51 protein-coding genes, 1 rRNA gene, 2 pseudogenes and 1 riboswitch (1 of these 55 cut by a window edge) are annotated in these 55,803 nt (G+C 42.6%); of the genes and pseudogenes, 18 read left to right on the top strand and 36 right to left on the bottom strand.

Going from position 1 to position 55,803, the window contains the following annotated elements:
* Positions 1–331 (bottom strand): 16S ribosomal RNA (locus tag K358_RS0101190); the annotation flags it as partial.
* Between the two features lie 607 nt (positions 332–938).
* On the opposite strand from K358_RS0101190, the gene K358_RS0101185 reads away from it, so the two are divergent.
* Positions 939–1,397: an RNA recognition motif domain-containing protein gene (locus K358_RS0101185; RefSeq protein WP_027695124.1), complete on the top strand. Its 459-nt coding sequence runs from the start codon at positions 939–941 to the stop codon at positions 1,395–1,397.
* On the opposite strand, the gene murI is transcribed toward K358_RS0101185, so the two are convergent.
* Positions 1,360–2,175 (bottom strand): glutamate racemase, encoded by an 816-nt coding sequence (gene murI, locus K358_RS0101180; protein ID WP_027695123.1) that lies wholly within the window; start codon positions 2,173–2,175, stop codon positions 1,360–1,362. The genes K358_RS0101185 and murI overlap by 38 nt on opposite strands.
* 123 nt (positions 2,176–2,298) lie before the next feature.
* Complete coding sequence (locus K358_RS0101175) at positions 2,299–4,113, bottom strand: TonB-dependent receptor domain-containing protein (protein ID WP_027695122.1); 1,815 nt, start codon at positions 4,111–4,113, stop codon at positions 2,299–2,301.
* A gap of 37 nt (positions 4,114–4,150) precedes the next feature.
* Positions 4,151–4,379: riboswitch (cobalamin riboswitch) on the bottom strand.
* 165 nt (positions 4,380–4,544) lie between these two features.
* Between K358_RS0101175 and trmA the strand changes: the two genes are divergently transcribed.
* Positions 4,545–5,651, top strand: a complete 1,107-nt coding sequence (gene trmA / locus K358_RS0101170; protein WP_027695121.1) for a tRNA (uridine(54)-C5)-methyltransferase TrmA — start codon at positions 4,545–4,547, stop codon at positions 5,649–5,651.
* A 121-nt stretch (positions 5,652–5,772) separates the two neighbouring features.
* Here trmA and fabR read toward each other — a convergent pair whose 3' ends face one another.
* Complete coding sequence (fabR, locus tag K358_RS0101165) at positions 5,773–6,387, bottom strand: HTH-type transcriptional repressor FabR (protein ID WP_027695120.1); 615 nt, start codon at positions 6,385–6,387, stop codon at positions 5,773–5,775.
* Positions 6,388–6,627: 240 nt separating this feature from the next.
* Between fabR and sthA the strand changes: the two genes are divergently transcribed.
* Positions 6,628–8,028: a Si-specific NAD(P)(+) transhydrogenase gene (sthA, locus tag K358_RS0101160; RefSeq protein WP_027695119.1), complete on the top strand. Its 1,401-nt coding sequence runs from the start codon at positions 6,628–6,630 to the stop codon at positions 8,026–8,028.
* A 109-nt stretch (positions 8,029–8,137) separates the two neighbouring features.
* Here the strand turns inward: sthA and dinF are convergent, their stop codons facing one another.
* The 3 genes from dinF to lexA all read right to left on the bottom strand — a co-directional run bounded on the left by dinF (position 8,138) and on the right by lexA (position 11,186).
* Entirely contained in the window at positions 8,138–9,505 is a 1,368-nt protein-coding gene (dinF, locus tag K358_RS0101155; protein ID WP_038149414.1) for an MATE family efflux transporter DinF, read from the bottom strand.
* A gap of 119 nt (positions 9,506–9,624) precedes the next feature.
* Positions 9,625–10,449 carry a class I SAM-dependent methyltransferase gene (locus K358_RS0101150; protein WP_027695117.1) on the bottom strand — a complete coding sequence of 275 codons (825 nt, stop codon included), beginning with the start codon at positions 10,447–10,449 and terminating at the stop codon, positions 9,625–9,627.
* 113 nt (positions 10,450–10,562) lie between these two features.
* A complete protein-coding gene (gene lexA, locus K358_RS0101145) occupies positions 10,563–11,186 on the bottom strand; it encodes a transcriptional repressor LexA (RefSeq protein WP_027695116.1) in 624 nt (207 codons plus the stop codon).
* A 258-nt stretch (positions 11,187–11,444) separates the two neighbouring features.
* On the opposite strand from lexA, the gene plsB reads away from it, so the two are divergent.
* Positions 11,445–13,880, top strand: coding sequence for a glycerol-3-phosphate 1-O-acyltransferase PlsB (gene plsB, locus K358_RS0101140; RefSeq protein ID WP_027695115.1), 2,436 nt, complete (start codon positions 11,445–11,447; stop codon positions 13,878–13,880).
* A gap of 87 nt (positions 13,881–13,967) precedes the next feature.
* On the opposite strand, the gene ubiA is transcribed toward plsB, so the two are convergent.
* From ubiA to ftsY, 8 genes are all read right to left on the bottom strand, one after another.
* Positions 13,968–14,822: a 4-hydroxybenzoate octaprenyltransferase gene (gene ubiA, locus K358_RS0101135; RefSeq protein WP_027695114.1), complete on the bottom strand. Its 855-nt coding sequence runs from the start codon at positions 14,820–14,822 to the stop codon at positions 13,968–13,970.
* 5 nt (positions 14,823–14,827) lie between these two features.
* Positions 14,828–15,376 carry a chorismate lyase gene (locus tag K358_RS0101130; RefSeq protein ID WP_027695113.1) on the bottom strand — a complete coding sequence of 183 codons (549 nt, stop codon included), beginning with the start codon at positions 15,374–15,376 and terminating at the stop codon, positions 14,828–14,830.
* 105 nt (positions 15,377–15,481) lie between these two features.
* Positions 15,482–16,312 (bottom strand): rhomboid family intramembrane serine protease GlpG, encoded by an 831-nt coding sequence (gene glpG / locus K358_RS0101125; RefSeq protein ID WP_027695112.1) that lies wholly within the window; start codon positions 16,310–16,312, stop codon positions 15,482–15,484.
* Positions 16,313–16,450: 138 nt separating this feature from the next.
* Positions 16,451–16,774 (bottom strand): thiosulfate sulfurtransferase GlpE, encoded by a 324-nt coding sequence (glpE, locus tag K358_RS0101120; RefSeq protein WP_027695111.1) that lies wholly within the window; start codon positions 16,772–16,774, stop codon positions 16,451–16,453.
* Between the two features lie 425 nt (positions 16,775–17,199).
* Positions 17,200–18,054 carry an RNA polymerase sigma factor RpoH gene (gene rpoH, locus K358_RS0101115; protein ID WP_027695110.1) on the bottom strand — a complete coding sequence of 285 codons (855 nt, stop codon included), beginning with the start codon at positions 18,052–18,054 and terminating at the stop codon, positions 17,200–17,202.
* A 256-nt stretch (positions 18,055–18,310) separates the two neighbouring features.
* A complete protein-coding gene (gene ftsX, locus K358_RS0101110; RefSeq protein ID WP_027695109.1) occupies positions 18,311–19,282 on the bottom strand; it encodes a permease-like cell division protein FtsX in 972 nt (323 codons plus the stop codon).
* On the bottom strand, positions 19,272–19,946 hold the full coding sequence (ftsE, locus tag K358_RS0101105) for a cell division ATP-binding protein FtsE (protein ID WP_027695108.1): 675 nt from the start codon (positions 19,944–19,946) through the stop codon (positions 19,272–19,274). Before ftsE ends, ftsX begins: the two co-directional genes overlap by 11 nt.
* Before the next feature lie 38 nt (positions 19,947–19,984).
* Entirely contained in the window at positions 19,985–21,223 is a 1,239-nt protein-coding gene (gene ftsY, locus K358_RS0101100; RefSeq protein WP_027695107.1) for a signal recognition particle-docking protein FtsY, read from the bottom strand.
* A 204-nt stretch (positions 21,224–21,427) separates the two neighbouring features.
* Between ftsY and rsmD the strand changes: the two genes are divergently transcribed.
* The gene (gene rsmD, locus K358_RS0101095) at positions 21,428–22,021 is read left to right on the top strand and encodes a 16S rRNA (guanine(966)-N(2))-methyltransferase RsmD (protein WP_027695106.1); all 594 of its coding nucleotides are present in this window, start codon (positions 21,428–21,430) and stop codon (positions 22,019–22,021) included.
* A gap of 48 nt (positions 22,022–22,069) precedes the next feature.
* Positions 22,070–22,246, top strand: a pseudogene (locus tag K358_RS17795) (DUF1145 domain-containing protein); the annotation flags it as partial.
* Positions 22,247–22,306: 60 nt separating this feature from the next.
* Here K358_RS17795 and K358_RS0101085 read toward each other — a convergent pair.
* The 3 genes from K358_RS0101085 to K358_RS0101075 form a co-directional block, all read right to left on the bottom strand.
* The gene (locus K358_RS0101085; protein ID WP_027695105.1) at positions 22,307–22,891 is read right to left on the bottom strand and encodes a YhgN family NAAT transporter; all 585 of its coding nucleotides are present in this window, start codon (positions 22,889–22,891) and stop codon (positions 22,307–22,309) included.
* A 91-nt stretch (positions 22,892–22,982) separates the two neighbouring features.
* A complete protein-coding gene (locus K358_RS0101080; protein WP_027695104.1) occupies positions 22,983–23,609 on the bottom strand; it encodes a lysoplasmalogenase family protein in 627 nt (208 codons plus the stop codon).
* An 812-nt stretch (positions 23,610–24,421) separates the two neighbouring features.
* On the bottom strand, positions 24,422–24,796 hold the full coding sequence (locus tag K358_RS0101075; protein ID WP_051241115.1) for a hypothetical protein: 375 nt from the start codon (positions 24,794–24,796) through the stop codon (positions 24,422–24,424).
* A gap of 442 nt (positions 24,797–25,238) precedes the next feature.
* Between K358_RS0101075 and K358_RS0101070 the strand changes: the two genes are divergently transcribed.
* Positions 25,239–25,571, top strand: coding sequence for a DUF2500 domain-containing protein (locus K358_RS0101070; RefSeq protein WP_027695102.1), 333 nt, complete (start codon positions 25,239–25,241; stop codon positions 25,569–25,571).
* An 18-nt stretch (positions 25,572–25,589) separates the two neighbouring features.
* On the opposite strand, the gene K358_RS0101065 is transcribed toward K358_RS0101070, so the two are convergent.
* Complete coding sequence (locus tag K358_RS0101065; RefSeq protein ID WP_027695101.1) at positions 25,590–26,639, bottom strand: acyltransferase; 1,050 nt, start codon at positions 26,637–26,639, stop codon at positions 25,590–25,592.
* 215 nt (positions 26,640–26,854) lie between these two features.
* Here K358_RS0101065 and K358_RS17790 point away from each other — a divergent pair, with 215 nt between their 5' ends.
* Together K358_RS17790 and K358_RS0101055 are read left to right on the top strand one after the other, a co-directional pair.
* Positions 26,855–27,838 (top strand): alpha/beta fold hydrolase, encoded by a 984-nt coding sequence (locus K358_RS17790; protein WP_038149412.1) that lies wholly within the window; start codon positions 26,855–26,857, stop codon positions 27,836–27,838.
* Between the two features lie 118 nt (positions 27,839–27,956).
* The gene (locus K358_RS0101055; protein ID WP_038149410.1) at positions 27,957–28,790 is read left to right on the top strand and encodes a Cof-type HAD-IIB family hydrolase; all 834 of its coding nucleotides are present in this window, start codon (positions 27,957–27,959) and stop codon (positions 28,788–28,790) included.
* A gap of 242 nt (positions 28,791–29,032) precedes the next feature.
* On the opposite strand, the gene K358_RS0101050 is transcribed toward K358_RS0101055, so the two are convergent.
* A complete protein-coding gene (locus K358_RS0101050) occupies positions 29,033–29,485 on the bottom strand; it encodes an EVE domain-containing protein (RefSeq protein ID WP_027695099.1) in 453 nt (150 codons plus the stop codon).
* Positions 29,486–29,688: 203 nt separating this feature from the next.
* Between K358_RS0101050 and K358_RS17785 the strand changes: the two genes are divergently transcribed.
* Together K358_RS17785 and K358_RS0101040 are read left to right on the top strand one after the other, a co-directional pair.
* Positions 29,689–30,729 carry a hypothetical protein gene (locus K358_RS17785; RefSeq protein WP_051241114.1) on the top strand — a complete coding sequence of 347 codons (1,041 nt, stop codon included), beginning with the start codon at positions 29,689–29,691 and terminating at the stop codon, positions 30,727–30,729.
* A gap of 300 nt (positions 30,730–31,029) precedes the next feature.
* A complete protein-coding gene (locus K358_RS0101040) occupies positions 31,030–31,650 on the top strand; it encodes a tRNA-uridine aminocarboxypropyltransferase (RefSeq protein ID WP_027695098.1) in 621 nt (206 codons plus the stop codon).
* 56 nt (positions 31,651–31,706) lie between these two features.
* Here the strand turns inward: K358_RS0101040 and K358_RS0101035 are convergent, their stop codons facing one another.
* The 9 genes and pseudogenes from K358_RS0101035 to lptM all read right to left on the bottom strand — a co-directional run.
* Positions 31,707–32,873: a MalY/PatB family protein gene (locus K358_RS0101035; RefSeq protein WP_027695097.1), complete on the bottom strand. Its 1,167-nt coding sequence runs from the start codon at positions 32,871–32,873 to the stop codon at positions 31,707–31,709.
* 12 nt (positions 32,874–32,885) lie between these two features.
* On the bottom strand, positions 32,886–34,361 hold the full coding sequence (gene nhaC, locus K358_RS0101030) for a Na+/H+ antiporter NhaC (RefSeq protein WP_027695096.1): 1,476 nt from the start codon (positions 34,359–34,361) through the stop codon (positions 32,886–32,888).
* A gap of 149 nt (positions 34,362–34,510) precedes the next feature.
* Entirely contained in the window at positions 34,511–35,509 is a 999-nt protein-coding gene (locus K358_RS0101025) for a LacI family DNA-binding transcriptional regulator (RefSeq protein WP_027695095.1), read from the bottom strand.
* Positions 35,510–35,529: 20 nt separating this feature from the next.
* Entirely contained in the window at positions 35,530–36,261 is a 732-nt protein-coding gene (gene yigB / locus K358_RS0101020; protein WP_027695094.1) for a 5-amino-6-(5-phospho-D-ribitylamino)uracil phosphatase YigB, read from the bottom strand.
* Between the two features lie 37 nt (positions 36,262–36,298).
* A complete protein-coding gene (gene xerC / locus K358_RS0101015) occupies positions 36,299–37,240 on the bottom strand; it encodes a tyrosine recombinase XerC (protein WP_027695093.1) in 942 nt (313 codons plus the stop codon).
* Positions 37,230–37,949, bottom strand: a complete 720-nt coding sequence (locus K358_RS0101010) for a DUF484 family protein (RefSeq protein ID WP_027695092.1) — start codon at positions 37,947–37,949, stop codon at positions 37,230–37,232. The genes xerC and K358_RS0101010 overlap by 11 nt, the downstream gene beginning before the upstream one ends.
* A gap of 49 nt (positions 37,950–37,998) precedes the next feature.
* Complete coding sequence (dapF, locus tag K358_RS0101005) at positions 37,999–38,829, bottom strand: diaminopimelate epimerase (protein WP_027695091.1); 831 nt, start codon at positions 38,827–38,829, stop codon at positions 37,999–38,001.
* Between the two features lie 64 nt (positions 38,830–38,893).
* The gene (gene lysA, locus K358_RS0101000; protein WP_027695090.1) at positions 38,894–40,147 is read right to left on the bottom strand and encodes a diaminopimelate decarboxylase; all 1,254 of its coding nucleotides are present in this window, start codon (positions 40,145–40,147) and stop codon (positions 38,894–38,896) included.
* 152 nt (positions 40,148–40,299) lie between these two features.
* Positions 40,300–40,389: pseudogene (gene lptM, locus K358_RS19535) on the bottom strand (LPS translocon maturation chaperone LptM); the annotation flags it as partial.
* A gap of 95 nt (positions 40,390–40,484) precedes the next feature.
* Here lptM and cyaY point away from each other — a divergent pair.
* Together cyaY and tusA are read left to right on the top strand one after the other, a co-directional pair.
* The gene (gene cyaY / locus K358_RS0100990; protein ID WP_027695089.1) at positions 40,485–40,799 is read left to right on the top strand and encodes an iron donor protein CyaY; all 315 of its coding nucleotides are present in this window, start codon (positions 40,485–40,487) and stop codon (positions 40,797–40,799) included.
* Positions 40,800–41,056: 257 nt separating this feature from the next.
* On the top strand, positions 41,057–41,305 hold the full coding sequence (gene tusA / locus K358_RS0100985; RefSeq protein ID WP_027695088.1) for a sulfurtransferase TusA: 249 nt from the start codon (positions 41,057–41,059) through the stop codon (positions 41,303–41,305).
* 50 nt (positions 41,306–41,355) lie between these two features.
* Here tusA and K358_RS0100980 read toward each other — a convergent pair whose 3' ends face one another.
* Both K358_RS0100980 and K358_RS0100975 read right to left on the bottom strand, forming a co-directional pair.
* Positions 41,356–41,592, bottom strand: coding sequence for a hypothetical protein (locus K358_RS0100980; protein WP_027695087.1), 237 nt, complete (start codon positions 41,590–41,592; stop codon positions 41,356–41,358).
* Between the two features lie 74 nt (positions 41,593–41,666).
* A complete protein-coding gene (locus K358_RS0100975; protein ID WP_027695086.1) occupies positions 41,667–42,215 on the bottom strand; it encodes a manganese efflux pump MntP in 549 nt (182 codons plus the stop codon).
* 193 nt (positions 42,216–42,408) lie between these two features.
* Here K358_RS0100975 and glyQ point away from each other — a divergent pair, with 193 nt between their 5' ends.
* The 4 genes from glyQ (at position 42,409) to K358_RS0100955 (ending at position 47,960) form a co-directional block, all read left to right on the top strand.
* On the top strand, positions 42,409–43,344 hold the full coding sequence (gene glyQ / locus K358_RS0100970) for a glycine--tRNA ligase subunit alpha (protein ID WP_027695085.1): 936 nt from the start codon (positions 42,409–42,411) through the stop codon (positions 43,342–43,344).
* 2 nt (positions 43,345–43,346) lie between these two features.
* Positions 43,347–45,413 carry a glycine--tRNA ligase subunit beta gene (gene glyS / locus K358_RS0100965; RefSeq protein WP_027695084.1) on the top strand — a complete coding sequence of 689 codons (2,067 nt, stop codon included), beginning with the start codon at positions 43,347–43,349 and terminating at the stop codon, positions 45,411–45,413.
* 116 nt (positions 45,414–45,529) lie between these two features.
* On the top strand, positions 45,530–46,558 hold the full coding sequence (locus K358_RS0100960) for an ion channel (RefSeq protein WP_027695083.1): 1,029 nt from the start codon (positions 45,530–45,532) through the stop codon (positions 46,556–46,558).
* Positions 46,559–46,700: 142 nt separating this feature from the next.
* Complete coding sequence (locus K358_RS0100955; protein ID WP_027695082.1) at positions 46,701–47,960, top strand: valine--pyruvate transaminase; 1,260 nt, start codon at positions 46,701–46,703, stop codon at positions 47,958–47,960.
* A gap of 93 nt (positions 47,961–48,053) precedes the next feature.
* Here the strand turns inward: K358_RS0100955 and K358_RS0100950 are convergent, their stop codons facing one another.
* The 5 genes from K358_RS0100950 to dnaA all read right to left on the bottom strand — a co-directional run bounded on the left by K358_RS0100950 (position 48,054) and on the right by dnaA (position 54,957).
* Positions 48,054–48,488 (bottom strand): Hsp20 family protein, encoded by a 435-nt coding sequence (locus K358_RS0100950; RefSeq protein ID WP_027695081.1) that lies wholly within the window; start codon positions 48,486–48,488, stop codon positions 48,054–48,056.
* Between the two features lie 344 nt (positions 48,489–48,832).
* On the bottom strand, positions 48,833–51,271 hold the full coding sequence (gene gyrB / locus K358_RS0100945) for a DNA topoisomerase (ATP-hydrolyzing) subunit B (RefSeq protein WP_027695080.1): 2,439 nt from the start codon (positions 51,269–51,271) through the stop codon (positions 48,833–48,835).
* Positions 51,272–51,289: 18 nt separating this feature from the next.
* Positions 51,290–52,369, bottom strand: a complete 1,080-nt coding sequence (gene recF / locus K358_RS0100940; protein WP_027695079.1) for a DNA replication/repair protein RecF — start codon at positions 52,367–52,369, stop codon at positions 51,290–51,292.
* Positions 52,370–53,470, bottom strand: a complete 1,101-nt coding sequence (gene dnaN, locus K358_RS0100935; protein ID WP_027695078.1) for a DNA polymerase III subunit beta — start codon at positions 53,468–53,470, stop codon at positions 52,370–52,372.
* A gap of 77 nt (positions 53,471–53,547) precedes the next feature.
* Positions 53,548–54,957 carry a chromosomal replication initiator protein DnaA gene (gene dnaA / locus K358_RS0100930; RefSeq protein ID WP_027695077.1) on the bottom strand — a complete coding sequence of 470 codons (1,410 nt, stop codon included), beginning with the start codon at positions 54,955–54,957 and terminating at the stop codon, positions 53,548–53,550.
* Positions 54,958–55,285: 328 nt separating this feature from the next.
* Here dnaA and K358_RS17775 point away from each other — a divergent pair, with 328 nt between their 5' ends.
* On the top strand, positions 55,286–55,803 hold the 5' portion of the coding sequence (locus K358_RS17775; RefSeq protein ID WP_038149406.1) for an amino acid ABC transporter substrate-binding protein. The gene runs 244 nt beyond the window's last position; 518 of the gene's 762 nt are visible here — the first part of the coding sequence; the start codon lies at positions 55,286–55,288; its stop codon lies beyond the right edge, outside the window.

Genomic DNA, 55,803 nt, shown 5'->3' with positions numbered 1-55,803 from the left:
CGTGTCTCAGTCCCAGTGTGGCTGATCATCCTCTCAGACCAGCTAGGGATCGTCGCCTTGGTGAGCCATTACCTCACCAACTAGCTAATCCCACATAGGCGTATCCAGTAGCGCGAGGCCCGAAGGTCCCCCGCTTTGCTCCAAAGAGATTATGCGGTATTAACAGTCGTTTCCAACTGGTATCCCCCTCTACTGGGCAACTTCCTATGCATTACTCACCCGTCCGCCGCTCGACGCCGAAGTTGCAAGCTCCTTCTCGTTTCCGCTCGACTTGCATGTGTTAGGCCTGCCGCCAGCGTTCAATCTGAGCCATGATCAAACTCTTCAATTAAAGTTTTGTTGGTCTTTCGACCGGCTCAATGAATACTGCCTTCAAACTACCTAAGTAATTTAAAGCTATTACCACTCCAACAGAATGATAATGAATTGACTGTGCTAATTATTAGTAAACTAATAACTGATTGGTCACTCAGTTCATTGATAAATCTTTTTGATTATCATCAACGAGTGCCCACACAGATTGATAGGTTTAAATTGTTAAAGAGCGTTGTTCTTATTGAAAGCGCTTAGCGCGTCTCGTTGAACAGGGCGGCCATTCTAGCTCAATAAATCATTGTGTCAAACACTTTTTTAAATTTATTTTCGCTTGCCTTTAAAAGGCTTAAACCGCTTTACCAACAAGGTCTGCATTGCTGCTTACTCCGTGTCAGTGAGGGCGCATTATAGGGAGTTATTTTAGGTTGGCAAGCGCTTTTTTGAATTTAAGTTTTGATTGCTTGTTTTTAAAGCAAACCGCGATGTTGTGATTATAATTTAAACATTTTGAGCGGTATCACAGCAATAAGTTGGTAAATGTCGGCTATTAAACGTAAGATCTAAGTGTCTACTTTATATAGACGTATTCTTATTTCCTTTTATTCAACTAGTAGTATGCAGATATGAACTCAAAAAAATCGACCATATTGGTCATCGCTCTTGCAGTACTTGGCACCGTTATCTTTTCCCTAACTAATGTAATCCCAGCTTGGGGAAGCTTTTTAATTGGTGTTGTCGCTACCTTCTTTATTACGTCTAATTCTTCTTCGTCAACGCAATCTCAAAGCTCATCTGATAAAGCTTCAACTCAAACGCTTTATGTAGGTAATCTTCCTTATAAAGCCAATGAGTCTAACGTTCGTCAGCTTTTCTCTGAATACGGCGAAGTATTTGCAGTTCGCTTAATGAAAGATAAGAGAACCGGTAAACGCCGTGGTTTTGGTTTTGTTGTAGTAGCAGAATCAGATACGGATAGCGTGATTTCTTCACTGAACGAAAAAGATTATATGCAACGTACTTTAAAAGTTCGTGTTGCTAATGATCCTAAGCATCCTGAAACTGGAGAATCTCAACAGGACTAAAACCAAAGTGTTCTAGCCCTTTATTCAGTGCCGCGCCATCCCATGGTGCGGCACTGCTGTATATGGAGTAGTAATTTTGCTTCGATTGACTATTCTTTTGTGACTCGACCTGTAATACCGCCCCGACTCTCATCGCAATGGCTTCACCTGAATCAATCAATGTGACCCTCAAACCAAACACTTGCTGAATTTCAGATCTTAATAACGGAAAGTGAGTACAACCAAGTACTGCTACATCTATCTTATTGATTAGTGGCAGTAAGATTTCTTTCAATTCGTCTAAATTAACCGCTTTCCCTCTGATCTTTTCTTCTGCCATCATCACTAAACGCGTCGAACCTAATAGTTTCACCTCAACTCCGGATGAAAATTGCGAGATGAGGTCATGCGTATAAGGACGCTTTACGGTTGCAGGGGTCGCGATCAAGCCAATCGCCTGTTTTGATATTGCGGCTGCCGGTTTAATGGCAGGGACTACGCCAACAACCGGAATATTCAATGCTTGTCTCAAGTGAGGTAAAACAATTGTACTGGCGGTATTGCAAGCGATCACCACGATATCAATACTTTGCTTAGTAACGATATTAGCAACCAATTTAACCACACGCTCAATAAGAACTTGCTCAGGAAGCTCTCCGTATGGGTAGGCTTCATTATCAAAGAGATACAGATAATCCAGCTGAGGGTATCGTGCTTGGATCTGCTGATAGACTGAAAGCCCACCGACACCAGAATCGAAGATTAATACTTTTGGAATAGAATTAGCTGAATGATCCACAACACTTACTCATGATAAACGGTACTGGTTGCATGATACTCTGCTAACTAAATGGATGGAAATAAAACACAGAGGAAGATAAAAATGCCCTCGAAGAATAGAGGGCACTTAGATTGCATAATATTAGAATTGGTAAGCTATCGAACCATAGTAGGTTCTTTCCGGTTCAATATAGTTAGCAGCAGTTTGGTAATCGGTATCGAATAAGTTTTCAACTTTGGCCGATACTATCCATTGCTGGGTCAGATTATAACTGGCACCTAAGTTCACTAAGCTATAACCATCTAATCGAACATCACCACTATCATAACGTTTGCCTTGGTATACATAGCTTAGATTTGCTTGCCAAGTTTCCGCTTGATAACCAACTTGCCATTTATAGTTTTGGCGAGCAATACGAATCGCATCATCACCGGTCGCTTTATCTTCTGGATCTAAATATTCCAATGAAACTTGATGGTACAACGGTCCAGTATCAAAACTTCCCACCCATTCAACACCTTGAATAATTAAACTGTCATTTTCACAGGTAGAGAAAGCTGACTGGCAGCTGATTCGATTATCGATGTCATTATAGAAGCCAGCTAAACGCCAACTTAAGAAGCTATGCTCACCTTCGATTGCCACTTCATAATTGGTCGACTCTTCTGGCTCCAAATCTGGGTTAGAATACCCCGGATAATAAAGTTGATTAAAGGTTGGCGCTTTAAAGCCAGTACCGACATTAGCTGTTAATCGCAGTGATTCAACAAATTGCCAGCCGGCACCAAGCTGCCAAGTGGTTTTATCACCAAACTGCTCATTGTCATCAAAGCGGACACTGCCTTCTAATTGAATAACCTCACCATTGTGCCCTAAGGTAAGATAAGCCGCTTTATTGTCGCGTTCTTGTTCTTCATAAACTGTATCTGAGTCACTGACATCATCATTTAAATATTCAGCGCCAAATCCAATCGAGTCAGCTTTGGTGACTTGGAAGTTATTACGCCAAGTTACTTGGTTTCTTTGCGTTACCGTTTGAGATGAAGGGACATTATGTTGAGTTTTTGATTTATCTTGGCTGTTGCCATAGGTCAAGTTGGAAACAAAACGTTCCGTGCTATAAATAACTTGGCCATTAATGTTGTAATTGCTGGTTTTATTTTGATCAGCACTCGGGCCCCATGTAGGGTCATAGTCGTATTCAGTTTGCCCTTGATGATAATAACCATTCATGCGGATAATCCAGCTATCGTCTAACTGCACTCCCCAATCTGCCACAAAGTTACTATTCTCGTAGCCATCGCGGTCGTCATCACCAAATTCAGCCACGTTATAGCCATCAGAATGCTGATATTGAGTCGTAACATTCAACCAAGCTTTATCACTCGGCACCATCGCGACTGATCCTGTATAGCTTTGATAACCATTAGAACCACCTGTCGCTTTTACACTGCCGGTAGTCTCTTGGTTATTACCATGAGTGATAATGTTAATTACCCCAGCACTGGCATCGGCACCATAAACAGCAGCACGTGAGCCTCTAAGGTATTCAATTTTTTCTATACCAGCTAACGGCACTTGACTAATATCCGAATAACCTAATGTAGCACTGCCTAAGCGAACACCATTAAACATCACCACAACATTGTCACTACCACGAACAAAAACCTTAGAGGGTTGGTTCGGTCCGCCATTAGTACTCAACTGCACACCTGGTAATTGTCGTAACACATCACTGAGAGTATTCGCTTGTGAGTCGGTTATATCTTGCTTAGAAATTTCGATAATAGGGGTAACAAGATTGGTCACTGGATCAGTACGCTTAGTCGCGGTCACCAACATCACATCAGTAGTGGCACTGGCGGTTGACTCTTGCGCTACAGCAAAAGGAGATAAAGAAAGGAAAACGCCACCAGCAAGACTACTGATCGCGGTTGCTAAAACCGTTTTTTTCATTGTTAATAAGTCCTAAAACGCGAGAAACATAATGAGCAATTGCTCTGAATCACTGGCAGGTATTCGGACTTAAAGCTCGACAGTATTCCTTACTATCACCTACTCCTTTCAACTTCCCACCTCATAAAGGTAGTGTCTGGCTATTCACCCAAAAGTTTCGTTCTTCTTACCGCTGCGCGTCAGTTCTGGATTTACACCAAATTCCCTTTTCAGCCATCGCTATTCGTATATGAATAGGATAGACACCAGCTGATTGCATCCTAAAGTGCTAAGATCTTGATGTCTACTGATAGTTAACGGCAGGCGATGTTTTTCTTAACTTCATTCAAAAAATCAATATATCGAAATCAGCTCAACACAAAACTGGACATCTGGTGCTCGATGGATAAAATCTGCGCTCCTTGTTCACGGTTTCAAATAAAAGGCTTTTTATGGCAACTCACACTAGCGACACCACCAGCTACGCTCAACAACTCGACCAAAAGTTGCTGCGCCTAGACGACATGTTTGGTGAATTTACCACGCCAGAAATCGAAGTATTTGAATCCCCTGAACAATATTATCGTATGCGGGCGGAATTTCGCGTATGGCACGAAGGCGAAGACATGTACTACATCATGTTTGACCAAGCGACTCGCCAAAAATATCGTGTTGACCATTTCCCAACCGCAAGTCGATTGATTAATGACTTAATGCCGTTACTCATGGATGCCATGAAAGATAATGCGATATTAAGAACCAAATTATTCCAAGTAGACTTTCTGTCGACCTTAAGCGGTGAGATTTTAGTGTCGCTACTCTACCATCGCCACCTGAACGATGAATGGCAACAAGAAGCGCGCGCACTTAAACAAAGACTCAATGAAGAAGGCTTTAACTTAGATCTCATTGGCCGTGCCCGTAAAATGAAAATTGTCATGGATCGTGACTACGTAGTAGAAAAGCTGCACGTAAATGGTAAGCCTTACATTTATCAGCAAGTTGAAAATAGCTTTACCCAACCAAACGGCATTGTGGCGCAAAAAATGTTGGAATGGGCAGTCGACTGCACTCAAGACAGCCAAGGAGATTTACTGGAGCTTTATTGCGGTAACGGCAACTTCTCACTGGCTTTAGCACAGAACTTTGAACGTGTGTTGGCAACAGAGCTGGCTAAGCCATCGGTCGATTCCGCGCAATACAATATTAAAGCCAATAATATCGATAATGTACAAATCATTCGTATGTCGGCAGAAGACTTTACCGATGCAATGGAAGGTAAACGGGAGTTCCGCCGCTTAAAAGACAATAATATCGATTTAACCAGTTACAACTGCAATACCATTTTTGTTGATCCACCTCGTTCAGGGATGGATGAAGGGACTTGTAAAATGGTACAAGGTTATGAGCGCATCATGTATATCTCTTGTAACCCAGAAACCTTGAAAGACAATTTAGAGATCTTGGCGCAAACTCATAACATTACTCGCTTTGCACTGTTTGATCAGTTTCCATTCACTCACCATATGGAAGTGGGTGTGTTCCTAGAACGCAAATAAGCTTTCCAACAGCAATAATATCCAACACGTAATAACCAATAAGCCGCTGAATATTGAATACTCAGCGGCTTATTTCGTTTCCCTTCTTTTGTTTTCATTGAAAGGGAAAGGCTTTTAATGATTAATCGCTCTTCTTAATGGAGCCTTTCATCAAAGTACTGCCCTTCGCCAGCATTCTTAATTGCAAAATCATACGCTCTGCCAGAGCATCACGAGCATCTTCTTCTAGATCAAGCGCCTCAGCACCAGAGGTAAAGACAATCATTACGGAGGCTTCCGCTTGAATAGCTGCTACTTCTCGCGCCATTCCAGCACCGACTAAATACTCGGTTAATTCTGCGCCAAAATGTTGGATCTCACGCGCCACCGCGGCACGGAATTCAGCCGACGTCCCCGAACGTTCACGCAATAGCAGACGAAACACGTTAGGGCTTTGTTCAATAAACTCCATAAAGGTTTGCACCGAGGTACGGATTAAGCTGCCTTCCGCCACAATGCGTTGGCGAGCCTGACGCATTAATTGTCTTAATAGCAGCCCACCTTCATCCACCATCACCAAACCGAGTTCATCCATATCTTTAAAGTGACGGTAAAAAGAGGTTGGTGCAATCCCCGCCTCACGAGACACTTCTCGTAGACTTAAATTTGAAAAGCCGCGATCAGCGCTAAGTTGCCCAAAAGCGGCATCAATTAATGAGCGACGTGTTTTTTCTTTTTGTTGAGCTCGAATACCCATTATGCTTTCTCGTTGATCACCATCTGGCTAATATACCGATAAATGTATCTATCGCCTATCTTCGCTCAATAAATTATTCAACAGCAGGCTATTTTTCTCTCTCAGCATCAATCTATGTGATCGTGGCGACTGTCTTTCACCTCAATCATTTACCCAATAATTTAATGCGTTACTATCTTACCTCTATCGAATATTGATTCGGTACGCATTTCAGGATTTCACACAATATCAAGGGAAAGCATGATGAATTCAACACACTTTGATGTCATTGTCATTGGTAGTGGCCCTGGCGGTGAAGGTGCCGCAATGGGGTTGGCAAAAGCAGGACTTAACGTTGCAATAATTGAAAAAGAAAGTAGCGTTGGTGGCGGTTGTACTCACTGGGGAACCATTCCTTCTAAAGCCCTCCGTCATGCAGTCAGCCGCATTATTGAATTCAATAGCAACCCGCTTTTCTGTAAAAACAACACTAGCTTAACGGCTTCATTTTCCGACATTCTCGACCACGCCAAAAGTGTCACAGATAAACAAACTCGCTTACGCCAAGGGTTTTATGATCGCAACGCTTGCACCCTATTATTTGGTAGTGCCAAGTTTACTGGCCCAAATAGCGTGTCGGTTGCACAATCCGATGGCACGTTTGAAGAATATACCGCTGATAAATTTGTGATTGCCACCGGCTCTCGCCCATATCAACCTGAAGATGTCGATTTTACCCATGAACGCATCTACAACAGCGACACTATTTTAAGTCTCAAGCATGATCCTAGACACATCATCATTTACGGCGCTGGGGTAATTGGTTGTGAATATGCTTCTATTTTCCGTGGCCTAGGAGTAAAAACAGATCTAATAAACACCCGAGATCGCTTACTGGCTTTCCTCGATAACGAAACCTCCGATGCCCTTTCCTACCATTTTTGGAACAGTGGCGTGGTGATCCGCAACGATGAGACCTACCATAAAGTAGAAGGCACCGATGACGGCGTTATTGTGCACCTTGAATCCGGCAAGAAAATGAAAGCCGACTGTTTGCTCTATGCCAATGGACGAACAGGTAATACCGACAAGCTCGATTTAGAACAAGTGGGATTAACGCCAGACTCACGCGGACAGCTTTCGGTTAACAAGCACTACCAAACTGAAGTGGATCATGTTTACGCGGTAGGCGATGTGATTGGCTACCCTAGCCTTGCCAGCGCGGCGTATGACCAAGGGCGCTTTGTTGCTCAAGCGATTGCGAAAGGCAAAGCTGATGGATTCTTAATTGATGATATTCCAACCGGCATTTACACCATTCCAGAAATCAGTTCGGTTGGTAAAACAGAACAAGAGCTCACTGCCTCGAAAGTCCCTTATGAAGTAGGACGCGCGTCATTTAAACATTTAGCGCGCGCGCAGATCGCTGGTAAAGATATCGGTAGTCTGAAAATCTTATTCCATCGAGAAACGAAACAAATCTTAGGCATTCACTGCTTTGGAGAGCGTGCTGCGGAAATTATCCATATCGGACAGGCGATTATGGAACAAAAAGGCCCAGCCAATACCATTGAATATTTCGTTAATACCACGTTTAACTACCCAACCATGGCGGAAGCTTATCGGGTAGCGGCGCTCAATGGTTTGAATCGTTTATTCTGAAAGCAGCACCAGAAACTACACTAATCTCGAAAATAACGTAGTCACAAAACAAAGGAGCCAACTTGGGCTCCTTTTGTTTTTTACTACTCACTATCAACGATATTGGCCATCAAACCGATTCAATAAATCGTTGCTGCTTCCATTGGGTAATAAATATCACCGCAAGCCCAATACCACGCATTCCCATAAAGGTTAGCATCGACATCCACAATGCATGGTTGCCCCAAGAAGCGAAACTGAAATACAAGGCAAAAAAGCACAACATGGCGATAAGCATACTATTGCGCATATCTTTGCCTTTGGTCGCCCCGACAAAAATGCCATCTAATAAAAAACACCACATCGACACCAGTGGCATAACAATCAGCCAAGGTAGGTAAATATCTGCTTGTGCTTGTACATTAGGAATATCGGTAATCAGCCGAACCAATTGGTGGCCAAATAACCAAAACATCAAAGTTAAGAAAACACTGCACACTAAACCCCAAAATGAAGTACCGATTAACGAATTGAGTAATTGACCACGGCTTTTCGCCCCTACCGCTTTACCAACCATAGCTTCCATCGCGTAAGCAAAACCATCCATGCCATAAGACACCATCATCAAAAAACTCATCAATACTGCATTGGCAGCGACCACATCATCACCTAGTGCCGCACCTTGGAAGGTCATAAAACTAAATACGGCTTGTAGGCACAATGATCGTAAGAAAATATCGCTGTTTAATCGCAGCATTCTACCCATTCCATGAGTGGTAGAAGGTAGTAAGGTCAATACATTCGGAAGCTGTTGCTTGATCCAGGTACGCATCACGAAAAACAAGCCTAGTGATAAGCCGGTATAATCCGCTAAAACGGAAGCCCACGCTGCGCCTGCTACCTTCCAATCAAATACCAAGACAAACAACACATCCAAAATAATATTGGCAAGGTTAGTCACGATCACTAGCCACATCGGCGCTTTGGCATTTTGCGTTCCTAGCAACCAGCCTAAAATAACAAAGTTGGCGAGTGCTGCCGGCGCGCTCCACACACGAATCGAAAAGTATTGCATGCCGTAATGCTTCACTTCAGCACTAGCATTACTTAAAGAAAAAATCAGTTCAGCCAATGGCGAATGAAACAATAGGAACAAGCCAGCCAGCAACCAAGCTACCAACATACCTTGCAACCAAACATGGGCTAACTTTTGTGGGCTTTCTTCACCTTGTGCTTGAGCGGCGAGTCCGGTGGTGGCCATACGCAAAAAACCTAGCAACCAAAACGTCACGCTGATCATGGTACTACCTAGTGCCACGCCACCTAGATACCAGGCGTAGTCTAAATGACCGATCACCGCTGCATCGACTAAACCTAAAAGAGGCACCGTAATATTAGAAAGCACCATAGGAATGGCGAGCAACAACACCTGCTTATGCAAAGAGCGTTGCGAGAGAATTTGTTGAAGCAGTTGGAATGACGAAGATTGTTTGATCACGAAAACCTCACTTAGATGAGGCGACAGTTTACCCTGTCTAAAGGTCTGGATGATAGCTCTGAATTCTGCATCTTGAAGTCACTTGGGTATAAGCAAAGAAATTATTAGCCGTGATTGATCTACCAACTCAAATGAATCATGGTTGGGGTAAGTCTATGCTTGATAAAAGGCAACTTAGAAACCAATTTCTGCCAAGCTCGCCAACGCTTACAGTTATGTTCGACAGGAGAGCGTGCTTTAATCCGATCAATCCATGGCAGCCAAGATAAAACACTAGTTACAGGATCTTTTAAGCCATGCTTATAGAGTGAACAGCCCATTTTCTTGCCCCAGTGTGATTGGCTCTTATCACCCGCCAACACCAAGCAAGCTTGAGCATGAGAAAAATGTCGCCCAAGTTTTTGCACAAAATGCGCCACTTGATTGCGAGGTTGCAGCAATAGCGCTTGCTCACACACCACTAAAACCGGTGCGTTATCAGGAATCGATAATTGATCAAGCCACTTCATATCCGGCACGGAGCCGCACATCATTTTATAACGCTCACTATGATGAAAGAGTTTTTGTCGCCATAACAAGGTTTCATCGACATCGACTTCAATCCAATGACAAAGCCCATTATCTAAACGATAAAAACGGGTATCGAGTCCCGCACCGACATTAATGATCCACGCATTAGGATGGCGAGTAAGAAAGCGCGATACTTCCATATCACATAGTTGAGTAAGAGTGGCATGTAGTAACTGCTTTTGATCAATATCGCCGGCTAAGCATTCCGCCGAAAGGTGACAACGCTGACAAGCTCGCGCTGCAATCGGATCATAGACTAAACCATCATCAATCAAGCTTTCGCGACTACGTAACCACAAAGGCTGCAATAGCTCACTAGGAACTTGATAAGCTTGGCAAGTAGCGGGTTGAGTTGGATCAGAAGAAGCAGTCATCAATTAATCCCCTAGATTGAGATTAATTGATGATAATGATTATCATTTCATTTTACAAGCAGGTTTATATGAAATTTACTCATAACCCCAAGTAACATCAAGATGCAAAAATATTACATCCAAGTGTTATTGCGGATAATACCTACTGCTAACCCTTCAATGGTCAATTCTTGCTGAGTTAAATCCACTTCAATTGGACTAAACGCTTCATTTTCAGCATACAGGAAAACTTTCGAACCTTTACGTTCTAAACGCTTAACCGTCACATCTTCATCAACGCGCGCAACTACCACTTGGCCATCACGAACATCTTGAGTTTTATGAACCGCCAATAAATCGCCATCAACGATACCGATGTCTTTCATGCTCATCCCATGAACACGCAACAAAAAGTCAGCTTGCGGACGAAACATCGCAGGATCAACATGGTAATGGCTTTCCACATGTTCTTGCGCCAAAATTGGCTCACCGGCAGCCACTTGCCCAACGAGAGGTAGTCCTTGCTCTTCTAGCAATTCTTCTTCACTTTGCACAATACGAATGCCACGAGAGGCACCAGGAATAATTTCAATTACATTTTTTCGAGCTAATGCCTTTAAATGTTCTTCGGCAGCATTGGCCGAACGAAAACCTAATTCACGCGCAATTTCTGCACGAGTTGGTGGCATTCCAGTCATATCAATTTTATATTTGATCAATTCAAAGATTTGCTGTTGGCGAGGCGTCAACGGTTTCATAATTCACCTGTCTTTTTATACAGTTGACTGTGAGTATATACAGTAAAGTAAGATAACTCCAGAGATATGAATCACTTTTTGAGCATTGATTTGGGTCTTTCTTAGCCTCATATAACCATTAAATATACATCGATATTTTATCATTTGGTGTGATTTAACCGGAATAAGCTAATAGAACTGGCAACTTTCTGCTATTCTTGCAGCGCATTTTATATGGGGATTTAGCCCCGCTTTTTATATTTGAGGCTGTACACTGTTATGTCTTACGGACACCGCGTTTCTCGCTCACTTCTAAAATTGCCCCTTTCTTTTTTGGTTAAGGGTAAAACCATTCCAGCCAATCCGGTTGAAGAACTGACGTTAGATCTAACCAAGCCCATTGTCTATGCTCTGCCTTTTGATTCAGATATCGATCTGATCAGCTTACAAACACAAACTAAAGCGCTCGGTCTACCCGACCCACTAACGCCATTACAAATCAATGGCCAAGAATTTTCTCGTTTTGTGTTTCTAACCTCAAAAGGCATGACGACTCACAGTAAACAAATTCTACCCAAACAATCCGTTGAGTTATTTACTCAATTGCTCAAGTTGCATCAAGCCGATTCTGAGCTGGATATTCAGATGCTACCTACTTCTATTTTATGGGGTCGCAAGCCGAATCAAGAAGGTAAAGAAAAGCCATATTTACAGGCGATGAGTGCTTGTCAAAAAAGTCGCTTATTAGTTTCATCTGGCCGAGATTGTATGATCCGCTTTAGCCCTGTAGTGTCATTGCGTTATATGGCCGATACCCATGGCGTAGATGAAACCATCGCTCATAAATTAGCCCGAGTGGCGCGTATCCACTTTTCACGCCAAAAGTTAGCCGCCTCAGGCCCAAGCTTGCCACAGCGCCAAGTACTGTTTAACCGTTTGTTAAAATCGCCAGAGATCCAACAAGCCATTCAAGATGAAGCTAAGAGTAAAAATATCTCACTAGAAAAGGCGCAAAAACAAGCGCAAGGCATGCTAGAAGAAATTGCCGCCGACTTTTCTTATACCTTAATTCGTGTTGGCGCTCGCTTCTTAGGTTGGTTGTGGAACAAGCTATATCAAGGCTTAAATATCAATAACATGGCAGTTGTACGTAAACTGGCGCAAGATGGCCATGAAATCATTTATGTGCCTTGTCACCGCAGTCACATGGACTACCTACTCCTTTCTTACGTATTACATCATGAAGGTATGGTTCCGCCACACATTGCCGCAGGGGTAAACCTCAACTTCTTCCCAGCAGGCCCAATTTTCCGCCGTGGTGGCGCTTTCTTCATTCGCCGTAGTTTTAAAGGCAATAAGCTCTACTCCACCATTTTCCGTGAATATTTAGCGGAGCTGTTTACTAAAGGCTACTCAGTTGAGTTTTTCAGTGAAGGTGGCCGCTCACGTACCGGTCGTTTATTGCAAGCCAAAACCGGCATGCTGGCGATGACTATCCAAACCATGCTGCGTGGTTTAAACCGTCCAGTGACTTTAGTACCGGTTTATATTGGTTACGAACACGTGATGGAAGTGTCGACTTACGCCAAAGAATTAACCGGCAAACGTAAAGAGAAAGAAAGTGCCGGCATGGTACTGAAAACGCTACGTAAGCTACGTAACTTTGGCCAAGGCTATGTGAATTTTGGTGAGCCAATTAACCTCAACCAATACCTCAATGAAGAAATGCCAGGTTGGTCGAGTAAAGAAAGCCAAGCGCAAGATAGCAGCCAAAAGCCACAATGGATGAATCCCGTGGTAAATAAGCTTGCCAATAAAATGATGACGCATATTAATGATGCGGCAGCAGCCAATGCCCTGACACTCTGTGCCACTGCCTTATTAGCCTCGAATCAACGTGCTCTTTCTCGCCGTAAGCTTGAACAACAAATTAATTGTTACTTATCACTATTAACCCAAGTGCCTTATACGCCAACCAGTACCGTGCCAGATAGCAGCGCCGCACAATTGGTGGAACATGCAGAGAAACTAAATAAGTTTGTGGTAGAAACCGATGAACAAGGCGATATTATTTCTCTTGATCGACAACAATCGGTTCTAATGACTTATTATCGCAATAACATCATCCATTTATTTGCTTTGCCGTCGTTGATCGCTCACCTAGTGGTGCAAAAAGAACACATTTCTCGCGATGAGTTACACCAAGCAATTAGCTTGATCTACCCATTTTTGAAAGCTGAATTGTTCTTACATTATCAACAAGATCAACTAGACGCGGTGATCACGGATTTGGTAAATGAGCTACTACGCCAAAAATTGATTAAAGAAGACAATGGCGTGATTTCGATTAACCCTTCTCAAGTACAAGTGTTAATTCTACTCTCTCGCACTATTGTCGAAACCTTGCAACGCTATGCGATTGCGTTAACTCAACTAGTTGCGATGCCAGATATTGATAAAGCACTACTTGAAAAGCAAAGCCAAACTATTGCTCAGCGTTTAGGAAGATTACACGGTATTAATGCACCTGAGTTCTTCGATAAAGGGGTGTTTACCACTTTATTCCAAACGCTTAAACAACAAGGCTACTTAGCGCCACAAACGGAACAGCAGCACAAAATCGAAACCTTGGTCGATTTGCTGGGTGAACTATTATCACCCGAAGTTCAGCTGACGTTACAAGAAAGTATTATGCGTAAAGTGGATTCTAAATAATCAGCACGCCCTGCTGAAACTAGAAACAAAAATGCCGCCGATGATATGAAGTCACCGGCGGCATTTATATTTGGGTAGGAATAATGGTTAAATCACGCTAATCAATATCCCAATCGCGATAGCCATACCCACGTAGTTATTGTTTAAAAAGGCAGTGAAGCAGCTATCTCTTTCTCGATCTTTGATCATACGTTGTTGATAAACAAATAACGCTGCTGCAGCAAGCAGACTCCAATAATAAGCGGGTGAAAGCCCTATCCAATCACCCAATACCATTAATAATAATAAGCAGGCTAATTGTAATAATCCTATGATCAGTTTATCGAAGCGGCCAAACAAAATTGCCGTCGACTTAATACCAATTTTTAAATCATCATCTCGGTCCACCATGGCGTATTGAGTATCGTAAGCGATGGTCCACAACACATTAATCACAAACACCAACCACACTTCAGCTGGCAGTGTTCCCGATTCAGCAGCCCAGGCCATTGGAATCGCCCAACTAAATGCTAAACCCAAAAATAGTTGTGGTACATGAGTAAAGCGTTTCATAAAAGGATAAATAAACGCCAATACGACACCAACTAACGACAGTTCAATCGTCAGTGTATTCATACTTAGCACCAATAAAAATGACGCTAACACCAGTACGAAAAACAGTACCAAGGCTTCTTTACTCGATACCAAGCCTGACGGTAAAGGTCGATTCTTGGTGCGCTTAACATGGCCATCGACTTTCCGGTCGGCAAAATCATTAATCACACAACCGGCTGAACGCATGGTAAACACACCTAACGTAAAGACAATCGTTACGTCCCAGCCCGGCCAGCCATCGGCCGCTAACAATAATGCCCATAATGTTGGCCATAAAAGAAGTAATGAACCAATAGGACGGTTCATACGAGTAAGCTGCCAATAGGCTGCAGCTTTTGCCATAGTCATATCATTCATTCCTTGCGATAAATAGGCGATGGGGGAAGAAATAGCTCGGCAACCAACATAGGTTTTTTATTCATCCACAAACGAGAGCTACGTGCTGCCAATTCGCCTAATGGGGAAGATATAGTCGCTAAATGCAACTGATCTCGGGCCACTTGCTCTGCTTGAAATACCGTTAATCCTAGCGGAACTTCGCCTTGTTTAGACAAATCAAATTGCTCATCAGTTAATGACGAACGGGGAATTAAGGTACTACCCAGTAACCAAGGCTCACCATCAGCGGCTAACACCACTTCTCGTAGTAGATAGTCTTGATCTAAAGCGTCCGCTCTTAGCAACATATCACGTTGAAAGTCGGTTAATTGACCACTCGGGATAATTTGATTGCGCACCACTTCAGCAGACAAGTGCTGACATTGCTGAGAAAAGCGCATCGAGAGCGAACCTTGTTCTTGCAACCACTCTGCATCCAAACACTCAGCAAAATGAAACGACGATGCTGTTTGCCAATCAAGGCGAGTAAAATAATTAAAATATGAAGAATACATTTGCTCAATCATGTGTAAATCGTCGCTGAATATTACGGCCAATCGCCATTGTACCAATAGAATGACTTATCGAATATCCAACGCGAAAGAAAGGTAAACCTAAAGCACAAAAACTTATACTGCTTTTGACTGCCCTTCCAAGGCGGCTAAACCACAACCGGCAAGCAAGCCCGCTAAATGAGCGCTGTTGGCAATCGCCATAAATGGCTGAATAAAGCCTAACACCAACCAACCTAGCATAAAGATCACCAATGGACGCGGAACCGATAAACCTTTGTCAGGTCGACGCCAGCCAATAATCCATAAGTAGCCCAGCAAGGCATAAACAACGCCCGATAACCCGCCAAAGTTTGCCCCTTCAACCCAATATTGCGCCGCACCGGACAACGCAGCCGACAGGAGAAAAATTTGTAATAACTTACCCGAGCCTAGTTTCTTCTCAATATCGCCGCCAAACTGCCACCACCATAAAAGGTTAAAGGCAATATGAGCGACCGAAAAATGCAAGAAGGCATGACTGACCCAGCGCCATAATTGCCATTTTTGTTCAGGGTTGGCAGGAAAATGCAAAGATTGGAACAATGGCTGACCAAAACCAAAGAACAACAACCCATACACCACAAGGCAAATCGCCATAATCGCCAACGTCAAAGGGCCAGCTTTGGCTTTAATCTGAGCCATAAAGCTCGGTGAGTCATAATGAAATTGCTGAGTACGAGAGTCTGCCACCTGCCAGGAAGCCGCTTGATACTTTTGAGCGTGAGGGTTATCGACAAATAACTTGAGCTCCGCTTCTACTTCAATTTGATGTTCAGTTTGTTTTAACCACAGAGCGAACTGTCCTTCGCCTTCTGGAGTCATCAAAATTTCAATATCTCGCGATGCCATATAATCAATAAATGATTGTGCAATCCGAGGGTTATTTAAAGCGATCAAACGAATCATACGACTACCTATTAAATTTTTCGGTAATGATTAGCCGAAATGCGACCCCCAAAAAAGAGTCGGTTTAGCTTAACAATATCGAAGCCTAATAATACCAAAACTTAACATTTCAAAGCTTAATAATCCCAAAAAGAATGCTTAAGCCATTTTTATCATTGGCAAATCACTACGCTGCCATGCTTCAAAACCACCATCAACACTATACACCTCTTCGAAGCCTTGGTTTACCAAATATTGTGCCGCCCCTTGACTGCTTATACCGTGATAACACATCACTAATAATGGTTGATCAAACTCTAAATCTTCCATCAAGGCTACAATGGTATCGTTGGTTAGGTGTTTAGCTTGCTCTGCGTGGGCAACCGCAAAAGATTGTGGATCGCGGATATCTAATAACACCGCCGATTGATCGATTATCATTTTCTGAGCGTGTTCTACATCGATATGTTGAAACTGGTCCATTATTGTCTCCTTTTTCCATAATAAGGGCTGACTAGTATAACGTATCCCACAGCAAACAAAGACAGATAGAAAGTGAGGACACAGTGTTGTGTACATAATTTGTTCTCTTGTGGATAAAGCTGTGAATTACGTTGATAAAGTGTTTTTATTTTTTTAGATCCACAACATGTAGTAATGATCCTGATCTAAGTGTGGGTAAGCGTAATTTTATCAACATTCCCCAAAAGCCCTTAACACTATATATAGTGTATCGTGCCCTGCCATCGCCCCTAGCTTCTCCACACATTTACCCACAGAAAACGATCACCAGTGATTAGTCATTAGATCATTATCCATGATCGCGATAAATAAACTCGATCGCATAAAAAAGCCAAGATCATTTGATCTTGGCTTTTCATACTAAATTAACCGTTAATGAGATCGAATTAGAACTCACCTACCGCCAATTTTAATTTTTTCATCGCGTTCTTTTCTAACTGACGAATGCGCTCTGCCGAAACACTATACGTTTCCGCCAGTTCTTGTAGCGTTGCTTTTTGATCATCTAACCAACGAGAACGTACAATATGCTGACTACGCTCATCTAAAGTTGCTAATGCATGACCTAGGCGGTTATTGGTATGGGTTTCCCAGTTATCCGCTTCGATATTATCAGCAATGTCAGAATGCTTATCTTCTAAATACAAAACTGGCGCAGTATAAGAAGAGACAGAATCGTCATCTTCTGATGGCATCTCAAAGGTCGCATCTTGTGCCGCTAGACGAGATTCCATTTCACGCACTTCAGTGGTCGAAACACCCAACTCTTTGGCTACCGTTTCAACTTCACCATTATTAAACCAACCTAAGCGCTTCTTAGACTTACGTAGGTTAAAAAACAATTTACGCTGTGCTTTGGTGGTGGCAATTTTCACAATACGCCAGTTACGTAACACATATTCGTGAATTTCTGCCTTGATCCAATGCACTGCAAAAGACACCAAACGAACCCCCACTTCTGGGTTGAAACGTTTTACTGCCTTCATTAAGCCGATATTACCTTCTTGGATCAGATCCGCTAGAGGTAAACCATAACCAGAATAGCCACGCGCAACGTGTACAACAAAGCGTAGGTGCGACAAAATCAGGCCTTTCGCAGCCTCTATCTCACCGTGGTAATGTAGTCGCTCTGCTAAGTCACGTTCCTCTTCAACCGTCAGCATTGGGTAGCTATTGGCTGTACGAATATAGCTATCTAAACTATCTGAAGTGACTAAAGCCATTGGATATGCGTTTGACATTCAATTCCTCTTTTGTCTTTAAAAAATTAATAACACACTTTAAAAAAGACAGATTGCTTAATTTCAACCCACCTATTCTGGACCTTCTGCTAAAGATCTTCAAGGGGGTAACTATTATTCATAGCAAATCTCTAGAATGCAAGAGTGAATATAAATTGAATAGAAAAAAACCTACTAAACTCACATTCGCCTCATTTCCACATAAAAAAAGACCTCTACATTAGAGGTCTTATAATTCAATTGGTTCAGATTTTTATTAAACTGGTTCGATTTCTTTTAAATGCTTTCTGGCAGATAAATTCGCCGCTATCCAGCCTAAGGTAGAACCTAGCATCAACAATAAAATACTTTCATCCCAACCTAAACCGAGCAAGCTAAAGTGGCTATCATATAAGCTCGCTAAGGTATCGACCGCGCCACTTACCAACAAGGTAATAATTAAGGTTAAGAACCAAGCAATTAATGAACCTAATAGGCCAAGCCATAATCCGGTATACAAATAAGGTCGCAAGATAAAGCGGTCAGTTGCACCGATCAGCTTCATTACTTGGATTTCTTCTTTATGTGCCAAAATGTTGAATCGTAAGGTATTACCAACTATTAAGAACACCGACACTAGCATCAATAAAGCAAACGAATAAGCGACGATATATGACAAATGTTTAATCGCATCAAGACGAGCAAACCAATCTTCATCCAAACGAACGTCGGTCACATCGCTTTCTGCTTGCAGTTTTTTCGACAATGTTTTGATGTCATCGGTTTGTTGATGCTCAGGATTTGGCATCACCACCAGTACCGGCGGCAAAGCGGTATCATTTAATAGCGACATGGCTTGTTCTAAGCCTGCAAACTGGCTTAAATCTTCTAGGCCTTGTTGTGAGGAAATGTACTGCACCGATTCTACTTCAGGCCAAGTTTCAACTTGGTCTTTTAAAACCATCAAGCGAGCTTCTGGCGTACCTTCTTTTAAATACACACTCACTTGTGAGGCAGTATTCATATCTTCAGCAACCGTCGCAATGTTTTTGCCCGCGGTATAAAAGGTCGCAGGTAGTGTTAAAGACATTGATACTACAGCTAACGTCAAAATAGTGCCGAGAGGGCGAGCCATTAAACTACGAAAAGAATCTTTAGCTTGTTTGATGTGAGTTTGAAAAAAGCCTGCCGATTGTGGACGCGCATTCGCTTTAGACGATTTGGCCGCTTTAAGCTTCTTATTGGCCATAACGTTCTACCTCACTTAAAAAACCTTGGTTTAATTCAAAACGACGATATTGCGGGCGACTATTGACCAACTCTAAATCGTGGGTAGCAAAAATAATCGACACTCCAGCGCGGTTAAACTCTTCTAATAGATTGAGCACTTGATGAGATAAGTCATGATCTAGGTTACCCGTCGGTTCATCGGCTAATAACAAACGGGGACGATTCACTACCGCACGGGCAATCCCGACACGTTGCTGCTCACCGCCTGATAATTGACGCGGCAAACAAGGCGCTTTATCTAGCATGCCAATTTTATCTAAGGCAGCTGAAACGCGACGTTTGATCTCATTCTCAGAAGCGCCTTCGATACGCATTGGCAGCGCAACATTATCAAATACGGTACGATCCATCAGTAGCTTATGATCTTGGAAAATAATGCCAATATTACGACGTAAAAATGGAATATCTTTACTACCGATACGGCTAATATCATGATCATTAAAGTGGATCTTGCCATCACTAGGACGCTCGATCGCACAAATCAACTTCAGCAGAGTACTTTTACCTGCACCGGAATGCCCCCCAAGAAAGGCCATTTCGCCGCGACGTATATGAAAGTCGACTTTTTGCAGCGCTTGGTGACCACCACGGTATACCTTGCTGACTTGTTGAAACTTGATCATTTTTTTCCCTTAAAACTCACCCACAACATGGATAAAAATTATTCTTCTCGGCTAAATAGCGCTTCAATAAAGTCTTGTGCTTGGAATGGACGCAAATCATCAATGCCTTCACCTACCCCAATATAACGGATAGGAATTTGAAATTGATCGGCCAGCGCAAAGATAACGCCACCTTTAGCAGTACCATCTAATTTGGTTAGGTTAATACCTGTCACTGGTGCGACGTCACTAAATAACTTGGCTTGGCTAATCGCATTTTGACCGGTTCCTGCATCCAGTGTCAGCATAATTTCATGCGGCGCGGAATCGTCAATTTTCTTCATAACACGAACAATTTTACGCAACTCTTCCATCAAGTTACTTTTATTCTGTAAACGACCAGCCGTATCAGCAATCACCACATCAACACCGCGTGCTTTAGCCGCTTCAATGGCATCATAAATTACCGAGGCACTATCCGCACCAGTGTGTTGAGCGATAACGGGCACATCATTACGTTGACCCCACACTTGCAACTGCTCGACAGCAGCCGCGCGGAAAGTATCACCCGCCGCGAGCATCACCGACTTACCTTGCGATTGGAATTGTTTGGCTAGTTTACCTATGGTAGTAGTTTTACCGACACCATTCACACCAACCATTAAAATAACGTAAGGCGTTTTGCTGGTATCAATTTCTAGCGGTTGTTCAACATCGGCTAAGATATCCGCCATCTCTTGTTTTAAGAGACCATATAATGCTTCACCATCTTTTAGATCTTGGCGTGATGCTTTTTCCGTCAGATTATCAATAATTTTCACCGTGGTGTTCATGCCCACGTCAGCAATCAATAACTGCTCTTCTAATTCTTCAAATAATTCATCATCGATTTTCTTGCCTTTAAATAGGCCAAAAAATCCTGCGCCAATATTTTGTTTGGTGCGTTGCAAACTGCGCTTTAAACGTGCAAAGAAGCTTTCGGTTGGCTTAACTTGCTCTTGAACGCGATCAGTTTCTAATGCTTCGGCTTGTTGAGGGGACTCTTCTTGCTCAGCGTCATCTTCTTGCGATAACTCAGCGGCCGCCTCTACTTCAGGCTCAACGTCTTGTTCAATGGCTTCAATATCGTCATTGGTCGAGGTTTGCTCTGGCGTTTGCTGTTCAACTTCTGCTTGTTCATCCGCTTCTACGGCTTCATCTTGCTGTGCTTCAATATTTTGGTCGGATGAGGCTTTATTCTCTTCTTCTTCAGCAAAACCGAGCCAAGAGAGTAAACCGCGTTTCTTTTTAGCTGTCATGAACAAGTCCTAGCATGCACTTTGATTAAAAGTGGCAAATTTATTTAAGTTTGAGTGGGTAACTAACGCGTAACTAACACATTGACCAGCAATAATAGCCAAACATCCGTAATCAGAAAACGGCAAAGTTCTGCACCTTGAAGTTACTTCTGTATATAATATCACTTTATTAGGGCTCTCAAAAATCTATCTGCGGTTTATTCTATGCAAAGACGTAAAGCTTCACCTTCTCAATCAACCAAAGGCAATGTTGGTTTTGTGCGCATCATCAGTGGCTTATGGCGAGGCCGCAAGTTACCGGTCCATGATGCTCAAGGTTTACGACCCACGACGGACCGCGTCAAAGAAACATTATTTAATTGGTTAGCAGCTGATATTCCTCATGCTCGCTGTCTTGATTTATTTGCCGGCTCCGGTGGATTAGGTTTTGAATCGGCTTCACGCCAAGCAAAACTGGTGACTATGGTAGAGCTCAATAAACAGGCTTACCAACAGTTAGTAACCAATAGTAGCCAACTCAAAGCCAACAATATTGAGATCCATCAACAAGATGCCTTGCAATTTTTACAGCAATCAGGGAAAGCTTACGATGTGGTCTTTATCGATCCCCCTTTTCGCCAAGGCTTACTTGGGCAAACTCTCAACTTATTACAACAAAATGGTTGGCTGGCAGAAAATGGCTTAGTCTATATCGAAACCGAAAAAGAGCTGCAATTACCTGAAATTCCAAAGCATTGGCAACTACATCGTGAAAAAACAGCCGGACAAGTTTGCTACCGCCTGTATCAACTTAGCTAAAGCCGACACACTACGGAGCGACGGGTAAAGAAAGTATTAAACCTATTAGCGAAAGCCTTTATGTTACTGGTGTGGGCGGTATTTATTACTAACCTAGTTAAGCCATTTCCGGGTATAGCGCATATTACACTGAATGTGATAGCGGTTTTCACCTTGTTTATGCATGGGCTACAAAGCCTGCTATTTTCCAGTGCGCTTGGCGAAGGAGTGGCACTGACACGCTAGGAAAAAATTTCGATTGTGTTGTTTGGTACTTTTGCGTTACTCGACCTGACAAATAATTATTTAACCTAAATACTGTTTCAGCCCATCTAAGAACATTTGCGTCGACATCATCACCAATAACAGCCCCATTAAACGCTCAATCGCTTTTAGGCCCTTTTCACCCAAAATCCGATGGAAGAAGTTATAGAACATCAAGATCAAAAAGGTTCCGCCCCAAGCGAGGAATACCGCAATCGACCAATCCAACATACGATCCGGAGATTGAGTCGATAACAGTAATAAAGAAGCGATCACTGATGGCCCTGCAATCATAGGGATCGCCATAGGCACAAAGAATGGCTCTTCACCAGCAGCAAGACCAACTACACCACCAGGTTGTGGGAAAATCATTCGAATCGCGATAATAAATAAAATCAAACCACCCGAGATACTCAAGGTTTCCGCTTTTATATGCAAAAACCCTAAGATGGATTTACCTGCATATAAAAAGAGCAACAAAATCACTAAAGCAAATAACAGCTCACGTACCAATACAATACGGCGACGTTTCGGTTCTAGGTGCTTCAAGATAGAAAGAACGACCGGTAGGTTACCAAGCGGGTCCATGATCAGAAATAGCATCACTGCTGCTGATAAAATTTCCATAAAAAATCCAATTCAAATAATAAGATAATGCGCTTTTAATGTGGCGCGTGGTTGGTTGAATCCACCAGCTATTCGCTCAGGTTAGCAAAAATTACTTCAATACAATTGGCGCGATAATCAAAATATGAGCACTAGAATAGCAACACAGGATCCAAGCATAAGAATGTTTAAACGGTTTTCTAAAATAATGAAGCGCCCAAACTAATACCGTGATAGCGAGCAATAACGCCCCTAAAAAACCACTAATATCTAATAAAGTACCATTGATATATAAGAGCTCACCTGCAGCCCATAACATCTGCCATAAAATTAAAGCCACCACCGACGCTTGCATCGCAAAACTATCTAGCAATGGCAATACCAACAAAAAGGCAACCACAACGAGAGCAAAAGACGGTATAGCCACCGTCCAACTTAATGAATCAACTTGAAACCAGAAATCTAAGCTGTAACAGAGACAAGCTATCGAGAAAAAACATAACTGAAGATTTCTATGTTTGGGGGCAAACTCTTCGACGGCATAACATAAAGTAAAAAAAGCTAAAGCTAAAAACGAGAGTAACCACGACAGGTGAGTCAAGTCGTATTTCAGCAGCAAGCTACTCATTAAGCCAATAAAAAGCAATAACTTGGAGACAGCCAGCCATTTAGGTTGTTCAAGCTTTATAGACACAAGCATGGGGAGTAATAGCCCCCCCATCAATAGCCAATACCACATGCGTTTCCCCTTTCAATTTATCAACTTAGTGTAGAGAGAGGCTTGCGGAAGGTAAAGGTGAAAATAGTCAAGCTTAGACAACCGATGATCTTAGTTATTACCCCCCAAATCACTAACCCATTAAAACAAGCGTAAAAGGTTAAAATCGGCCCCTAACAGATAAAAACAAACCTTTTACAGAACAACAAATGAACAACCGAATAAATGATATATATAACAACAGGTTAAACACAAAAAAGGCGTACTAAAAACAACCAATAAATAAATTAAAATATTCTATTGCCAATTAAGCCTATACACGCCATCTAAAGATGATAATCACTATCAACACCCCCAGAAATTCCAACCACTATTCAAGTTAAGCGATTAAACCCAAGGTCAGTGATACTATTGACCAAAATTATAAGTTTAAAAAAAACAAACCACCAAAAAACAAAAAAAACCAATTTAAACAATAAAAATCAATTAGTTAAATAAAAACAATCAACACCATAAATGGAATAATGGTTTTCAAAAATAAAAACAAAAATATTTAATGGTCACAATGAGCAATTTTTCTGACACTAAACTTACATTTATAGGACGATATCAAATAGATCTAGATCAACTGCGCTTTTTTTGTTATATTAGCTGCATATCTAATCAACCAGAAGGAAGTTTTCACATGACAACATCTCAAAGACAAGGATTGGTATTAATTGCAGTAATGGTTGGTTTAATGACTCTACCAATGATTTCTTAATTAAATACTAAAACAAAAAAGGACGCTAATAGCGTCCTTTTTTGTTTATATTCAATAGTTTGAACTAATTTTATTGCAAATTTAAATGATGAGCCACTACATCCCAATGGATTGAGTAAAATAAAATCGCACCTAGTGTGATTGCCAGCATTAACAAAATTGCCACCCCCCAAACAAAACGACCACTTCTTGGTGTCAGTTCCTTTTCACACTCAATACACGCCTGAATAAAAGCGGCTGTTGATTTCGGATCAACCTCATCATCATCTAATAATTGTTGACGACTTTGAGCGATTAAATGAATTCTTTGAGCAACATCATGAGGCAAACGCGTCACGCAACTTTCGGTCAGCTCAATTAAGCCTTGTCCTTTAGCGTGATATTGCTCTCTCAATAAACGTTCTAAACGACGAGTATGTAAAACTACTTTTTCAATATCGGACACTCTACACACCTCTTAGCCACGAATCATATATAAGAATAAACCAACATCAGTCCTATAAAACCAGTCATATGTCGACAAAAACGAGACTGGATCACGATTTATTCTATTAGGTTAGGTAATATCTAGCGTAATTTGGATGCTATACCCAAGTAACTTCAAGATACGAGTTTCAGCAAGAATAAAACAAGCTTTAGGCAAGGCAAAGTGAATATGATCATAGTTATTCTATCTCTGTTCAGTTTAACGCAGCATAAAGCTTGTTTTAACTTGCCCTTTGGGAGCTTCATCCAAACCTTTATGCCGCGTCAGCTTGATTTGAAAGGTGCCTACATTCCTTCACCAATCTTCCTTACCTAAAGGTTTGGATGATAGCTCTGAATTCTGTATCTTGAAGTCACTTGGGTATATGTACTGTAAAATTAATTATTTAGGATGTATCACTATGCCAATCACTTTATTAATTAGCCTTATTTTACTCATCGGGCTGGCTGCATGGATGTATCGCCAATTCCATAAAAAGCACAACTTAGGGTTAGATGCACCAGAGCAAAAAGTCAAAGTGATGGTTCTCGATAAACAAACCATCGATATTCCTGAAGCTCAACCTGGCCAAGAAGATCAAGAGCATTGGATTTATGTACAAAAACTCCCAGTTGGCCCTAAGCGAGAATTTAAAGTTGGTATCCATTACTACAGTGCATTAAATCCAGGTGATAAAGGCACACTCACTTATCAAGGTGATAAATTCCTTCACTTTGCTCTATTAAGAGAATAATCCCCATTGAGCCCTGCCTTAAGACTTGCTTACCACAGGCAGTAACCAGCAAGTCTTACTAGAACGAGTAATTAGCCAGCTTAATCCCAACGCTCCTGCACCACTCAACACTACCCAAACAGGAATTACCCAAATTGGATGGCCTTGATACCAACCATAAGTTTTCATCGGCCATAGAAAAATTGGATGTAGAATATACACCCCCAAGCTGTGATCGCTAATAAAGCCAATCACTCGTTTCACCTTACCGGTAATAAGCTCACCAAAATAACGAGCTAACATAAATATCATGGTAGCCGCTAATACGGTATTCAAGGTTTTATAAGAAAGCCAACGTCCTACTGTGTACTCACCTACTTCAACGCTATCGGTTATCACCGAAAACCCAGTCACCAATAATGCAGCTACGCCCAATACCGTCATCCCCATCATGAGCGACTTATCTAGCGGCAGTTTTTGATAACACGCATAGCCCAATAATAGATAACCACTATATAAATAATATTGATTACTCCATGGGCCATCAAAACTCAGTAAGTAAAAGGTCGTGGTCAATAGCCATAGCATCACCAAGATAAACAACCCGGTGTTATCAATTTTTTGCACTAAAACTTGTAAGAAAGGAACAACGAAATACAAAGGAAGGAAATAATAGAAAAATCCAAGGTGGTAGTAAGTTGCATGGTGAAAACTATCCGCTAACACCGAGGAAGCAAGCTCACCATCAAAGCCATTGATTCCCCAACCAGAAAGATAAGCATAAAACAACGACCAAATTAAAAAGGGAACTAACACTTTGCCAAATCGGCGTTGCAGATAATATTTGGCATCAAATGGGCGAGTGTCGCTGAGTAACAAAGCACCAGAGATCATAATAAACACCGGTACCGCCCAGCGAGATACGCTATTGAGGCTTACCGCGGTGACCCATTGATTAAAAGGAATAGCCCCAAGCTCATGACGATAAGGGGCAAGCACATGAATTGCGATAACAAAAATAGCCGCAACACAACGTAATAAATCAAAGAAAAAAACCCGTGACTGGGTAGGTTGGCTCACTGGCGGCATAAAGTGTCACTCCATGGTTACTTTATCCATCTACCATAAAGCAACAATAACAGCATAGCTATAACCTGAACAAAACTTAACCTATAATCACTGTCATCAATGCTTCATATTTAAAACCATAAAATGTCCACTGAAATAGCCAAGAAATCACTACGGAAGACAGGAAAAAAGTGGCATAGTTAAACCAACACCACAGAGTAAAGATTAAGCCGAATATGATTGAACACAATGAAGAATGGCAACGTGAACAACGATTAATAGAGTTTTCACAACAGACCTTAACCCCTTTCTGGCAATCACGAAATGGCGGGTTTATTGAGGGCCAACAGGGCAAGAAATTGTACTGGGTGTCTTTTACTCGTCCGGAAAATAGCAAAGTTATTTTATTGGTCAATGGCCGGATTGAGAGTGTTTATAAGTACCAAGAAGTGTTTTGGGATTTAGTCGAGCAAGGGTATGACGTTTACTCTTATGACCATCGTGGCCAAGGCATGTCAGAGCGATGCTGCGCCGATAAACAAATCGGTCATGTTGAGCATTTCGACTACTACATTAAAGATATGCACCATGTGGTTGAAGCGTTTGATTTTGGCCGCTACCAACAACGCTTTATTTTAGCTCACTCAATGGGAGGGGCAATTTCAACCCGTTATCTTCAAACTCATCCAAACCATAGGTTTGATGCGATTGCACTCAGCGCGCCAATGATTGGTATTCAAATGCAATGGTATCTGCGCCCGATATCAGGCCCTCTCACCAAATGGATGTCATCTCGCAGCCCAGATCCTACTTATGCACCGGGGCAAAAACCGTATTATAACAAGCCCTTTGAAACCAATGATCTGACCCACAGTGCGCTTCGTTACCAATGGTTTCGCGGTTTATATGAGCAACAGCCAGACATTCAACTCGGGGGCGTCAGCACTCACTGGGCTCATCAATCATTAATCGCCGCTAAGCTCTGTGGTAAAGAAGCGCATAAATTGAGTTTACCTGTACTATTGATGCAAGCCAGTCAAGACACTATCGTCGATAATGCTGCCCAGCGGCGCTTTATCAACAAGCTCAATAAAACCAAGCCAGGGTTAGCGCAATTGGCAGTAATACAAGGTGCTCGCCACGAATTGTTTTTTGAAACCGATGAACTACGTAGCCAAGCTCTTGCTCAATGCCTGAATTTTTTTGCTCAGCAATCTTAATGCCCAGCGACTTTACATCAATAAAAAAGAGGAAACCAACTATGCAAGCTTTACCCTCTTTTTTCCCCTTAAATTAACGTAAACTATTCCTGTTTTTAAATGATTCTATAGAGGCAATATGTCAAACAACACGCTTTCTCAACCTGCTCTACAAGATGTACATATTGTTGCATCGGATCTAGATGGCACGCTATTGTTGCCCGATCACACCTTAGGTGCATTCACCAAGCAAACCCTGAAGAAGCTACATGAACAAGGCATGACGTTTATTTTTGCCACCGGTCGCCATCATGTTGACGTTGAAAGCTTCCGCGCCAGTGCGGGCATTCCTGCTTATATGATCACTTCTAATGGCGCACGCGTTCATTCTCCAGATAATGAATTGCTGTATAGCAAAAATCTGCCTGAAGATGTGATTCAACCGATTGTCGATATCATCAAACAAGATCCAGACCACCGCATTCATATCTATCGCAGCAACGATTGGCTGACCGACAAAGAAGATCTCAAACTCAGCAAACATCACCAAGAGTCTGGCTTTAATTATTCATTATTCGATACTGATAACGCGCCAACTGAAGACATAGCTAAGTTATTCTTTACTCATACCGATCATGATCATTTAGCCGCTTATGAACAGCAGCTAAAAGAACAGTTTGGCGACCGCATCAGCATTGCCTTCTCAACGCCTTGGTGTTTAGAAATGATGGCACCTAATGTGTCAAAAGGGGACGCGCTATTAGCCGTGGCCAACAAGCTGGGCAAAGAACTTGATCATTGCATCGCATTTGGCGACGGCATGAATGATGTGGAAATGCTAGCCGCGGCACATAAAGGTTTAATCATGGGCACCGCTCACGACAAAGTGATGAAAGCGCTACCAAACAATGACATTATTGGTAGCAGCATCGACGAAGCCGTGGCGCACTACTTAGAAGATCACTTGTTGTAATACCAATCGTACTAATTATCTGATCATCCTTGCTTGTTAAAAGGCTCGATAACTTCGTTGGAAATTTTGATTGTAGAATAACTACTAACCGAAAATTTTCGCCTTGTTCTCAAGCCTTTTTTCTACGCAATTTCTGACCATCTAATTAGTGTGATTGGTATAAGACCTAGTCCAACAAATAGTTGAATCAAAAATGGCAGCTCAATTAAGCTGCCATTTTTATCTACCCATCGGGTATAACTCTATTCTTTATCTAAAATCGTCTGCCATTCAAATTCAGTCACGGGCATGATCGATAAACGATTTCCTCTTTTCACCAAAGGCATATTTTCCAATTCAGGCATGGCTTTCATTTCCGCCAAACTAATAATGCGGCTGGTTTTACGAACAAACTCAATATCCACCATTACCCATCGTGGGTTGCTCGGATCAGACTTAATATCAAAATAAGGACTTTCTGGATCAAATTGAAAGTGATCTGGGTATGCGTTTTTCACCACTTTGGCGATACCTGCCACGCCGATCTTTTTGCAAGAAGAATGGTAGATCAACACCTCATCCCCCACTTTCACTTCATCACGCAACATATTACGGGCTTGATAATTGCGGACTCCCTCCCAACACGCGACATTTTGCACTCGCAAAGTATCAATCGAAAAAGTGTCGGGTTCAGTTTTAAATAACCAATATGCCATAATGAACCTTCTGTTTTGCTGTCAGTCTATGAAAAATAGATTATTTATACCCAAAGTAATTGGAGCTGCAGTGAGGCGACAAGTGAATGAGGCCCCATGAGCATAGCTTGTCTATGTGATTGGGGCGAATGAACGCCGGCAACAAAGCTGCAGCTTCAAGTACGACGGGTATAGTTGTGTACCATTAAGGAATAAAAAATACCATGAAGGCTTATACAATCCCATTGAGTTTTTCTGCACTATTGTTACTAAGTGCATGTTCCAGCCAACCGGATGAACCGCAACTACTGGCACAAAGTGAGCCAATTGAAATGGCCAGCAACGAGGCTCAGTCTTCTGCACATAATGACATTTCAGAGCAAGATTTCATCTTAGCTAGTCAGCAACAAGCCAAAGACAAGCTAGCCGAGCAATTCGTGGGAACTTATCAAAGCCAGCCTAGCGCCGGTTTAACCACCAGATTAGTGCTGAATGCCGACCACACCGCGACTACTCATTATGATTATCAAAATGGTGATAAAAGCCTAGTTGAAACGGGTTATTGGCAACAACAAGATCAGCAAGTGCATGTGTTAATGACTCAACATGAAAGCACTCAAATGAAAGCACTACGAGTGTTTAGCGTGGATGGTTTTCAACTCAAAGCCCACAAAGAAATCATCAATGGTGGAGAATATAACCTAGGTACGGATGGTTTAACGCTGCAAAAAATGAAAGTCGACACTACTATGGTCGAAGCGGGAGCCAAAAGCACTCAAGGCCCAGTTGATGCACTGGCAGTTGCGAACATTAAAGGCAGCAATCAATACGATGCCAAAGTCGATGCCACCTTACGTCAATACTTTAAAGACCACCGTACCGATCCAGAAAACAACCGTTATCGCTGGCTCACTTACGATATAAACAACGACCAACAACCTGAATTATTTATCTTAACCGACTGGTGTGGCTCCGGCGGTTGCACCATCTTAATGTTTGAAAATTATAATGATGAATGGCGTTTTAACAGCCGTATCACTCAAGTACGCACGCCGATTCAAGTCAGCAATTATCATCACTTTGGCTGGCGTGATTTAATCATTCCAGTGAGTGGCGGCGGTGCCAAAGCAGCCAATCACGCGATGGAATACACCGGCGTCAGCTACCCGATTAATGCCTCTACTGCGCCAGTAAGCGATAAAAAAGGCAACGTCACCCTATTCTCCGATAACATCAGTGCAGCGCAGCAAGGGATAAAAATGTAGACTATACCCAAGTGACTTCAAGATGCAGAATTCAGAGCTATCATCCAACCCTTTAGGCAAGGTAGATTGGTGAAGGAATGTAAGTACCTTTCAAACCAATCTGACGCGGAATAAAGGTTTGGATGAAGCTCCCGAAGGGCAAGTTAAAACAAGCTTTATGCTGCGTTAAATTGAACAGAGATAGAATGACTATGATCATGTCCAATTTGCCTTGTCTAAAGCTTGTTTTATTCTTGCTGAAACTCGCACCTTGAAGTTACTTGGGTATGAACTCGTTTTCAACTATTCAGCAGAGCCAGTATGTCACAGCAAAACACTACTCAAACCACAGCATGCCCACGTTGTGGTTTACGTTATCAATGTATTTGCACTCACCGTCCTATGCTTGATAGCAGCACGCAGATTGCTCTACTGACGCATCCAAATGAAACCCAACGCGCGACCAACACCGGCAAACTTCTTACCCATAGCTTATCTAATTGCCAAGTGCATATTTGGGATCGAGTAAACCCACCCATTGAGCTAGTAAAGCAAATTGCCGAACAACCAAGTTATCTGTTATTTCCAAGTGAAGAGGCGATTGAAGTGAGTGAGTTACAGACTTCGATAAAACCCCATGAGAGCCGAAACTCGCCATTATTTATTATCTTGGATGGCACCTGGCAAGAAGCCAAGAAAATGCTCAATAAAAGCCCGTGGCTGCAAGCCTTGCCGAAAGTAGTGCTATCGAATGAACAAACGTCGAACTACCGCCTACGTCGCAATCAAGAAGCGGGAAATCTATGTACTTGTGAGGTTGGAATATCGCTGTTGCAGCAACGAGAGCCACAAAATGACTTCTCATCACTACAACAGTATTTTGAGTTGTTTTTAAAGGTGTATGAGGCGGATAAAAACCACAAAGTCATTAACTTAAAATAGATCTTATACCCAAGTAACCAGTAAAAATTATAAGTCAGCAATGGATGATGAGTTCATTAACTAAGGGCTTTTTTTAATCTCATTAATGCTATATCTAAGCTAGCAGAAGGGCAGCCCAAATTCAGACGTACAAATCCAGAGCCTTCTTTGCCAAAAGCAATCCCCATACTTGGGACGAGTTTTGCTGTAACAAATTTCTGCTCCAGCTCGGTATCAGTCAGTTTAAGAGCTCGGCAATCTAACCAAGTTAAATAACCCGCTTGTGGTACGACAAACTTCACCTCTGGCAGTTCAGTTTGTATAAATTGCTCCAACTTGGCGATATTTGATCGAAGGTAGTTTTTGAGATCGATTAACCAACCGGAACATTCTTGATAAGCAATAGTTGCTGCACTCATAGATAGACTATTAAATACGTCCATACCATGAGCATCTAGCCTGCGAATAAACCGTGCTCGAAGCAACTCATCTGGAATCATAAAATTAGAGATTCGCAGTGAAGACAAACCAAAAGTCTTACTTGCAGCTGTTGCAACAATTAGCCGTTGAGTGAGCGCTTTTGGTAGACGCAAAGCGGAATAGTACTGCGCATCACCAACCACTAAATCGCCCCATATCTCATCACTCAACAGCCATACTTGGTACAGCTCACACAGCTCGGCAACTTTTATCATTTCGCTTTCGGACCAAACTCGCCCTGTAGGGTTATGTGGGTTACAGAAGATCATCGCTTTTGCACCATTAGCGAAGCAGCTTTCGAGGTGGTCAAAATCCAGTTGATATTTGCCTTCTGTTTCTTTTAATGGATTTTCGACCACAAGGCGATCGTTAAATTCAATGATCTTACGGAAGGACCCATACCCCGGACTTTGCATCACAATACCATCACCTTTTTCAGTGAGCATTTGTAATGCCATTGCGAGCCCAGGAAGTACGCCATGCACTGTGGTGATCCACTCACGTTCAATATGAGTGTCATGCTGGCTTTGATACCAATCCATCGTTGCTTGGTAGTATGCGTCATCGCGCTCAGCATAACCAAAGATCCCGTGTTCAACACGTTGCTGTAGCGCATCTAGTACCACTTGTGGTGCTTTAAAGTCGTAATCGGATACCCACATCGGGAGTAAATCTGTTTCTGATAACCCCAGCTTTTGCTGCATAAAATCCCATTTAACAGAGCCACTTTCCTTGCGGTTCAATATTTGGTCGAAAGTGTTCATCAATGATTTACCTTATTTTATTTCTACTGTTACTGTATTCGAATGTTCATCAGCAGTCTGCTGTTCGTTTTGCTCAGGCTTTGCTTTTGCGATACCAAAACCAGTAAAACCGTAAATTAGCGCGAAGATCACTCCGGTGTAACATTGAATAGCCCAAGGTAGGTAATCTAACGTTGCCACTCCTAGTGTGCTTGCCATGTAGATACCTGCGGCAGTCCAAGGCACCAACGGCTCAATGATAGTGCCCGCATCTTCGATAGTTCGAGAAAGGTTCTTCGTGTCTAAACCCATTTTACGATAAGCACTTTGGAACAATTCGCCCGGAATCAATAATGCTAATTTACCGTCAGAGGTTGTAAAAACCACGGTGATAGTAGCCACAACAGTCGAAGCAATAAGCTTGCCTGTGGTATGAATTGTATGTAAAAACTTTCCAAGTACTACGTTTAGTGAACCTGTTAAACTTAAGACTCCTGCAAAGGCGAATGCGCAGAAAACGAGTAAAATAGTGCTCATCATTGAGAACAGACCGCCACGATTAAGTAGCTTAGCGATATCGGGAACCAAACCATTTACACTGTGACCGTTTGATTCAAACATCGCTATATTGAAACCATCTACGTAAGCTTGGAAACCTTGTTTTAGGGTGAAATCTTGAAAAAACATACCTAAAACAATTGCGATGGCCGATGCACCAAGCATCAATGGTAAAACTGGCTTCTTAGATAAAGCTCCCCACAAAATCATGACTGGTGGTACCAGAAGTAAAATATTGAAGTTGTATAGATTATCCAAATCAGAAATGATTTGGACGACTTTCTCTGGCTCGTGAATATTGGCGATATCAGCACTTTGACCCGCAAAGAAGAATACTACTGATGCAATCACAAAACCCGGTAATGTAGTGTAAAGCATATGTTGAATATGTTCGTACAGGGTAGTGCCAGAAACGATGGGAGCAAAGTTGGTAGAATCTGACAATGGTGATATTTTGTCACCAAAGTATGCTCCAGATACAACCGCACCCGCTGCTGCGGCTAGCGAAACGTCAAGACCTGCTGCAACCCCCATGAGCGCAACACCAACAGTACCTGCAGACCCCCAAGATGTACCAGTACAAACGGAAACGACGCTAGTAACAAAGAAAGTGGCAATAAGAATATATTCAGGGCTGATGATTTTAAGCCCCCAGTACACCATGTAAGGAATTGTACCGCTGACCATCCAGCTGGCAATAAGACCTCCAACCGAGACCAAAATTAGAATCACAGGCATCGCTTTCGCCAGTTTTTCTACGATGGCATTAATGATGTCATCCCAGTTGTACCCAAGTTTGTACGCGATAAGACCAGTAAAGGCAGCTGAAATCAGCAATAGAACTTCAATGCGAAGTCCGAGTATTCCGTATCCGACAGCTAGAAGTGCAAACATCGCCGCAATCGGAGCGAGTGCTAATCCGAATGACGGCAGAGGCTTAGAGTTTGTCATGTTATTTATCCTCAGGATCGATGTAGTGTTTGTTCGAAGTGGATAGTAACGGTCACAGAGTAGGTAGAATGAGAGCGATGTATTGTTTTCATGTAAGCGCTTACATGGAGTGTTCGAATGTAATATTCATCACAGTTTTATCCAATCTTTTATACCTCTTTGACGGTTTGACGAATAACTAAGCTTGCTTCGAATTGATGTAGTTTTGGTGGAGAGTAACCCTCTTTACTTAAATTTAAAGCTAACTTCGCTGCATAAATCGACATTTCATCAATCGGGTTATGCATGGTGGTCAATCGAGGATAGAGATAACGTGCAAGTAGTACATCATCAAACCCAATTACAGAAATATCATTTGGGACCGATAAACCTTGTTCATGCAAACTAGTCATTAAGCCTGCTGCCATTACATCATTAAACGTCACTACCGCAGTGACGCCCGGACAGGATTGAATAAGCTGACGACCTGCATGTTCTCCTCCTAACTCGCTGAAGTTTTGGTTGATTACCCAACCTGTTGGAATTGCTAAGTTGGCAGCATTCATTGCGTCTCGATAACCCTCAAGGCGGTCGGCTCGATCTTCAATGGGCAAGTCACTGGTAACACATGCGATCTTACGATGACCTTGCTGAATCAAATATTCAACCGATTTTCGTGCGCCCACTCGGTTGTCTACCCAGATAGAACGATTGGATATCTGTGCAATGGTACGGTTGACCAATACCATCGCCGGAAGTTGCGCTGCGTATTGTATAAGAGTGATGTCATCAAGCATTTTTGAGTGTACAACCATAGCTTCACAACCTTGGCTAATGAGAAAGTCGAGCCCTTCTTTTTCTCGTTGAGCATTATGCTCCCCACTAACAACAACTAGTTGATAACCATTGGTTCGGGCAACTTCTTCGACCCCTTTAGCAATCAAGGCAAAAAAAGGATCCGCTAAATTACCGGTTAATAAACCGAGTGTATTATTACTACGATTAGCCAAAGCCGTTGCACGAGCATCACGACGGTAGTTGAGCTCTTTAATTGCACGCTCAACTCGTTCTTGTGTCACAGGCTCAACATAAGTGGTGCGATTTATAACACGTGAGACCGTTGCAGTGGAAACACCAGCAAATATTGCGACATCTTTCATGGTAACCATGCATTCACCAAATATGTTAATTATGATTTATCGATAAAAACCAACAAATCCTCAAGAGCGGTGATCTCTACATCCGGCAGTACTCGCCCATAATCTTCATGTTTAAGTGATTTGTGATAATCATTAATCCAACAGGCTTGCATGCCAACGTATTTCGCTCCTGCGACATCAGAAATCAGGTTATCACCTACATGCAAAACATGTTCAGCCGGTAAGCCGAGATGTACTAGTGCGGTTTCGAACATTTGACTATGTGGTTTTGCCCAACCATCAGGACCGGCATTAAGCACCAAATCAAAATACTCACCAAGACCAATTTTATCCGGGTTGACGTTGCCGTTGGTGATCGCGATCAGCGGCATTTGCTGTTTAAGCTTCGCCATCACGTGGTGGGACATTGGTGGTACTTCAATTTGATGACGCCAAATCACCACTTGATCCATTGCCGATTTAGCCGCTTGAGAAGCTTTTGGATCATCGTAACCCAAATGGATTAATCCCTGACGAATTTGCTGAAAACGCCACTCAGAAACGTCACTTTGTAGAAACGGCGTTTGCTCGGCTAGTTTGAATTTCAGCAAGCGCCATTCTTGATGGCTCATGTTTTGGCTGATCGGGTGATGTTGATGCATCCAGTCAGCGGTCTTTTGCTCAAGGCCGACAATCACTGGATGGTTATCATAGAGGGTATCGTCTAAATCAAACGTCATGGCTTTAATGGTGGGAATGTTGCGATAAAAGCGTAATGACATAGGTAGCTCCTAGTTTGATTTAGTGTGGAATAAAGGGTTAATCGTCCGATTCAGAGTTTGATGGCGCGCGATTCTTCTTCGCCCTAGGGTGTGCGTTATCGTAAACCTTAGCTAAGTGTTGGAAATCTAAGCTAGTGTAAATTTGAGTAGTCGAGATATTTTCATGGCCTAGTAATTCTTGCACCGCTCTTAAATTGCCGCTTGATTCCAACATGTGAGTGGCAAATGAGTGACGCAATTTATGCGGGCTAATATGACTAGAAACGCCTTGTTTAATGCCCCATTCTTCCATACGTTTTTGCACATTACGATGTGAAATGCGTGTGCCACGTTTGGAGACAAATAACGCTGGCTCTTCTTCATTGGCCAAACTAGAGCGTACTTGCAACCAACGGTCTAACCATTGTTTAGCTTGGCCAGAAAACGGCGCTTTACGTTCTTTATTGCCTTTACCGATCACGCGAATTTCACCAACACTTAATTGCACGTGATTGATATCAATGCTGACTAATTCGGCTAAACGTAAGCCTGCGCCGTACATCAATTCCATCATGGCGCGATCACGAATCGAAAGTGGGTCATCGTCATTCATTTCCAACAACTGACCAACCGAATCGATATCAAGGTTTTTAGGTAAAGGGCGTTTTTTCTTCGGCGCTGATACGCCTTTAGCAGGGTTAGCGGTTAACTCATCGATTGAAATAAGATAATCAAAGAAGCTACGCAAAGACGATAAACGCGTGCCAATGCTGCTGGCTTTTAATCCTTCGCGCATCCCTTTGGTGGTCAACTGTCTTACCCAGGCGGCGTCGACTTGCTGCCATTCGGTAATCCCCATATCAATCAGTTGTTGAGTCATAATGGTTAACTGACGCTGATAGTTAGCTTGAGTATGGCCGCTTAAGCCTCTTTCATGATGTAAATAATCATAAAAGCGTTGTAGTGATCTCGCTAAACTAGCAGGGAAATTAGGATTCATTGGCGCAGCTTAAGGTTTCTAGCTCGCTCGATTCCATTTGTTCATCAAGCAGCTGAACCATAAAAGTGACTAACTCGGTCAGGTGGCGCAAAAACAAGGTGTCCATTTCTGGCTGAAAATGACCGCCTTCTTGACTAGAAAAAGCCAATAAGCCCAATTTTTTACTATGCGCTGCCAAAGGCAAAATCACGTAAGAGCCTAATTCGGACATCTCATTGTTAGCAAAACGATCACCGCCAAATAACGCATAACGGTCTTGGCGATTTAAACGACCAAGGTAAGCATCTTTACCATTTAAGTGATTGGTGGCAAATCTCTGGTAGGTGTCGCGCGATAACTGCCAACTTGAATTAACGTTATCAAGCAATAAAAGGTGTGATTTCAAGCCGATCTTGCGGCTATATTGCATGATTTCTTGATCAAGCGCTTCGATGGATTGACAAGCCAGTAACGACTTTTGCAGTTCCATTAGTTGATGGAAAGTGCGATCGTTTTTGGCTGCCAAAGACATCATTTGCGTAATGTCTTCTTCAAGCTCTTCGATACGCTGACGTTGACGGCGCATTTGCACTTCAACCAAAGAAACCGCCCCTTGTTGCTGATGGGAAATGGCTAAGCGGTCCACCAGCTCAGGACGATGTAAAAAGAAATCAGGATTATCTTTTAAATATTCTGCTACCGTTTCGGCAGTCAAATGATCCGCTTGCATCACTCACTCTATGTTTGAAATGTATTGTTAATTATATGGCTATCTAAATTTAGCAGCTAATTTGTCCGTCATACACATGCGCCACAGGGCCTGTCATGTATAGCGGTTTGCCTTGACCTTGCCAGAAAATACGCAGCTTACCGCCAGGCAATTGTACTGTCACTTCTTGATCGAGTACCCCTTGGTCAATACCGATTGCAACCGCAGCACAAGCACCGCTACCACAAGCTTGAGTTTCACCCGCACCACGCTCATACACACGTAACTTAACGTTTTGACGATCAATAATTTGCATAAAGCCGGCATTGACTCGCTCAGGAAAACGCTCATGAGATTCCATTAACGGCCCGATGTTATCGACATCAAAAGTATCGACATCTTCAACAATCGTCACCACATGTGGGTTACCCATGCTGACTGCGCCACAAAATAATGTGTGTTCACCAGCACGTAAAATATAGGTCTTTTCCGCTTGTTTTGCTTTAAAAGGTATTTTGCTTGGCTCAAAAATCGGCTGACCCATGTTAACGGTCACTGAATCTAAGCTTTCTACTTTAAGCACCATGCGACCTTTTTTGGTACTGACATTAATGCTGTATTTATTGGTGAGCCCTTTCATGCGTACAAAGCGGGCAAAACAGCGCGCGCCGTTACCACATTGCTCTACTTCGCTGCCATCGGCATTAAAGATGCGGTAATGAAAATCAGTTTCTGGATCATAGGGCGCTTCTACCACCAACAATTGATCAAAACCGACACCAGTATGGCGATCGGCCAAACGGCGGATCAGATCAGGTGAAAAGAAGATGTTTTGAGTAATACAATCGACCACCATAAAGTCATTACCCAAACCGTGCATTTTAGAAAAATGGAAATGCATATCGCCTCATTAATTCAAATAAAACGCCCTAACGAAACTAACGTTAGGGCGTAAGCTGTTATATTTATTCTGGTAGGATATTTTCCAATTCCCACAAGCTGCTCAACTCTTCTCGCTGACGAACAAGATGAACAGCAGAACCATCCACCATCACTTCAGCGGCGCGAGTGCGAGTATTGTAGTTAGAAGACATCACAAACCCATAAGCACCTGCAGAGCGTACTGCCAGTAAATCGCCTTCTTCTAGCACTAACTCGCGGTCTTTACCTAAGAAGTCACCGGTTTCACAAATTGGGCCAACTAAATCATAAGTAGCAGGCTGACCTTGACGAGGGGCTACCGGAACAATATCCATCCAAGCTTGGTACAAAGCCGGACGAATCAAATCATTCATTGCTGCATCAATCACCGCAAAGTTTTTATGCTCAGTAGGTTTTAGTAGTTCTACTTTAGTCAGTAGTACACCCGCATTCGCCGCAATGGCACGTCCCGGCTCAAACACTAGCTCTAAATGACCGTGATTTTCTAAGCGAGATAATAAGGCTTTAGCGTATTCCGACGGTTGTGGCGGCAATTCATCACGATAAACCACACCTAGACCACCACCAACATCAAGGTGACGAATATTAATGCCTTGCTCAGTCAGTTGGTCGATCAGCGCAAGTAAGCGATCAGTCGCGTCAATAAACGGCGCAAGGTCGGTTAATTGAGAACCGATATGGCAATCAATGCCTTGTACATCGAGGTTTTCTAAACTATGCGCAAATTTATACACTTGCGGTGCACGATCAAACGCGATACCAAATTTGTTATCACGTAAACCGGTCGAAATATAAGGGTGGGTATGTGCATCAACATCTGGGTTAATACGCAAAGAAATCGGAGCAATCACACCAAGCTCACCGGCGACTTTATTTAAGCGCTCAAGCTCAGGTTCAGATTCCACATTAAAGCACTTAATACCAAGCTCTAACGCACGCTTCATTTCAGCGCTGGTTTTGCCTACCCCAGAAAACACTACTTTTTTCGGATCGCCACCTGCGGCAATCACACGCTCAAGTTCACCACCAGACACGATATCAAAGCCAGAACCTAAACGAGCCAGTACATTAAGCACGCCAATGTTCGAATTGGCTTTCACGGCATAACAAACTAAATGCGGGTGATCAGCAACCGAGGAATCAAATGCTTTCCAATGGCGCTCTAATGTGGCACGAGAATACACATAAAGTGGTGTGCCATGTTGTTGTGCTAATTGCGTAAGAGAGACGTCTTCAGCCCAAAGCTGACCATCATCCTGATAATTAAAAAAATCCAATGTTCTCGTCCTTATTTTGCGTCTTGAGCCTCTGCAGGCTGAGTCGATTCTGTCGCGGGTTCTGGTTGCTCAGTTTCCACAGGCTTAACAGTCACGGTTCCGCCATCAGAACCTGAAATAGAAACTTCACCAGTATTAACCGGGGCTGGCTCTTCATCCGGCAAGTAAAGTGGCCCGGTTTGACCACAACCGGCTAAGCCAAGTACGGTTAACGCAAGTAAGCTAAAAGTTGTTTTTTTCATTGTGATATCGTGATTAATGATTCAATGCCCCCTATAATCGCACCACACACAAGAAAAGCAATAGCCAAGCTATCTCAACCAATAGGATGAAACCAATGAACGATACGGAATTCCACCAATTAGTCGATATTCAAATGACGCAAATTGAAGAAGCGATTGATGATTCTGGCGCAGATATTGATTATGACGTGTCAGGTAATGTGATGACACTCGAATTTGAAGACCGTAGTCAAATCATTATTAACCGCCAAGAGCCAATGCATGAGATTTGGCTGGCTTCAAAATCCGGTGGTTACCATTTCAAATATAATGACGGTGAGTGGATTTGCTCAAAAACAGGTGCAGAACTTTTCAGCCTAGTGAAAACCGAATGTGAGAAACACGCCAACGAAACCATTGAGTGGGCGTAACGTCTCAAGGTTTAAAAACAGAAGAAAAAAGAAAACCGCTATTCGTGGATATTCGAATAGCGGCAGCAAATAAGCTTAAGATAAATTCAGATTGGAAGCAGGAGTTAGTCCATTCCATCAATAGGAATACATTGAACTCTCAGCATTAACACTAGTAAATAAAACTCGCTTTACTAAATCCCGATTGCCTTTTTTTTCTCCATCAGTATTATCTCGGTTCATTTTTCGTCACACATCACACTAAGAGTTAAACGGTTATGTCATTCGATCCTAAAAATGCCAGTAAAACATTAGATGCCCTAGGCTTGCGCTGCCCAGAGCCAGTGATGATGGTAAGAAAGACGATTCGTACCATGCAAGATGGCGAAATATTATTAATCACCGCCGATGATCCATCGACCACTCGTGACATTCCGAGCTTCTGCCGCTTTATGGACCACCAGCTATTACAAGCCAGTACCGACGATCTACCCTATCAGTTCGTGATCAAAAAAGGCTTAAACTAAAAACGGCCTATCCTTAACCAAGAATAGACCGCTGTAATATTTAGTTTAGGTTACTTATGCTCAAGCCGAGTTAATCGCACCGTCAGCTCGGTGAGCTGTTTCTTCATTGGAATGATGTAGAGAATGCGGATCCAAGACTCAACCGCCAGCCCGGCTAAAATAATCGCACCCGCCACCATCGGCAGCCACATATCCGTGACCATCATACCAATTAAAGTTAAAGCCAAACCAAAGGTAAATAAGTAACTTTGGCTCTTTGGGGTCATACCTGCGTAACGTGTCAACATCGCATCACCTCACTATTAATAGGGTCTATAAATAGTATAGTGACAAGCATGACAAATGGATGAATTAAAGATCACTAAACCAATAAAAACTTAAATGCGATTCCTATCAATACCAAACCACCCAATAATTCCGCCTTACTTTCCAACCAGGTTCCACTTTTACGGCCAATAAACACCCCAAGAAAACTAAACAAGAAAGTGACAATACCAATCAAAGCACAGGCCAAGAATGGGTCGACATCAAGCAGCGGCAAACTAAAACCCGCCGCCATCGCATCGACACTGGTGGCAATCGCCAGAGTTAACATCACTCGATGGGTGATCTGGCAAAAATCTTCTTCAATGCCTTCGACAAACGACTCATAAATCATCTTGCCGCCAATAAACAATAACAACACAAATGCGATATAAGGTGCATAACCTTCTACCCAGCCAAGCACTCCATGACCACCTAAGAAGCCGATAAATGGCATTAGTGCCTGCGCCACACCAAAGTACACCCCAGCCTTTATCGCTAATGCAGTCGGTTTCTTAGTTTGACCAACTAATTTTGCACCTAACCCAATCGAAACCGCGAACGCATCCATGCTTAATGCTAACGCTAAAAATAAAACATCCAACATTGCTTATTACTCACATTTATAATTTTTTCGCCGTTAATGGCTTTTTTGTCGCAAAAGGATATAAGTTCCCCGCTTTTCATTCAATCAATAAAGCTTTTACTGCAATCACAGATTGAGGGGAATAAGTGAACTCGCTATACTGAACTACTATTTTTCAATTAAAATCGCGCGAACTGAGTAGGCAAATAAAGTTATGCAAAAATACGACGTCAAAACCTTTCAAGGGATGATCCTCGCGCTGCAGGATTATTGGGCCCAAGTCGGCTGTACCATTGTTCAACCTTTAGATATGGAAGTAGGCGCAGGCACCTCTCACCCGATGACCTGCCTTCGCGCGATTGGTCCAGAGCCAATTGCTACCGCTTACGTACAACCATCACGCCGTCCAACCGATGGCCGTTACGGTGAAAACCCGAACCGTCTACAACACTATTACCAATTCCAAGTGATCATTAAGCCTTCTCCTGACAACATTCAAGAGTTGTACCTAGGCTCATTAGAAGTACTTGGCATTGACCCTCTTATTCACGATATCCGTTTCGTGGAAGATAACTGGGAAAACCCAACACTAGGCGCATGGGGCTTAGGCTGGGAAGTATGGCTAAACGGTATGGAAGTGACTCAGTTTACCTACTTCCAGCAAGTGGGTGGCCTAGAGTGTAAACCTGTTACTGGTGAAATCACTTACGGTATCGAACGTCTTGCCATGTACATTCAAGGTGTGGATTCAGTATACGACTTAGTTTGGACTGATGGCCCACTAGGTAAAGTGACTTACGGTGATATCTTCCACCAAAATGAAGTAGAACAATCGACTTATAACTTCGAACACGCTGATGTGGATTTCCTATTTAGCTTCTTTGACCAATGTGAAAAAGAATGTCTGCACTTACTTGAGCTTGAAAAGCCTCTACCGCTTCCAGCTTACGAGCGCATTCTTAAAGCTGGTCATGCGTTCAACTTGCTTGATGCACGTAAAGCCATTTCGGTAACAGAGCGTCAACGCTACATCTTACGCATTCGTAACTTAACCAAAGCGGTTGCAGAGGCTTATTACGCTTCTCGTGAGGCGCTTGGTTTCCCAATGTGTAAAAACAATGATGTGAAAAGCAAAGGCGAGGAGAAGTAATCATGGCGAAGAATTTCCTAATTGAACTCGGTACGGAAGAGCTACCACCAACGCAACTTCGCACTTTAGCTGAAGCATTTGCCAGCAATTTTGAAGCAGAATTAAAAGCGGCTGATCTCGAGCATCAAGGCGTAAAATGGTATGCCGCACCTCGTCGTTTGGCTTTAAAAGTCAGCGAACTTGCTGAAAGCCAACAAGACAAAATCGTTGAAAAACGTGGTCCTGCGATCGCTCAGGCGTTTGATGCCGATGGTAATCCAACTAAAGCAGCTCAAGGTTGGGCGCGTGGTAATGGCATTACGGTTGAACAAGCAGACCGTTTAAAAACCGACAAAGGTGAATGGCTACTTTACAAACAAGAAGTCAAAGGCCAAGCGGTTAAAGACCTAGTGGTCGACATGGTAGCTAAAGCATTAGCTAACCTACCGATTGCCAAACCAATGCGTTGGGGTGATAAAGAAACTCAATTTATCCGCCCAGTAAAAACGCTAACCATCTTATTTGGTGAAGAGCTTATCCAAGGTGAAATCCTAGGTGTGGCGTCCGATCGCATCATTCGTGGTCACCGCTTTATGGGTGAACGTGAATTTACTATCGATAATGCTGACCAATACCCAACATTACTGGCTGAAAAAGGCAAAGTAATGGCCGATTACGAAGAACGTAAAGCGATTATTTTGCGTGATTCACAAAAAGCGGCAGCAGCGGTTGGCGGTACTGCGGATCTTGAAGATGACCTAGTCGAAGAAGTCACTTCTTTGGTTGAATGGCCAGTGGTATTAACCGCTAAGTTTGAAGAAGAGTTCTTAAAAGTGCCTTCTGAAGCTTTGGTTTACACTATGAAAGGCGACCAGAAGTACTTCCCAGTCTACGATGACAACAAGAAGCTACTACCTAACTTTATCTTCGTATCGAACATCGAATCAAAAGACCCTCGTCAAGTGATCGAAGGCAATGAAAAAGTCGTACGTCCTCGTCTCGCGGATGCTGAGTTCTTCTTTAATACTGACCGTAAGCGCACGTTAGAATCGCACCTTCCTGAATTGGAAACAGCGATCTTCCAAAAGCAACTAGGCACGATCAAAGACAAGACCGACCGCATTACTGAATTGGCTGGCTTTATTGCTGAGCAAATCGGTGCAGACGTTGAAAAATCAAAACGCGCTGGCCTATTAGCTAAATGTGACTTGATGACGTCTATGGTATTTGAATTCACCGACACTCAAGGTGTTATGGGCATGCACTACGCACGTCACGACGGTGAAGCCGAAGAAGTCGCAGTAGCACTAAACGAGCAATACATGCCTCGCTTTGCTGGTGATGACTTACCAAGCTCAGGTGTAGCAGCGTCAGTGGCGATGGCAGATAAGCTGGATACGTTGGTTGGTATCTTCGGCATTGGCCAAGCACCGAAAGGTTCGGATCCATTTGCACTACGTCGTGCCTCTTTAGGTATTCTGCGCATTATCGTAGAGAAAGGTTACAACCTGGATCTAACGGTTCTGATCGCAAAAGCCAAAGAACTACTAGGTGACAAACTGACTAACGCCAATGTTGAATCTGACGTATTAGACTTCATGCTAGGTCGTTTCCGCGCTTGGTATCAAGATGAAGGCTTTAGCGTTGATATCATTCAAGCGGTATTGGCACGTCGCCCAACTAAGCCTCTTGATTTTGACCAACGTGTTAAAGCGGTATCTCACTTCCGTGGTCTAGATGCAGCAGAAGCACTTGCAGCCGCCAACAAGCGTGTGGGTAATATCCTAGCGAAATTCGATGGTGAGCTAAGCGCTGACATCGATCTGACTCTACTACAAGAAGATGCAGAAAAAGCCCTAGCCGAAAACGTTGAAGTCATGACGGAAGCACTAGAGCCTGCTTTTGCGAACGGTGACTACCAACAAGCGCTAAGCAAGTTAGCAGACCTTCGTGAGCCGGTTGATGCTTTCTTCGATAACGTAATGGTGATGGCAGACGATGAAGCACTGAAGAAAAACCGTCTGACTATGCTGAACAATCTACGCAACTTGTTCTTGCAGATCGCGGATATCTCTTTATTGCAAAAATAAGCATTAGAATTAATCGGTAACAAAACATCGCTTTGTTAACAGATTAAAAGTATTAAGATTAAGCCCAAGCTATACTCTATTTAGCTTGGGCTTTTATTTTATAAGGACTTTAACCAGTGCCAATATTGCAGTTATTACATCGTTGGATAACCGCTAAATTTAACCGCTTAACCGGGCAGAATTTACTGTTTGCTTTATTGGTTTATTTAGCGGTGTCGTGGAGCTTGCTCTACTTTGCCAATGAAACGGCGCTCACTCCTTTTTCCGATTTCATCTATTACATCATGGTGACGGGATCTACCGTGGGCTACGGGGATATGTCGCCACAAACAGAAATGGGAAAATGGGTCACCGCACTGTTTATTATTCCGGGTGGCGTCGGTTTATTTGCCATGGTGATCGGTCGGTTAGCGACTAACGCGATTCAACTATGGAAAGCACGATTAATGGGGTACAGAAAAGTGAATGTAGAAAATCATATTTTAATCTTAGGCTGGAGCGAAGAGCGCACGCCGCATTTAATCGAGATGCTGTTACATGAAATAAAAAGTAGCCATCAGGATATTGTTTTGTGTTCCGCGCAACAAATTGAAAACCCCTTTCCGAGCAAAATCGAATTTGTTCATGTTAGCGCTTTCACCGATGAGCAAGACATGGCAAAAGCAGGACTTAGCAGAGCCAAAACCATCATTATTGATCTCGATAGCGATAATGACATCATGGCTGCCGGTTTAAACTGTGCTAACGAAAACCCAGATGCTCATATTGTGACTTACTTCCGTGATGCGCATTTAGGTACGCTGCTCAAGCAGCATTGTAAAAATGTGGAATGTATTCCATCAATTGCCTCAGAAATGATCGCGAAATCAGCAGTCGATCCGGGTTCTAGCCAGTTGCACTATGAACTGGTCAATAATGCGCTGGGTATGACTCAATATATGGTGACCTATCAAGGTCAATCCACCAGCTTTAATAGCGTTTTCTCACGCTTTAAACAACAATACGATGCGATTTTAATTGCGGTTAATCATGGTGATGGCTTAACCCTAAACCCACCACTGGATCACACCATCAAACAAGATGATGTATTGGTGTATATTGCCGATGAACGAATTACTGGGATTGATTGGAAAACCTTTATTTAACCTCTTGCTCACTGAGACCTTAAAGCCATGACTCAACTCATGGCTTTTTGTTACTCGCATCTACGCTGCCCCTTTCTATCAACACCACAATCAGGTATGTTTCAGCATTCAATCGGTAACCGTAACCTTGGATATAAAAGATATGCAGTTTTCTCAGTTTGGTGACAAGTTTAATCGCTACTCAGGCATTACCCAGTTAATGGATGATCTCAATGATGGTCTGCGCACTCCTGGCGCTATCATGCTAGGGGGTGGCAACCCAGCCGCCATTCCAGAAATGCTCGAGTACTTTAAACAAGCCAGCACTGATATGATCAATAACGGTGAGATGATTGCGGCCATGACCAACTATGATGGCCCGCAGGGAAAAAATGTCTTTATTCAAGCCCTCGCCGATTTGTTAAAACAAACTTATGGTTGGGATATCAGTCCTAAAAACATCAGCCTCACCAATGGTAGTCAAAGCGCCTTCTTCTCACTGTTTAACCTATTCGCAGGTAAACATGCCGACGGAAGTCATAAGAAAATCCTACTGCCATTAGAGCCTGAATATATTGGTTATAGTGATGCGGGAATTGATGACGATATTTTTGTTTCTTATCACCCTGAAATCGAGTTGCTGGATAATCGCATGTTTAAATACCATGTCGATTTTGAGCAAGTTCAGGTAGATGATTCAGTAGCGGCAATTTGTGCTTCTCGTCCCACCAACCCAACTGGCAACGTGCTCACTGACGAGGAAATCCGCAAGCTCGATAAATTAGCCCGTGATAACAATATTCCGCTGATCATAGATAACGCTTACGGCACGCCTTTCCCTAATATTATTTTTGAAGACGTCACGCCCTTTTGGAATGACAACACCATTTTATGTATGAGCCTATCGAAACTGGGCTTACCGGGGGTGCGTTGCGGAATTGTGATTGCCAGCGAAGCCATGACCCAAGCAATGACCAACATCAATGGCATCATCAATTTAGCCCCTTGTAGTATTGGCCCTGCGATCGCGACTCATATGATCAAGCAAGGGGATTTACTGCCATTAAGCGAAAATGTGATTAAGCCTTACTACCAACACAAAGCCCAACATGCGGTCGAGCTATTACAAAGTGCCATTCCCGATCCACGTTTTAAAATCCATAAACCGGAAGGCGCGATCTTCTTATGGCTGTGGTTTGATGAACTGCCGATCACCACTATGGAACTCTACCAACGCTTAAAAGCCCGTGGCGTATTGATTGTTCCGGGAGAGTATTTTTTCTTTGGGCAAGAGAATACAGATGAAAAATGGGATCACGCCCATCAATGTCTACGCATGAACTACGTACAAAGTGATAAAGATATGCAACGCGGCATTGAGATTATTGCTGAAGAAGTGAATAAGGCGTATCAAGTAAACTAGCTTTAATAATATAAGCTTAATAACAAAAAGGGTGCCCAATTGGCACCCTTCTCTTCCTAAAGCCGCTGATTAGATTAGCAATTTTCTAACTTACTAGTTTTCTAGCAGCTCTTTACCGTTAATTGCGATTTTACGTGGTTGCATCGTTTCTGGGATTTCACACTCTAAATCGACGTGTAATAAACCATTTTCCATATTGGCACCTAACACTTTTACGTAGTCCGCGAGCTGGAATTTACGCTCAAAATCACGCTCTGCGATACCTTGATAAACGTAGTTTTTGCCTTCTTCCGGCTGACGTTCACCACGAACGATTAGCATGTTTTCATGCTGCGTAATATCAAGATGCTCTTCCGAGAAACCTGCCACCGCCATCGTAATACGGTAATGGTTATCGTCTTTTTTCTCGATATTGTATGGAGGGTATCCTCCAGAGGTATTTTTGGCGTTATTGGTTTCCATTAGGTTTAATAAACGATCAAAACCAATGGCGTTACGGTATAAAGGTGAGAAGTCTACATTACGCATAATACTATCCTCTAATTTAAGCAATAGTGTGCAAGTTTTCGACCCGAACCGAAACTCGCGGTTTAATTTAAGTGCCTATCTATAACCCTATCGGCGAAATAGATTCAGCGTTGCAAGGGCCCACTCTTTGTCTTTATCGCAAAGTCTTTATAAGAGTCAGAGCTTATCGGCATCCCTTTCAAAATCATATATAAGGTCGAAAGAATGGCTTTCAAGAGAATAATTGAAAATTTTTTAATCTATTTTTTATCCCTAGAAAACAAAAAACCCTTTGCGTGAACAAAGGGCTTTTAAAGATTTTAGATAGCGTTTCAGACTACACGTCTAAATCTAAACATCCAAGTCTAAACATCTAAGTTCGCTACTTTCAATGCGTTGTCTTCAATGAACTTACGACGAGGTTCTACTTGGTCACCCATCAATGTGGTAAACAACTCATCAGATGCAACGGCATCATCAATGGTTACTTGCATCATGCGACGAGTTTCTGGGTCCATAGTGGTTTCCCAAAGTTGATCTGGGTTCATCTCACCTAGACCTTTGTAACGCTGTAGTGATAAGCCTCGACGTGATTCTTTGATTAGCCACTCAAGCGCTGCCGAGAAAGTCGAAACTTCTTGAGTACGCTCACCACGCTTCACATAAGCACCTTCTTCAACTAAGCCATCTAATGCTTCAGAAAGATCAGCTAAACGACCGTATTCTTTAGAGTTTAATAAATCTAAAGATACCACGTATTCATGCATCACACCGTGAGTACGCACCACCAATTTCGCAATGCTGACACCTAACTCTTCGTGTTTTTCAACTTCAAGAGAGTACTGGCTCGCACCAACTTCTTTGGCATTCAATTGTTCTACTAGTTTCTGCCCCCAAGCCCGAACTTTCTCAGCATCTTGGCACATTTCAGCAGTTAGACGTGGAATGTAAGTTAATTCGTTGATCATCGCATATGGGTAGCGACGGCTCATACGTTTAATTAACTTGATACCTTCATTGTATTGAAGAACTAATTTTTCAAGTGCTTCACCGGCTAACGCTGGTGCATTAGCATTAACATAAAGAGCAGCATTATCTAGTGCAAGGCCCGCTTGGTAAAGCTCCATCGCTTCTTCATCTTTAATGTATTGCTCTTGCTTGCCTTTCTTCACTTTATAAAGTGGTGGCTGAGCAATGTAGATGTAACCACGTTCGATAAGCTCTGGCATTTGACGGTAGAAGAAAGTCAAAAGTAGAGTACGGATGTGAGAACCATCGACATCGGCATCGGTCATGATGATGATGTTGTGGTAACGCAGTTTATCTGGGTTATATTCGTCGCGGCCGATACCACAACCAAGTGCGGTAATCAGCGTTGCCACTTCTTGTGAAGATAGCATTTTATCAAAACGTGCTTTTTCAACGTTTAGAATTTTACCTTTCAGTGGCAAAATCGCTTGGTTTTTACGGTTACGTCCCTGCTTGGCACTGCCGCCAGCAGAGTCCCCTTCCACTATGTATAGTTCAGAAAGAGCAGGATCTTTTTCTTGGCAATCAGCAAGTTTACCCGGTAGGCCGGCTAAATCTAACGCGCCCTTACGACGAGTCATATCACGCGCTTTACGCGCCGCTTCACGAGCACGAGCGGCATCAATAATTTTGCCACAAACAATTTTTGCTTCGTTCGGGTTTTCAATAAGGAATTCAGACAGTTTTTCACTCATCGCTGATTCAACTGCAGATTTCACTTCGCTTGATACTAATTTGTCTTTGGTTTGGCTTGAGAATTTTGGATCAGGCACTTTTACCGAAACCACTGCAGTTAGACCTTCACGAGCATCATCACCCGAGGTCGCCGCTTGCGCTTTCTTCGAGTAACCTTCTTTATCCATAAAGTTATTCAAAGTACGGGTTAATGCACCACGAAAGCCCGCTAAGTGAGTACCACCATCGCGTTGTGGGATATTGTTGGTAAAGCAATAAACGCCTTCTTGGAAAGTGTCATTCCACTGCATTGCCACTTCAACAGTAATGCCATCTTCTTCACGAGCGTGGTCAAAGTAAAAAATCTTTTGGTGAATCGGCGTTTTGTTGCGGTTTAGATGCTCAACGAAAGCACGAATGCCGCCTTCAAACATGAAGTGATCACTTTTATCTGCTTCACGTTCGTCAATTAATTTAATCGAAACACCTGAGTTTAGGAATGATAATTCACGTAAACGCTTAGCAAGGATATCGTAATGGAATTCAATATTGGTAAAAGTTTCTTCACTTGGCCAAAAACGAATACGGGTACCGGTTTCTTCGGTTTTACCGATCACAGCAAGTGGCGCTTCTGGCACACCGTGTTTATAAACCTGTTGATGGATTTGACCTTGACGCTTGATAGTTAGCTCAACTTTTTCAGACAAGGCGTTAACCACTGAAACACCTACGCCGTGCAAACCACCAGAAACTTTATAAGAGTTATCATCAAACTTACCACCAGCATGTAGTACTGTCATGATAACTTCAGCGGCTGAAACACCTTCTTCTTCGTGTATTTCGGTTGGAATACCACGACCGTCATCGCTCACCGATACAGAGTTATCTTCATGAATGGTGATTATGATGTCTGAACAATGGCCAGCTAATGCTTCATCAATTGAGTTATCGACGACCTCAAACACCATGTGGTGAAGGCCAGTACCATCATCAGTATCACCGATATACATCCCAGGACGCTTACGTACAGCATCTAGCCCTTTAAGTACTTTAATACTCGATGAATCATAGCTATTTTCAGAATCATTGTTATTCGACATGAATTGTTCTCGCCTTAATTATCCTTGCTCTATTTTGCCATGTTCCACATGAAACATCCTGCTATTTTCACTTTGCATTTCAGCAATGTGACTTGCAGTAATAGAGCTTACAAAAACCTGTGCCTGCGTTTGCTTTAAATATTCTGCAAGACGCCCTCGACGTTGACCATCTAGCTCGGAGGCAAAATCATCAATTAAATAAATACACTGCTTACCTGTGGTATCGGTTAGGTGTTGACCTTGCGCTAAACGCAAAGCACACACCATAAGTTTTAACTGCCCACGTGACAAAACATCGTCCACCGGTGTCGCATTAATTTTTAGTTTTAGATCGGCTTTATTCGGTCCACTAAAGGTGTAACCGAGTTGCTGATCGCGCTCGAAATTCTTTTGTAAAATTTCAGCATAGGACGTGTCTTTATCCCACCCTCTATAATACTGAATTTTCACTTCAAATTCAGGTAAAAATACACCACAAATGTGTTCTGCCACCTGTTTTAACTGTGTGACATACTCAAAGCGCCACTGGCTTATGGTTTCCGCCAATTCGGCCAGTTCTTTATCCCAATAACTCAGCTCTTGATAACCTCTCGCGGTTTTCAATAATGCGTTTCTTTGCTTAATTAAACGCTTTAAACGTGCCCATTTTTCATAGAAGCTAGGTTGAGTATGAAATACTCCCCAATCAATAAAGGCACGACGAAACTTAGGCCCTTCCGTCAGCAGTTCAAAGCCTTCGGTATGAATTAACTGTAGAGGCAGAATTTGCGCCAGCTGAGCAATTTTCTGCCCACCCTGACCACCAATTTTTACTTCACTGCTACCATCGCGCTGTTTATTAATACCAATTGGTAATTCAAAATCATCATCAGACAAAAATCGCCCATGGACAAACAACTCGCTTTGTTCATTTTGGATCACTCGGCCGGTTAAGGTACTTTTGAATGAACGGCCATGCCCCAGCAAATAAATCGCTTCTAATACGCTGGTTTTGCCACTGCCATTCGGCCCGACAAGAAAATTAAAGCCTGATGATAACGAGATATCACAGGCTTCAATATTGCGAAATTGCTTTATAGATAAACGAGTTAATGGCATTTATAAGCGAATCGGCATCACAACATACATCGCAGCCGTATCTTCGATATTCTCAACCAAAGCACTTGCGTTAGCATCACTCATCGACATACGCACAGTTTGGCATTTTAGAGTATTCAAAATATCCAACACGTAGCTCACGTTAAAACCAATTTCTAATGGCTCACCTTGGTAATTTACATCCAAGTTTTCTTCTGCTTCTTCTTGCTCTGGGTTATTGGCGGTAATGCGCATTTCAGAGCCCGATAAATTTACCCGTACGCCGCGGAATTTCTCATTTGATAAAATTGCCGCACGTGAGAATGATTGGCGCAACGCTTCACAATCAGCTTCGAGTGTTTTATTGGTTGATTGCGGCATGACGCGGCGATAATCCGGAAAACGGCCATCAACGAGCTTAGATGTGAAGGTAAATTCGTTTACATTAGCGCGAATATTAGAGCTACCGATTTGCAACGTCACTTGCTCGTCAGGGCGATCAAGTAGCTTAATCAACTCTAGAACACCTTTACGCGGGACGATCACTTGCTGCTGTGAGTACTCACCCACCAGCGCAGTTTCAGCCACAGCCATACGGTGGCCATCGGTGGCCACTGAACGTAATGTGGTGCCTTCAATTTCAAACAACATGCCGTTTAAATAATAACGCACATCTTGGTTGGCCATTGAGAATTGGGTTTTTTCGACCAAATGACGTAGCTCACCTTGAGTAACGGTTACTTCGGCTTCACTGGTCCAGTCTTCAATATTTGGGAAATCAGACGCCGGTAATGTCGCTAATGAGAAACGACTACGGCCCGATTTAATCAATAAACGCTGATCATCCAGCGTGACATCAATCTGAGCGCTATCGGGTAAACCACGACAAATATCCAAAAACTTACGTGATGGAACGGTGGTGCTGCCCGGTTCAAAGTTACCTTCTAGTGCCAAGCGACACACTAACTCCACTTCAAGATCGGTCGCAGTAATCGACAATTCACCATTATCAACTTTAATTAATAAGTTACCCAAAATAGGCAAACTTGAGCGACCACCAAGAGCACCAGACACCTGCTGCAAAGGTTTAATCAATTGAGTACGTTCAATGGTAAATTTCATAATCTACTCTAAATAGTCTAATTCTATTAAAAACACGGCCAAACAGCGCTAAAGATAGCGAATTAAGAAGCCTTACTTTAGGAAGATAAAGTACGAATCAAGTTCGAGTAATCTTCTTTAATATCATGGCTTTCTTCTCGTAATTCTTTGATTTTACGGCAAGCATGCAACACCGTGGTATGGTCGCGACCACCAAAAGCATCACCAATTTCAGGCAAGCTGTGGTTGGTTAATTCTTTCGATAATGCCATCGCCAATTGACGAGGACGTGCAACCGAACGAGAGCGACGCTTAGATAATAAGTCAGCCACTTTAATTTTGTAATATTCAGCGACGGTTTTTTGAATATTATCGATAGTCACCAGCTTTTCTTGTAACGCCAGTAAATCACGTAATGCTTCACGCACGAAATCAATGGTGATTGGACGACCGGTAAAATTGGAATTGGCTATCACGCGATTTAACGCGCCTTCCAACTCACGTACGTTTGAACGTAGACGCTTCGCAATAAAGAATGCCACTTCATCAGCAAGGGTAATTTGGTGATCTTCGGCTTTTTTCATTAAGATCGCGACACGGGTTTCCAGTTCCGGTGGCTCGATCGCCACGGTAAGTCCCCAACCAAAACGTGATTTCAAACGATCTTCTACCCCGTTGATCTCTTTTGGATAACGGTCAGAAGTCAAAATGATTTGCTGGTTACCTTCTAACAATGCGTTGAAGGTATGGAAGAACTCTTCTTGCGAACGCTCTTTATTGGCAAAAAATTGGATATCATCTATAAGCAAAGCATCTAGGCTGCGGTAATAACGTTTAAATTCTTCAATCGCGTTATTTTGTAATGCTTTTACCATATCTTGCACAAAACGCTCTGAGTGCATATACACCACACGAGCATCCGGCTTACTTTCAACAATCGCATTGCCCACCGCATGCAACAAGTGAGTTTTACCTAAACCCGTACCACCATATAAAAACAGTGGGTTATAAGAAACACCTGGGTTATCAGAAACTTGTTTTGCTGCTGCAAGGCCTAACTGGTTCGACTTACCCTCAACAAAGTTATGGAACTTATGTTTAGGGTTAACGTTAGAACGGTGATTGACATCGATCACTACTTCACGCTCACCGGTATCCCAAGATTTATCCAGTGGGCGGCTTTTTTGTAATTGCGCAGGCGCAGAAGATTCAGCAGCCACATCAGCAGCGGTTCTTCTTGGCAGTTCAACCGAACGTTGAGCGGGCTTACTACCAACCTCAAAATGCAGGTTGGGCGTATCGGAACCACAAAACTCTTTCAATAAACGGTTAATACTATTGAGATACTTATCACGCACCCAATCCAATACAAAGCGATTAGGCGCAAATAAAGTGAGAGTATTGTCATTGAGTTCAGCTTGTAGCGGTCTTACCCACATGCTGAATTCAGTTGCGGGAAGCTCTTCTTGAAGCTGTTGCGAACACTGCAACCATAACGAAGACGACACATTAACCTCACACGAAATGAAATGATCTGAAAGGAGAGTAATTCTACAGCTATCACTATAAGATCACCAGCAATAGATCCTGAGATCAGTGAATAAGATCTAAGTTATTCACAGTTTTTTTAGATCTATCCCGATTTTGTGCGCCGTCAAGCAATTAAAGCATTTTAATAACCAATTTTTGCTATTCGGGGATAAAGTTACCCACAAGATCAAAGCTGAATATTGAAGCTTTAGCAGCACCAACTGTTATTATTAATAACATCTTGTTCTTAGGTTTATCAATATGTGAATAACTATAATGGAACTCAAATAATCTGGAGAATTAAATATGAGCCGAATTTTAAATAAAATTGTTACTGCTGCCGCACTATTTTTTGCTGTTACTAACTTTGCTCAAGCAGCGAATCAACAAGTAAAAGTAGGCATGTCTGGAACCTACTTTCCATTTACTTTTCAAAAGCTTGATAAACTACAAGGCTTTGAAGTGGATTTATGGAATGAGATTGGTCAACGCAACCACTATGACGTGAAATTTGTCACTGCCAACTTCTCTGGTCTTTTCGGTCTACTCGAAACGGGTCGGATTGATACGATTTCAAACCAAGTGACTATTACCGATTCACGTAAAGCCAAATATTTATTCTCAAATCCTTATGTGGTCGATGGTGTGCAGATCACCGTGAAAAAAGGCAATGACTCGATCAAAGGGGTTGAAGATCTTGCTGGCAAAACCGTCGCGGTAAACTTAGGTTCAAACTTCGAACAAGTGCTACGTAGTTACGATAAAGAAGGCAAAATCAATATCAAAACGTATGATGCTGGTATTGAACAAGATGTGGTACTCGG

The organism is Vibrio litoralis DSM 17657 (assembly GCF_000426765.1).
Taxonomy (GTDB): Bacteria; Pseudomonadota; Gammaproteobacteria; order Enterobacterales; family Vibrionaceae; genus Vibrio; species Vibrio litoralis.
Note: the sequence above shows the minus strand (reverse complement) of the source record. Positions and strands in the feature narration are given on the sequence as shown.

Excerpts from the sequence above, each read along its gene's own strand:
- rpoH (WP_027695110.1), bottom strand. The coding sequence starts at position 18,054 with ATGTCAAACGCATATCCAATGGCTTTAGTCACTTCAGATAGTTTAGAT.
- dapF (WP_027695091.1), bottom strand. The coding sequence starts at position 38,829 with ATGCATTTCCATTTTTCTAAAATGCACGGTTTGGGTAATGACTTTATG.
- fabR (WP_027695120.1), bottom strand. The coding sequence starts at position 6,387 with ATGGGTATTCGAGCTCAACAAAAAGAAAAAACACGTCGCTCATTAATT.
- tusA (WP_027695088.1), top strand. The coding sequence starts at position 41,057 with ATGTCATTCGATCCTAAAAATGCCAGTAAAACATTAGATGCCCTAGGC.
- dnaN (WP_027695078.1), bottom strand. The coding sequence starts at position 53,470 with ATGAAATTTACCATTGAACGTACTCAATTGATTAAACCTTTGCAGCAG.
- yigB (WP_027695094.1), bottom strand. The coding sequence starts at position 36,261 with ATGTCATTACGCTTTTATCGCAACATTCCCACCATTAAAGCCATGACG.
- rsmD (WP_027695106.1), top strand. The coding sequence starts at position 21,428 with ATGCAAAGACGTAAAGCTTCACCTTCTCAATCAACCAAAGGCAATGTT.
- sthA (WP_027695119.1), top strand. The coding sequence starts at position 6,628 with ATGATGAATTCAACACACTTTGATGTCATTGTCATTGGTAGTGGCCCT.
- K358_RS0101150 (WP_027695117.1), bottom strand. The coding sequence starts at position 10,449 with ATGACTGCTTCTTCTGATCCAACTCAACCCGCTACTTGCCAAGCTTAT.
- K358_RS0101025 (WP_027695095.1), bottom strand. The coding sequence starts at position 35,509 with ATGGTTACCATGAAAGATGTCGCAATATTTGCTGGTGTTTCCACTGCA.
- gyrB (WP_027695080.1), bottom strand. The coding sequence starts at position 51,271 with ATGTCGAATAACAATGATTCTGAAAATAGCTATGATTCATCGAGTATT.
- K358_RS0100950 (WP_027695081.1), bottom strand. The coding sequence starts at position 48,488 with ATGCGTAATGTAGACTTCTCACCTTTATACCGTAACGCCATTGGTTTT.
- K358_RS0101065 (WP_027695101.1), bottom strand. The coding sequence starts at position 26,639 with ATGCCGCCAGTGAGCCAACCTACCCAGTCACGGGTTTTTTTCTTTGAT.
- K358_RS0101050 (WP_027695099.1), bottom strand. The coding sequence starts at position 29,485 with ATGGCATATTGGTTATTTAAAACTGAACCCGACACTTTTTCGATTGAT.
- ftsE (WP_027695108.1), bottom strand. The coding sequence starts at position 19,946 with ATGATCAAGTTTCAACAAGTCAGCAAGGTATACCGTGGTGGTCACCAA.
- K358_RS0101085 (WP_027695105.1), bottom strand. The coding sequence starts at position 22,891 with ATGGAAATTTTATCAGCAGCAGTGATGCTATTTCTGATCATGGACCCG.
- K358_RS0101035 (WP_027695097.1), bottom strand. The coding sequence starts at position 32,873 with ATGAACACTTTCGACCAAATATTGAACCGCAAGGAAAGTGGCTCTGTT.
- cyaY (WP_027695089.1), top strand. The coding sequence starts at position 40,485 with ATGAACGATACGGAATTCCACCAATTAGTCGATATTCAAATGACGCAA.
- glpE (WP_027695111.1), bottom strand. The coding sequence starts at position 16,774 with ATGGACCAGTTTCAACATATCGATGTAGAACACGCTCAGAAAATGATA.
- glyQ (WP_027695085.1), top strand. The coding sequence starts at position 42,409 with ATGCAAAAATACGACGTCAAAACCTTTCAAGGGATGATCCTCGCGCTG.
- glpG (WP_027695112.1), bottom strand. The coding sequence starts at position 16,312 with ATGATTCGTTTGATCGCTTTAAATAACCCTCGGATTGCACAATCATTT.
- K358_RS0101055 (WP_038149410.1), top strand. The coding sequence starts at position 27,957 with ATGTCAAACAACACGCTTTCTCAACCTGCTCTACAAGATGTACATATT.
- K358_RS0101175 (WP_027695122.1), bottom strand. The coding sequence starts at position 4,113 with ATGAAAAAAACGGTTTTAGCAACCGCGATCAGTAGTCTTGCTGGTGGC.
- xerC (WP_027695093.1), bottom strand. The coding sequence starts at position 37,240 with ATGAATCCTAATTTCCCTGCTAGTTTAGCGAGATCACTACAACGCTTT.
- K358_RS0101010 (WP_027695092.1), bottom strand. The coding sequence starts at position 37,949 with ATGCAAGCGGATCATTTGACTGCCGAAACGGTAGCAGAATATTTAAAA.
- K358_RS17785 (WP_051241114.1), top strand. The coding sequence starts at position 29,689 with ATGAAGGCTTATACAATCCCATTGAGTTTTTCTGCACTATTGTTACTA.
- K358_RS0101070 (WP_027695102.1), top strand. The coding sequence starts at position 25,239 with ATGCCAATCACTTTATTAATTAGCCTTATTTTACTCATCGGGCTGGCT.
- K358_RS0100980 (WP_027695087.1), bottom strand. The coding sequence starts at position 41,592 with ATGTTGACACGTTACGCAGGTATGACCCCAAAGAGCCAAAGTTACTTA.
- glyS (WP_027695084.1), top strand. The coding sequence starts at position 43,347 with ATGGCGAAGAATTTCCTAATTGAACTCGGTACGGAAGAGCTACCACCA.
- K358_RS0101040 (WP_027695098.1), top strand. The coding sequence starts at position 31,030 with ATGTCACAGCAAAACACTACTCAAACCACAGCATGCCCACGTTGTGGT.
- ftsY (WP_027695107.1), bottom strand. The coding sequence starts at position 21,223 with ATGACAGCTAAAAAGAAACGCGGTTTACTCTCTTGGCTCGGTTTTGCT.
- K358_RS0100955 (WP_027695082.1), top strand. The coding sequence starts at position 46,701 with ATGCAGTTTTCTCAGTTTGGTGACAAGTTTAATCGCTACTCAGGCATT.
- K358_RS0101080 (WP_027695104.1), bottom strand. The coding sequence starts at position 23,609 with ATGTGGTATTGGCTATTGATGGGGGGGCTATTACTCCCCATGCTTGTG.
- lexA (WP_027695116.1), bottom strand. The coding sequence starts at position 11,186 with ATGAAACCGTTGACGCCTCGCCAACAGCAAATCTTTGAATTGATCAAA.
- nhaC (WP_027695096.1), bottom strand. The coding sequence starts at position 34,361 with ATGACAAACTCTAAGCCTCTGCCGTCATTCGGATTAGCACTCGCTCCG.
- ftsX (WP_027695109.1), bottom strand. The coding sequence starts at position 19,282 with ATGGCCAATAAGAAGCTTAAAGCGGCCAAATCGTCTAAAGCGAATGCG.
- K358_RS0100975 (WP_027695086.1), bottom strand. The coding sequence starts at position 42,215 with ATGTTGGATGTTTTATTTTTAGCGTTAGCATTAAGCATGGATGCGTTC.
- K358_RS17790 (WP_038149412.1), top strand. The coding sequence starts at position 26,855 with ATGATTGAACACAATGAAGAATGGCAACGTGAACAACGATTAATAGAG.
- plsB (WP_027695115.1), top strand. The coding sequence starts at position 11,445 with ATGTCTTACGGACACCGCGTTTCTCGCTCACTTCTAAAATTGCCCCTT.
- recF (WP_027695079.1), bottom strand. The coding sequence starts at position 52,369 with ATGCCATTAACTCGTTTATCTATAAAGCAATTTCGCAATATTGAAGCC.
- ubiA (WP_027695114.1), bottom strand. The coding sequence starts at position 14,822 with ATGACTATGGCAAAAGCTGCAGCCTATTGGCAGCTTACTCGTATGAAC.
- K358_RS0101185 (WP_027695124.1), top strand. The coding sequence starts at position 939 with ATGAACTCAAAAAAATCGACCATATTGGTCATCGCTCTTGCAGTACTT.
- trmA (WP_027695121.1), top strand. The coding sequence starts at position 4,545 with ATGGCAACTCACACTAGCGACACCACCAGCTACGCTCAACAACTCGAC.